This is a genomic window from Novosphingobium sp. BL-S-24, from assembly GCF_055521575.1.
Genome location: NZ_CM145488.1, coordinates 2,295,041 through 2,351,581 on the forward strand (window position 1 = coordinate 2,295,041; position 56,541 = coordinate 2,351,581).

The 56,541-nt window shown below is 62.9% G+C and carries 53 protein-coding genes (2 of these 53 only partly in view); 29 read left to right on the forward strand and 24 right to left on the reverse strand.

All coding sequences use genetic code 11. The features are described 5' to 3' along the window. Nucleotides 1-747: the 5' portion of a DNA polymerase IV gene (gene dinB, locus ACZ1JM_RS16410; RefSeq protein ID WP_465133417.1), read on the reverse strand. Its footprint begins 375 nt before the window's first position; the window shows 747 of its 1,122 coding nt (coding positions 1-747); the start codon lies at nt 745-747; its stop codon lies off the left edge, out of view. A gap of 79 nt (nt 748-826) precedes the next feature. On the opposite strand from dinB, the gene ACZ1JM_RS16415 reads away from it, so the two are divergent. Beyond that, on the forward strand, nt 827-2,104 hold the full coding sequence (locus tag ACZ1JM_RS16415) for a multidrug effflux MFS transporter (RefSeq protein ID WP_465133418.1): 1,278 nt from the start codon (nt 827-829) through the stop codon (nt 2,102-2,104). A gap of 30 nt (nt 2,105-2,134) precedes the next feature. Here ACZ1JM_RS16415 and ACZ1JM_RS16420 read toward each other — a convergent pair whose 3' ends face one another. The 6 genes from ACZ1JM_RS16420 to crtY all read right to left on the reverse strand — a co-directional run bounded on the left by ACZ1JM_RS16420 (nt 2,135) and on the right by crtY (nt 7,132). After that, entirely contained in the window at nt 2,135-2,284 is a 150-nt protein-coding gene (locus tag ACZ1JM_RS16420) for a lmo0937 family membrane protein (protein WP_465133419.1), read from the reverse strand. A gap of 81 nt (nt 2,285-2,365) precedes the next feature. Then, nucleotides 2,366-3,352: a phytoene/squalene synthase family protein gene (locus tag ACZ1JM_RS16425; protein WP_465133420.1), complete on the reverse strand. Its 987-nt coding sequence runs from the start codon at nt 3,350-3,352 to the stop codon at nt 2,366-2,368. A 34-nt stretch (nt 3,353-3,386) separates the two neighbouring features. Beyond that, entirely contained in the window at nt 3,387-3,980 is a 594-nt protein-coding gene (locus tag ACZ1JM_RS16430; RefSeq protein ID WP_465133421.1) for an LOG family protein, read from the reverse strand. A 1-nt stretch (nt 3,981) separates the two neighbouring features. Further along, the gene (locus ACZ1JM_RS16435; RefSeq protein WP_465133422.1) at nt 3,982-4,419 is read right to left on the reverse strand and encodes a T6SS immunity protein Tdi1 domain-containing protein; all 438 of its coding nucleotides are present in this window, start codon (nt 4,417-4,419) and stop codon (nt 3,982-3,984) included. Beyond that, nucleotides 4,416-5,894: a phytoene desaturase gene (locus ACZ1JM_RS16440; protein WP_465133423.1), complete on the reverse strand. Its 1,479-nt coding sequence runs from the start codon at nt 5,892-5,894 to the stop codon at nt 4,416-4,418. The genes ACZ1JM_RS16435 and ACZ1JM_RS16440 overlap by 4 nt, the downstream gene beginning before the upstream one ends. Further along, nucleotides 5,891-7,132: a lycopene beta-cyclase CrtY gene (crtY, locus tag ACZ1JM_RS16445; RefSeq protein WP_465133424.1), complete on the reverse strand. Its 1,242-nt coding sequence runs from the start codon at nt 7,130-7,132 to the stop codon at nt 5,891-5,893. Before crtY ends, ACZ1JM_RS16440 begins: the two co-directional genes overlap by 4 nt. A 71-nt stretch (nt 7,133-7,203) precedes the next feature. Here crtY and ACZ1JM_RS16450 point away from each other — a divergent pair, with 71 nt between their 5' ends. Continuing rightward, a complete protein-coding gene (locus ACZ1JM_RS16450) occupies nt 7,204-7,746 on the forward strand; it encodes an N-acetyltransferase family protein (RefSeq protein WP_465133425.1) in 543 nt (180 codons plus the stop codon). Between the two features lie 124 nt (nt 7,747-7,870). Continuing rightward, nucleotides 7,871-8,719, forward strand: coding sequence for a MipA/OmpV family protein (locus ACZ1JM_RS16455; RefSeq protein WP_465133426.1), 849 nt, complete (start codon nt 7,871-7,873; stop codon nt 8,717-8,719). Between the two features lie 24 nt (nt 8,720-8,743). Here ACZ1JM_RS16455 and ACZ1JM_RS16460 read toward each other — a convergent pair whose 3' ends face one another. Further along, a complete protein-coding gene (locus ACZ1JM_RS16460) occupies nt 8,744-9,331 on the reverse strand; it encodes a uracil-DNA glycosylase family protein (protein ID WP_465133427.1) in 588 nt (195 codons plus the stop codon). 78 nt (nt 9,332-9,409) lie between these two features. Here ACZ1JM_RS16460 and ACZ1JM_RS16465 point away from each other — a divergent pair, with 78 nt between their 5' ends. Then, entirely contained in the window at nt 9,410-9,757 is a 348-nt protein-coding gene (locus tag ACZ1JM_RS16465; protein ID WP_465133428.1) for a DUF3060 domain-containing protein, read from the forward strand. Here the strand turns inward: ACZ1JM_RS16465 and ACZ1JM_RS16470 are convergent. Then, the gene (locus ACZ1JM_RS16470; RefSeq protein ID WP_465133429.1) at nt 9,754-10,380 is read right to left on the reverse strand and encodes an SOS response-associated peptidase family protein; all 627 of its coding nucleotides are present in this window, start codon (nt 10,378-10,380) and stop codon (nt 9,754-9,756) included. The two genes, ACZ1JM_RS16465 and ACZ1JM_RS16470, sit on opposite strands and share 4 nt — an antisense overlap. A 228-nt stretch (nt 10,381-10,608) precedes the next feature. On the opposite strand from ACZ1JM_RS16470, the gene thiC reads away from it, so the two are divergent. The 3 genes from thiC (at nt 10,609) to ACZ1JM_RS16485 (ending at nt 13,682) form a co-directional block, all read left to right on the forward strand. After that, nucleotides 10,609-12,483 carry a phosphomethylpyrimidine synthase ThiC gene (gene thiC, locus ACZ1JM_RS16475; RefSeq protein WP_465133430.1) on the forward strand — a complete coding sequence of 625 codons (1,875 nt, stop codon included), beginning with the start codon at nt 10,609-10,611 and terminating at the stop codon, nt 12,481-12,483. 144 nt (nt 12,484-12,627) lie between these two features. Further along, the gene (locus ACZ1JM_RS16480; RefSeq protein ID WP_465133431.1) at nt 12,628-12,924 is read left to right on the forward strand and encodes a hypothetical protein; all 297 of its coding nucleotides are present in this window, start codon (nt 12,628-12,630) and stop codon (nt 12,922-12,924) included. Beyond that, complete coding sequence (locus ACZ1JM_RS16485) at nt 12,921-13,682, forward strand: DUF72 domain-containing protein (RefSeq protein ID WP_465133432.1); 762 nt, start codon at nt 12,921-12,923, stop codon at nt 13,680-13,682. Before ACZ1JM_RS16480 ends, ACZ1JM_RS16485 begins: the two co-directional genes overlap by 4 nt. Nucleotides 13,683-13,685: 3 nt before the next feature. On the opposite strand, the gene ACZ1JM_RS16490 is transcribed toward ACZ1JM_RS16485, so the two are convergent. Beyond that, complete coding sequence (locus ACZ1JM_RS16490; RefSeq protein WP_465133433.1) at nt 13,686-14,615, reverse strand: glycosyltransferase family 2 protein; 930 nt, start codon at nt 14,613-14,615, stop codon at nt 13,686-13,688. A 269-nt stretch (nt 14,616-14,884) separates the two neighbouring features. On the opposite strand from ACZ1JM_RS16490, the gene ACZ1JM_RS16495 reads away from it, so the two are divergent. From ACZ1JM_RS16495 to ACZ1JM_RS16510, 4 genes are all read left to right on the forward strand, one after another. Further along, nucleotides 14,885-15,808 carry a calcium-binding protein gene (locus tag ACZ1JM_RS16495; protein WP_465133434.1) on the forward strand — a complete coding sequence of 308 codons (924 nt, stop codon included), beginning with the start codon at nt 14,885-14,887 and terminating at the stop codon, nt 15,806-15,808. 52 nt (nt 15,809-15,860) lie between these two features. Continuing rightward, on the forward strand, nt 15,861-16,472 hold the full coding sequence (locus tag ACZ1JM_RS16500; RefSeq protein ID WP_465133435.1) for a hypothetical protein: 612 nt from the start codon (nt 15,861-15,863) through the stop codon (nt 16,470-16,472). Nucleotides 16,473-16,591: 119 nt separating this feature from the next. After that, complete coding sequence (locus tag ACZ1JM_RS16505; protein ID WP_465133436.1) at nt 16,592-16,978, forward strand: YybH family protein; 387 nt, start codon at nt 16,592-16,594, stop codon at nt 16,976-16,978. 163 nt (nt 16,979-17,141) lie between these two features. Next, nucleotides 17,142-17,438 carry a hypothetical protein gene (locus ACZ1JM_RS16510; protein ID WP_465133437.1) on the forward strand — a complete coding sequence of 99 codons (297 nt, stop codon included), beginning with the start codon at nt 17,142-17,144 and terminating at the stop codon, nt 17,436-17,438. Nucleotides 17,439-17,450: 12 nt separating this feature from the next. On the opposite strand, the gene ACZ1JM_RS16515 is transcribed toward ACZ1JM_RS16510, so the two are convergent. From ACZ1JM_RS16515 to ACZ1JM_RS16540, 6 genes are read right to left on the reverse strand one after another with little or no spacing between them, the layout of a single operon-like run. After that, nucleotides 17,451-18,125, reverse strand: a complete 675-nt coding sequence (locus tag ACZ1JM_RS16515) for a pentapeptide repeat-containing protein (RefSeq protein ID WP_465133438.1) — start codon at nt 18,123-18,125, stop codon at nt 17,451-17,453. Then, nucleotides 18,125-19,387: an N-succinylarginine dihydrolase gene (locus ACZ1JM_RS16520; protein WP_465133439.1), complete on the reverse strand. Its 1,263-nt coding sequence runs from the start codon at nt 19,385-19,387 to the stop codon at nt 18,125-18,127. The genes ACZ1JM_RS16515 and ACZ1JM_RS16520 overlap by 1 nt, the downstream gene beginning before the upstream one ends. 58 nt (nt 19,388-19,445) lie before the next feature. Beyond that, nucleotides 19,446-20,453, reverse strand: coding sequence for an arginine N-succinyltransferase (locus ACZ1JM_RS16525; RefSeq protein WP_465133440.1), 1,008 nt, complete (start codon nt 20,451-20,453; stop codon nt 19,446-19,448). Continuing rightward, nucleotides 20,450-21,667 (reverse strand): hydrolase, encoded by a 1,218-nt coding sequence (locus ACZ1JM_RS16530; protein ID WP_465133441.1) that lies wholly within the window; start codon nt 21,665-21,667, stop codon nt 20,450-20,452. The genes ACZ1JM_RS16525 and ACZ1JM_RS16530 overlap by 4 nt, the downstream gene beginning before the upstream one ends. Continuing rightward, complete coding sequence (astD, locus tag ACZ1JM_RS16535) at nt 21,664-23,088, reverse strand: succinylglutamate-semialdehyde dehydrogenase (RefSeq protein WP_465133442.1); 1,425 nt, start codon at nt 23,086-23,088, stop codon at nt 21,664-21,666. Before astD ends, ACZ1JM_RS16530 begins: the two co-directional genes overlap by 4 nt. After that, nucleotides 23,085-24,104: a 2-oxoadipate dioxygenase/decarboxylase family protein gene (locus tag ACZ1JM_RS16540; RefSeq protein ID WP_465135114.1), complete on the reverse strand. Its 1,020-nt coding sequence runs from the start codon at nt 24,102-24,104 to the stop codon at nt 23,085-23,087. The genes astD and ACZ1JM_RS16540 overlap by 4 nt, the downstream gene beginning before the upstream one ends. A gap of 447 nt (nt 24,105-24,551) precedes the next feature. Here ACZ1JM_RS16540 and ACZ1JM_RS16545 point away from each other — a divergent pair, with 447 nt between their 5' ends. Further along, complete coding sequence (locus ACZ1JM_RS16545; protein ID WP_465133443.1) at nt 24,552-26,798, forward strand: glycosyltransferase family 4 protein; 2,247 nt, start codon at nt 24,552-24,554, stop codon at nt 26,796-26,798. Then, the gene (locus ACZ1JM_RS16550; RefSeq protein ID WP_465133444.1) at nt 26,770-28,080 is read left to right on the forward strand and encodes a glycoside hydrolase family 130 protein; all 1,311 of its coding nucleotides are present in this window, start codon (nt 26,770-26,772) and stop codon (nt 28,078-28,080) included. Before ACZ1JM_RS16545 ends, ACZ1JM_RS16550 begins: the two co-directional genes overlap by 29 nt. Before the next feature lie 49 nt (nt 28,081-28,129). Here the strand turns inward: ACZ1JM_RS16550 and ACZ1JM_RS16555 are convergent, their stop codons facing one another. After that, nucleotides 28,130-29,551, reverse strand: a complete 1,422-nt coding sequence (locus ACZ1JM_RS16555) for a porin (RefSeq protein ID WP_465133445.1) — start codon at nt 29,549-29,551, stop codon at nt 28,130-28,132. A gap of 372 nt (nt 29,552-29,923) precedes the next feature. Between ACZ1JM_RS16555 and ACZ1JM_RS16560 the strand changes: the two genes are divergently transcribed. The 6 genes from ACZ1JM_RS16560 to phoB are packed head-to-tail and all read left to right on the forward strand — an operon-like array spanning nt 29,924 to nt 35,435. Next, nucleotides 29,924-30,973 (forward strand): substrate-binding domain-containing protein, encoded by a 1,050-nt coding sequence (locus ACZ1JM_RS16560; RefSeq protein WP_465133446.1) that lies wholly within the window; start codon nt 29,924-29,926, stop codon nt 30,971-30,973. 33 nt (nt 30,974-31,006) lie between these two features. Then, the gene (gene pstC, locus ACZ1JM_RS16565; protein WP_465133447.1) at nt 31,007-32,380 is read left to right on the forward strand and encodes a phosphate ABC transporter permease subunit PstC; all 1,374 of its coding nucleotides are present in this window, start codon (nt 31,007-31,009) and stop codon (nt 32,378-32,380) included. Beyond that, entirely contained in the window at nt 32,373-33,260 is an 888-nt protein-coding gene (gene pstA, locus ACZ1JM_RS16570; protein ID WP_465133448.1) for a phosphate ABC transporter permease PstA, read from the forward strand. Before pstC ends, pstA begins: the two co-directional genes overlap by 8 nt. 4 nt (nt 33,261-33,264) lie before the next feature. Next, nucleotides 33,265-34,026 carry a phosphate ABC transporter ATP-binding protein PstB gene (gene pstB / locus ACZ1JM_RS16575; protein WP_465133449.1) on the forward strand — a complete coding sequence of 254 codons (762 nt, stop codon included), beginning with the start codon at nt 33,265-33,267 and terminating at the stop codon, nt 34,024-34,026. 24 nt (nt 34,027-34,050) lie between these two features. Continuing rightward, nucleotides 34,051-34,752 carry a phosphate signaling complex protein PhoU gene (phoU, locus tag ACZ1JM_RS16580; RefSeq protein WP_465133450.1) on the forward strand — a complete coding sequence of 234 codons (702 nt, stop codon included), beginning with the start codon at nt 34,051-34,053 and terminating at the stop codon, nt 34,750-34,752. Next, nucleotides 34,749-35,435, forward strand: a complete 687-nt coding sequence (gene phoB, locus ACZ1JM_RS16585; RefSeq protein ID WP_465133451.1) for a phosphate regulon transcriptional regulator PhoB — start codon at nt 34,749-34,751, stop codon at nt 35,433-35,435. The genes phoU and phoB overlap by 4 nt, the downstream gene beginning before the upstream one ends. 59 nt (nt 35,436-35,494) lie before the next feature. On the opposite strand, the gene ACZ1JM_RS16590 is transcribed toward phoB, so the two are convergent. Then, on the reverse strand, nt 35,495-36,559 hold the full coding sequence (locus ACZ1JM_RS16590) for a glycosyltransferase family 4 protein (RefSeq protein WP_465133452.1): 1,065 nt from the start codon (nt 36,557-36,559) through the stop codon (nt 35,495-35,497). Next, entirely contained in the window at nt 36,556-37,455 is a 900-nt protein-coding gene (locus tag ACZ1JM_RS16595) for a UDP-2,3-diacylglucosamine diphosphatase (RefSeq protein ID WP_465133453.1), read from the reverse strand. Before ACZ1JM_RS16595 ends, ACZ1JM_RS16590 begins: the two co-directional genes overlap by 4 nt. Before the next feature lie 215 nt (nt 37,456-37,670). Here ACZ1JM_RS16595 and ACZ1JM_RS16600 point away from each other — a divergent pair, with 215 nt between their 5' ends. Next, nucleotides 37,671-38,357 carry a response regulator transcription factor gene (locus ACZ1JM_RS16600; protein WP_465135115.1) on the forward strand — a complete coding sequence of 229 codons (687 nt, stop codon included), beginning with the start codon at nt 37,671-37,673 and terminating at the stop codon, nt 38,355-38,357. A gap of 129 nt (nt 38,358-38,486) precedes the next feature. Here ACZ1JM_RS16600 and ACZ1JM_RS16605 read toward each other — a convergent pair whose 3' ends face one another. The 3 genes from ACZ1JM_RS16605 to ACZ1JM_RS16615 all read right to left on the reverse strand — a co-directional run bounded on the left by ACZ1JM_RS16605 (nt 38,487) and on the right by ACZ1JM_RS16615 (nt 43,788). Further along, entirely contained in the window at nt 38,487-39,062 is a 576-nt protein-coding gene (locus ACZ1JM_RS16605) for a TMEM165/GDT1 family protein (protein ID WP_465133454.1), read from the reverse strand. A 324-nt stretch (nt 39,063-39,386) separates the two neighbouring features. Further along, complete coding sequence (locus ACZ1JM_RS16610; protein ID WP_465133455.1) at nt 39,387-42,095, reverse strand: TonB-dependent receptor domain-containing protein; 2,709 nt, start codon at nt 42,093-42,095, stop codon at nt 39,387-39,389. A gap of 94 nt (nt 42,096-42,189) precedes the next feature. Then, the gene (locus tag ACZ1JM_RS16615) at nt 42,190-43,788 is read right to left on the reverse strand and encodes a hypothetical protein (RefSeq protein WP_465133456.1); all 1,599 of its coding nucleotides are present in this window, start codon (nt 43,786-43,788) and stop codon (nt 42,190-42,192) included. Nucleotides 43,789-44,067: 279 nt separating this feature from the next. On the opposite strand from ACZ1JM_RS16615, the gene ACZ1JM_RS16620 reads away from it, so the two are divergent. The 8 genes from ACZ1JM_RS16620 (at nt 44,068) to virB11 (ending at nt 52,048) form a co-directional block, all read left to right on the forward strand. Continuing rightward, a complete protein-coding gene (locus tag ACZ1JM_RS16620; protein WP_465133457.1) occupies nt 44,068-44,442 on the forward strand; it encodes a hypothetical protein in 375 nt (124 codons plus the stop codon). Between the two features lie 227 nt (nt 44,443-44,669). Then, nucleotides 44,670-45,014 carry a TrbC/VirB2 family type IV secretion system protein gene (locus ACZ1JM_RS16625; protein ID WP_465133458.1) on the forward strand — a complete coding sequence of 115 codons (345 nt, stop codon included), beginning with the start codon at nt 44,670-44,672 and terminating at the stop codon, nt 45,012-45,014. Between the two features lie 3 nt (nt 45,015-45,017). Continuing rightward, on the forward strand, nt 45,018-45,299 hold the full coding sequence (locus ACZ1JM_RS16630; protein ID WP_465133459.1) for a VirB3 family type IV secretion system protein: 282 nt from the start codon (nt 45,018-45,020) through the stop codon (nt 45,297-45,299). A gap of 26 nt (nt 45,300-45,325) precedes the next feature. Then, complete coding sequence (locus tag ACZ1JM_RS16635; protein WP_465133460.1) at nt 45,326-47,764, forward strand: VirB4 family type IV secretion/conjugal transfer ATPase; 2,439 nt, start codon at nt 45,326-45,328, stop codon at nt 47,762-47,764. Between the two features lie 4 nt (nt 47,765-47,768). Then, entirely contained in the window at nt 47,769-49,019 is a 1,251-nt protein-coding gene (locus ACZ1JM_RS16640; protein WP_465133461.1) for a TrbL/VirB6 family protein, read from the forward strand. Then, on the forward strand, nt 49,016-49,921 hold the full coding sequence (locus tag ACZ1JM_RS16645) for a TrbG/VirB9 family P-type conjugative transfer protein (protein ID WP_465133462.1): 906 nt from the start codon (nt 49,016-49,018) through the stop codon (nt 49,919-49,921). Before ACZ1JM_RS16640 ends, ACZ1JM_RS16645 begins: the two co-directional genes overlap by 4 nt. Before the next feature lie 3 nt (nt 49,922-49,924). Further along, the gene (locus ACZ1JM_RS16650; protein WP_465133463.1) at nt 49,925-51,016 is read left to right on the forward strand and encodes a TrbI/VirB10 family protein; all 1,092 of its coding nucleotides are present in this window, start codon (nt 49,925-49,927) and stop codon (nt 51,014-51,016) included. A gap of 6 nt (nt 51,017-51,022) precedes the next feature. Continuing rightward, nucleotides 51,023-52,048, forward strand: a complete 1,026-nt coding sequence (gene virB11, locus ACZ1JM_RS16655) for a P-type DNA transfer ATPase VirB11 (RefSeq protein WP_465133464.1) — start codon at nt 51,023-51,025, stop codon at nt 52,046-52,048. 18 nt (nt 52,049-52,066) lie between these two features. Here virB11 and ACZ1JM_RS16660 read toward each other — a convergent pair whose 3' ends face one another. Together ACZ1JM_RS16660 and ACZ1JM_RS16665 are read right to left on the reverse strand one after the other, a co-directional pair. Further along, nucleotides 52,067-53,560 carry a Ppx/GppA phosphatase family protein gene (locus tag ACZ1JM_RS16660; RefSeq protein ID WP_465133465.1) on the reverse strand — a complete coding sequence of 498 codons (1,494 nt, stop codon included), beginning with the start codon at nt 53,558-53,560 and terminating at the stop codon, nt 52,067-52,069. 102 nt (nt 53,561-53,662) lie between these two features. After that, nucleotides 53,663-55,834, reverse strand: a complete 2,172-nt coding sequence (locus ACZ1JM_RS16665; RefSeq protein ID WP_465135116.1) for an RNA degradosome polyphosphate kinase — start codon at nt 55,832-55,834, stop codon at nt 53,663-53,665. A 151-nt stretch (nt 55,835-55,985) separates the two neighbouring features. On the opposite strand from ACZ1JM_RS16665, the gene ACZ1JM_RS16670 reads away from it, so the two are divergent. Beyond that, nucleotides 55,986-56,541 carry the beginning of a transglutaminase family protein gene (locus tag ACZ1JM_RS16670; protein WP_465133466.1) on the forward strand. The gene runs 2,792 nt beyond the window's last position, so only the first 556 of its 3,348 coding nucleotides appear in the window; it begins with the start codon at nt 55,986-55,988; the stop codon falls past the right edge of the window.

The window sequence follows — 56,541 nt, forward strand, 5'->3', positions numbered from 1 at the left end:
CACCTGTCGCAGATCGACACCCCGGGCGGCGCGGTAGAGATATTCAGCGAAACTGCCGAAATTGGCGCGCAGGAAGGACAGGTCCTTGGCGGCAAGATCGGCACCCGTTTCTATCCCAAGGCGTGACATCTTTTCCGCCCCGCGCGGACCGATGCCGTAAAAGCGACGAACCGGCAGCCCCGCCACGAAAGCGGCACCCTGGCCCGGTCGGATGACGCAAAGGCCATCGGGCTTGTTTTGGTCACTCGCCAGCTTGGCCAGGAACTTGTTGTAGGAAACCCCCGCGCTGGCGGTCAACTGCGTGTCCCGCTTGATGCGACTGCGTATCTCCTGCGCGATGCGGGTTGCGGAGCCTATGCCCTTCAGATCGGCGGTGACGTCGAGATACGCCTCATCGAGCGAGAGCGGTTCGACATGCGGCGTGTAGTCCAGGAAGATGCCGCGAATGATCTGACTGACTTCGCGGTAGACCTCGAACCTCGGTTTGCGGAACACCAGTTCGGGGCACAGGCGAACGGCGCGGCCCGATGGCATCGCGGAGCGCACTCCGAACCGCCGCGCTTCATAACTAGCGGCTGCGACAACTCCCCGGCCTGACGACCCGCCAACCGCGACCGGAAGCCCGCGAATGGAAGGATCGTCCCGCTGCTCCACGCTGGCGTAGAAGGCGTCCATATCGACGTGGATAATCTTGCGCAGGCCATCGGCCTCGTCATCAGCGTCGAAATGGTCGTCCTGCGGTGACATCACTTCCTATATAGCGTCGATCAGGGCGAAAGCGCCATCGGCGGAGTCTTTCGGCTGGTCAATCAAGGCCATCTGCGCCATGCGCCATCCCATGCATTTCCCCGATGCCGAGCCACGACACTTCCCGATGAAGGAAGTGGAATTCGTTGCCCTGATGGCTTCTCTCCAAGCCCTGCAGGGCCTCGCGATCGACGTCATGCTGCCTGCCTTGGGCATTATTTCCCGGGATCTCCAGCTAGCCGACCCCAACCAGCGGCAGTTGATCATCGGCATATTCCTGCTGTGCTCGGGGCTGGGCTCGCTCTTTCCCGGCGCGCTGGCTGACCGGTTCGGGCGACGGCGAGTCGTGCTCACCGCGATCGTCGGCTACGTGCTATTTTCAGTGCTCTGCGCCGTGGCCGGCAGCTTTACGCTGCTGCTGGTCGCGCGCGGCATGCTCGGTCTGGTGACGTCGGCCATGATGGTGATGCCAATGACCATCCTGCGCGATCGTTTCGAAGGCGATCGCATGGCGCGCACGCAATCGCTGATCGCCATGACGTTCATGGTCGTGCCGATGATCGCGCCGATGCTTGGCCAGACCGTCCTGCTGTTTGCCGGATGGCGATGGATATTCGGGATCATGGCGGTCCTGGCCGCCGCGGTTTTCGCCTGGACGTGGATACGCTTGCCGGAAACGCTCGACCCCAGATACCGCCAGCCGGTGCAGTTGGGCGTTATCGTCGGCAACATGGGAATGGCCCTGCGTGAGAGATCGGCACTCGGGTACTTTCTGGGTGCGGCTTTCGTGCAGGCGGCGCTATTCGGCTACATCAATTCGGCCCAGCAACTGGTGGGTGAACATTTTGGGGCAGGGACGCTCTTTCCAATCATCTTCGGCGGTATGGCGCTGGTGATGGCATGCACCAATTTCGCCAACGCCCGCATAGTTGAGCGGTTCGGGGCAAGGCGCGTATCGCATGCCGCCTTGCTGGGGTTTATCGGCGTTGCCGCGGTCCACCTTGTCCTTGCCTTCCGGGGCGAAGGCTTGTGGGTGTTCGTGCCGCTGATGACGATGAGCTTGTGCATGATGAGCTTCATCGGATCGAACTTCCAGTCGATCTCGCTCCAACCTTTCGCACGGATTGCCGGTGCTGCCGCTTCGGTAATGGCATTCGTGCGGATGGTACTGGGTTCAGCGCTGGGTTCGCTGATCGGTTTTGCTTACGATGGAACGGCCCGGCCGATCATGGGCGCCATGGTGGTCTGCGGGTCGATAGCCTTGGTGCTGGTTCTCTATTCCGAGCGGGGCAGGTTGTTCAAACGCATCAACCCGCCCGGTTTCTACAAGACCCAGCCCCCACCCGTCACGCCATAATTGGCCTGACGAGCAGGGCGGTGTTGGGACCTAAACCCCGCGACGGCCGCGGAACAGCTGGATCAGGCCAACGATGATGGCGATGACCAGCAGCAGGTGGATCAGTACGCTGGATACCTTGAACACGACCAGCCCCAGCAGCCAGAGCACGAAAAGGATGGCGGCAATGGTGAACAGCATGGGAATCCTCCTGAAGGTCTGAGACCAACCAAACGCCCGTTGCCAGTGGAGGCTCCCGTCTTTGTTTCCAATTTGTAAAATTCAGAGTTGGCGCGTTCGCGGAGGGGGAGCCGCCTTTGCCAAGGCCTGCAATTCTCGCCTGGATATTGCCGGTTTCACCGCTGCGGGGGGAGTGCTGCGAGCCTGAACTAGTGCGCGGGCCACCAAAGCGAGCTTGCGGCGGCCATTGACGGAGACGCGGTGATCCCATGCATGTGGGCCGAGGCGCTCCACGTCCCGCGCGATGCCGCCGTAGATGTTGGCTGCCGACAGAACAGCCCAGCGCTGACGAAAGGTGAGCCGTGCAGCGCCGATGCGAGCCGAAGCCTCGTAGTCCCGCGCCATCGCACAGGCGCGAGCGACCTGCGGGACGAGGGCGTGGCGGTAGTGCGGTTTGGTCACTTCGCCTGGCGGGATGTCCGCCTCCACCAACCATTCGACCGGGAGGTAGCAGCGTCCGTTGGCGTCATCTTCCCACACGTCGCGCACGATGTTTGCGAGTTGGAAGGCAAGACCCAGATCACAGGCGCGGTCAAGCGTGTCCTCGTCATCGGCGGGAACGCCCATGACGGCGGCCATCATCACGCCGACCGCTCCGGCGACGTGATAGCAGTAGCGCAGCAGGTCGGTTTCGGTGCGCGGGCGCCATTCTGCTGCGTCCAGCGCGAAACCGGCGATCACGTCGTCAACCATCGTGCGCGTGATCGGGGTTTCGCGCATCAACTGGCCCAGCGCGTCGAAAGCGGGAGAGCCGGTTTCCTCCCGCGCCATGGCGAGTTCGGTGAGCGTGCGGATGGTCGCAAGACGCGATTCCGGGTCCAGCCGCGTGCCCAGCAGGACGGGCGCGGCGGCGTGGCCGTGGTCCTGCTCGTCGGCGATATCGTCACAGGCGCGGCACCAGGCGTAGAGCAGCCACACCCGTTCACGCGTCTTACGGTCGAACAGTCGGCTGGCGGCGGCGAAGCTTTTAGAGCCCTTGCGAATGGACTCAGCCGCTGCCTTTACCAGTTCGGCACGGCTCATCGCCATTGTGAATGCGCCGTCGGAAAACGGGTGGCACGGATCACAGGGTGGTCGGGTCCATGTTGACAATCGGCACGATGGGCTGATGCGCCCGCATCCGCACCAGCAACAGGTCCAACTCCGCTTCGGCGAGAATGATATCCTGGTGCGCGGGCCTGACGAACCCGACCTCGGCCATGTGCCGATTGAAAGCGAGCAAGCCATCGTAGAATCCGAAGGCATTCAGGATGCCGACCGGCTTGTTGTGATAGCCCAGTTGCGACCAACTGACAGCTTCCCAAAGCTCGTCCATCGTGCCCACGCCGCCGGGAAGAACAAGGAAGCCATCGGACAGCCGGGTGAACGCCGCCTTGCGTTCGTGCATGTCCGCCACGATCGTCAGTTCGCAATCATAGTTGGCGACTTCGCCGCCGCGTCCATTGCCGCCCACCAGTGCCTCCGGGATAACGCCGAGCACTTCGCCGCCTGCCTGCAATGCGCCACTAGCGACTGCGCCCATCAGCCCGAGCCGCCCGCCGCCATAGACGACGCCGATGCCCTGGCTGGCGAGCGATGCGCCGACTTCGCGGGCAAGATCCATGTAACGGGGATCGGCAGGGGTGGCTGAACCGCAATAGACGGCAAGGCGCTTCATTTCAGGTATCGACTTTCACGGAAACGGGCGCACCTTCCGGCAGGTCTCGCGTCTGCCGGGCGATGTCGCCGGATAGGTAGATCAGATCGACCAGATCGATGCGGATCAGGTTTTCGGGAGCGTAATCGCCGGCGATCATGGCCTGCGGCGTCAGGCTATAGACTTCGCCGATGGTGACAGCACCCAGGCGGGCAATGGCGGCATCGACCAGCGTATCGGCGCGCCAGATAACCTGCGTTTCTTCGCGATCCATATGCGCCTGCGCGGCGGCTTCGTCACCCAGTGGTGTTACCGAGCCCAGATCCGGATCGAGGTAGTGGAACGACCCCTGCCGATCGGTCAGCAGCATGTGGCCCATCAGGCTGTGGGCAACCACTTCGGCGAATTCCACGCCGGTCCACCCCCAGGCGCTGCGCAGGGCGTGGAGTTCGCGGCTCACCGAAGATCTTCCAGCATCAGCTTGGCGGTGGCCTTGGCGCTGCCGACAACGCCCGGAATCCCCGCGCCCGGATGAGTGCCCGCGCCGACAAGGTACAGGTTCTTCAGCTTGTCATCGCGGTTGTGGCCCCGGAAGTAGGCGCTCTGCGTGAGAAGCGGTTCAAGGCTGAAGGCGTTGCCTTTCCACGCACCGAGATCCGCCTCGAAATCGGGCGGGGCGTAGTGGAAGCTGGTGACGATGCGATCCTCGATGTCGGGAATCAGGCGGCGGCCGACTTCGGCGATGATGCGCTTTTCAAGGATCGGGCCGACTTCCGCCCAGTCGATCGGCAGCTTGCCCATGTGCGCCACCGGCACCAGTGCATAGAACGTGCTCTTGCCGGCCGGAGCCATGGCCGGATCGGTGACGGTCGGATGGTGGAGGTAGATCGAAAAGTCGCGCGGCAGAACGCCGTGTTCGAAGATGTCGTCCAGCAGGCCTTTGTAGCGGGGACCGAACAGGATCGTGTGATGCGGGATGCCCGGCCAAGTGCCTTCCAGCCCGAAATGGACCACGAACAGGCTGGGCGAATAGCGCTTGCGGGCCAGCTTTTTCGCCATCACCTTGCCGCGCTGCGTGTCTCCCAGCAGTTTCGCGTAAGTGTGCATGAGATCGCCGTTGGATGCGACCGCATCGAACCGCTCACGCCAGCCGCTTTCGCATTCGACCTCGCTCACCTGATCGCCGATGGTATGGACGCGGGATACCTTGTCGCCCACGCGCAAGGTGCCGCCAAGGCGCTGGAACAAGGCCGCCATGCCTTGCGCCAGCTTGTTGGTGCCGCCCTTGGTCCACCACACGCCGCCGTCCTTTTCCAGCTTGTGGATCAGGGCATAGATGGCGCTGGTCGACATGGGGTTGCCGCCCACGAGCAGGGTGTGGAACGATAGCGCCTGACGAAGATGCTCGTCCTTCACGAAATGGCAGACCATCGAATAGACCGAGCGCCACGCCTGATACCGCGCCAGCGAAGGCGCAGCCTTGACCATGCTGGCGAAGTCCAGGAATGCCTCGTGCCCGAGCTTTACATAGCCTTCCTGCCAAACCCCGGCGGCATAGCGCACGAAATCCTCGTATCCGGCCAGATCGTCCGGCGCGATGCGGGTGATTTCGCGGCGGAGTGCGGCCTCATCGTTGCCGTAATCGAAGATCACGCCATCGACCCAGTTGAGGCGATAAAACGGCATGACCGGCATCAGCGTCACATCGTCGGCCATGTCGCTGCCGGAAAGCGCCCACAGTTCGCGAAGGCAATCCGGGTCAGTGACCACAGTCGGGCCGGCATCGAAGGTAAAGCCGTCGCGTTCCCATACGTAAGCGCGCCCGCCCACTTTGTCCCGCGCCTCGATCAGGGTGGTGGCGATGCCTGCGCTTTGCAGGCGGATGGCAAGGGAAAGGCCGCCGAATCCGGCACCGACTACACAAACCCGCTTCATGCGATTGCTCCCCGATCGGCTGGATTAAGATCCGCCAGCGGCCGACCACTGCCCGCCAAGCTGGCAATAGCGGCGCCGATGCGAACGGGCGGCTTGCCTGCCAGAATGCGCGCCATGTCCAGCGCCGTGGATCGACCCGCGTAAAACCGTTCGATCAGCGGTTCGGGCAGGGTGTAGAAGCGTGCCAGCATCCGCCAGCGGTCGGGACCCTCGGCTGCGCCGAAAAGCATACGGCTCAACATTCGGTAAAAGCGTCCTTCGCGCCAGTGCTGTTCGGCCCAGTCATGACTGACCGTCCCTAGGCGCTCGCCCGAGGTATTGTCGAGGCCGGAGAAATCGTGCGTGGTAAGATGCAACGCAAAGCGCACCGCATCCGGCAGGGAATAGGATGTCATCGGATGACACAGCGCCGCTCGCGTACCGGCTCGGGCGACCGGACCGCCCGCGTTCCAGAAGGCATCGAAATCGCCCATCGCGATGACAGGAAGAACGCCCTTTTCTTCGTAGGCGATCGTTTCCACCTGCCAGCCAGCGCCGCCAGCATAGGCGGCGATACGGTCCCGCAGGGAGGGGAGATCGAGATCGGGCGTGTCGCTGTAATACGTGTCCTCGACGAATATGTCGGTTTCGGAGAAAGGGAGGCAATAGACGAAGCGGTAACCGTCCACCTGCTCAACGGTTGCGTCCATCACGATCGGTTGCGCAAGGCCGTGCGGCGCGGACAGGCGAAGCATCTGCCCGACGAACTTTTGCCAGCCGCCGTGCATGTGAGGCAGGCCATTACCGCCGCGCGCGTCGATGACCGCCTTGGCGGTGAAGCGACGGCCATCGGCAAGCGTCACATGACCGATCCCGGCGTCCGCCACGTCGATACCGGTCACGATGCGATCGGCCGGCAGTGCGGCGCGGACGGCAGTGTCCAGGTTGGCGCTGGTGGCGCTGCGATAGGGGGTCGAAAGTTGCCGCCGGGCTCCGGGAAAGCGAATGGAGTAACCGTCCCATCGCGCCGCGATCAGTGGCTCGACGAGCGCTGCGCCCCTGCCGGTCACATCGCTGGCGAAAAAGGACCAGACGTGATGGCCGCCCAGCTTATCGCCCCGTTCGAACAGCACGACGGACAAGTCCGGGCGATGCGCGGCCATTGCCAACGCGATCAACCCGCCGGCAAGTCCGCCGCCCAGAATCGCCAGATCGCAGTTCTGCGGGGTTACGAGATTTTCATCGGGTGATTGCGGCATTGCCCTTACGTTTAGGGATTGCGATCGATTGCCGCAACTTGGCAGCGTCGTTCCTTTGTAGCATGCTGGACATGATGACAGGGGTACTCACCATTTGTGACGCGTCGGCTGACGACGTTGCCGCGATTGCGGGCATATTCTCGCACTATGTGCTGGAAAGCACCGCTACGCTCGAAACCGCGCCTCTGACCGAAGATGAGACGCGGCAGCGGATGGCGGCCATCGTTGCGGGGGGATACCCCTTCCTGGTAACCAAAGACGATACCGGCCGGGTTCTAGGATTCGGCTATGCTGATTGCTACGGTCCTCGCGAAGGCTATCGCTATACCGTTGAAACGACGGTCTATGTCCATCCTGACAGCCTGGGCCATGGTATCGGCAGCGGCTTGCTGGGCGAACTCCTCCGTGAATGCGAGGAGCGCGGTTTCCGCCAGGCCTTCGCCGTGATCGCCGCGTCGGAGCCGACGTCCGTTGTGCTCCACGCGCGGGCTGGGTTCCTGCCGGTCGGCACGCTTACCGGAGCGGCCTGGCAGCATGGACAGTGGGTGGACGTGTTCCTGATGCAGCGCAAACTGGGCGCTGGCAGCGAGATGGACCCCGGCGTCCAGGGCTGATTTCTGTGACAATATCGCAACGCTTCCGTTGCTCGATGAAACAATCGAGCAACCGGGGAGGCTGCAGCGCGTTTGGCGCTCAATATCTCTAAGGGGCACTCTATAAATGCGTATCCGTTTTCCCGTGAGGCTGCTTGCGACCTCCGCCGCCATCTTCGTCGGTGCAATCGCCGCGCCAGCACTCGCACAGGATGCGGGCGCTGCTCCGGTAGAGAACGTGCTGGATGGCGATCACCTGACGATCGGCGTGGGCGCAGTCTATGTACCGTCCTATCGCGGGTCGGACGACTATGTCGTGTCGCCGGTGCCGTTGGTGCGCGGCAAGTTCAAGGGCATCGACATTAATCCGCGCGTTGCAGGTATCGCGCTCGATTTCATTCCTGACGACAAGGTATCGGGCTTCGGCTTCTCGCTGGGGCCTGTCGCCACGGTATCGTCCAACCGCGCGCGGCAAATCAAGGACCCTGTCGTCCGCGCCGCCGGTAAACTGGATACCGCGATCGAAGTCGGCGCGACTGCTGGCGTGACAGCCTACGGACTGCTCAACCCCTACGATTCGCTGACCCTTTCGGCAGATGTGAAGTGGGACGTAGCGGGCGCGTACAGCGGGATGACCATTTCGCCGGCCGTCAGCTATGCCACGCCGCTCAGCACCGGTATCGTCGCCGTCGCCGCAGTCAGCGCGCGCCGCGTCGATGATGACTTCGCCAGCTACTACTATTCGGTCACGCCGCTGCAGAGCGCCGCCAGCGGCCTTCCCGTTTACAACGCCAAGGGCGGCTGGGACAGCGTGAACGCCTCGTTGCTGATGGCGTACGACCTGTCGGGCGACGTGCGCGATGGAGGTTTCTCGGTGTTTGGGGTGGTGAACTATTCGCGGATGCTGAACGACGGCAAGGACACGCCGTTCACATCGATACGCGGTGATGCGGACCAGTGGATCTTGGGCGGCGGCGTCGCCTACACGTTCTGATCGGACGACGCTGGGTGTTGGCCATCAGTGGTCCAGCACCTCGCGAACCTTTCTGTGCAAAGCGGGTAGGACTTCGCTCTCGAACCACGGGTTCTTCGCCATCCACAATCGGCTGCGCCATGCTGGATGCGGCAGGGGGAACAGGCCAGCGGGCGCATCATGCCAGTGCCTGACCGCCTCGGTAAGGTTCGGTGCGAAGCCTTTGGGCAGGTAACGCTTGTGCGCATATTGCCCGACCAGCAATGTCAATTGAGCCGCTGGCATTTGCGCCAGCAGGGCATCATGCCAGCGTGGCGCACACTCGGGACGGGGCGGCTTGTCGCCACCGCTCGCTTTGCCGGGGTAGCAGAAACCGGACGGCATCTGGGCCACTTTGCCAACGTCATAGAACTCGGCCTTATCGACGCCCAGCCATCCTCGCAGCCGGTCGCCGCTATCGTCGTCCCAGCCGATCCCGCTGGCGTGGACCTTGCTGCCCGGTGCCTGTCCGATGATCAGCAGCCTTGCGGTTGCGCTCGCTGCCACGAACGGCCTGGGCTCAAACCCGAGTGCGTCCGCGCAAAGCCGACACTGGCGAATGTCTCCCAGCAGGATGTCCAGGGAAGTCTCCATGCGATGGCGAGATGGCCTCGGCTTCGCCATCGTGCAAGGTATGGCTCAGGCCGATGAGCTTCAAAGAGGAGTGTATTCATGAAAGTTGATCGCATCGGATTGAGCCTGGCGGCTGTAATGGCATTGACGATTCCGTTGGCAGTTCACGCGCAGACCACGCTGGAAGGTTCGGGCGAACATTCGCAGATCGAATGCGACGGCGGCGATGCCCGCGTCACCGGCAGCAGCAATGAAGTCACCGTGATCGGCCCCTGCAGGGCTCTTCACGTGGAAGGCTCCGGGAATGTCGTGCATGCGGAAATGGCTCCGAAATCGTCCATCACAGTGGTCGGCACCAGCAATGTCGTGACGTGGCGCGCGCCGGGTGAATCACGGCCAAGGATCAGCAGCACCGGTGTCGGTAATCGGGTGACCCGCGCCCGCTAAGGCCCCTCGCGCGTCAGCATCAGCGAAGAGGAATAAGGCGCGGCGAGATCCTTCGCCTGATCCCATCCCGCGTTGAGCCACAGCGCCCAAGCACTCGGGTCGGGCGGAAGGATCACCGGCATGGTATCCCGGCCTTCAGCACGCAAGGCGGCGTTCGCTTCGCAGGCGAGCAGGGCGAACGAGGGGATTTCGCTATCCTTCCACACCGCCGCCATCGCGAAGAGGGGCTGATCCGCACAGGCGAACCAGCATTGCCGCCGCTTCCCATCGGTTGGGGAAGGCCGCCCCCATTCCATGAACGACGTCGCCGGAACAAGGCAGCGAAATTCGCTGTTGCGCAAGTTGCCGACCCAGAATGGACTGCCGAGGTTCCGCACGCTCAGGATGCCGTGGCGTGGAGCATCATGAACGGACGGCGGCGGCGGTACGCCCCACAGGCGGGGGATCATCCGGCGCGGTGCCTTGCCTTGGGGACGCGGCCCGGCGATGGCTTCGCGCCCCGCCGTAATCACCGGCGCGAACTTCCCCGGCCCGACATGCCCGCCCGACCAGGGATCGTTCCGCGCCTCCGCGCCGAAGCAGCGGGCAATCTCCGACGCGGTGGCATCCAGGCGATAGAGCATCGGCATTGCCGTTGCCCCTAGACCCGCCGCTCGACCGCGTCTATGATCGCGCCACCCCGGGGAGCTAGCAGTGGCCGAAAACGGACACTGGGCTGAGAGGTGTGGGTATGCTCCACACGACCCGTCGAACCTGAACTCGTTAATACGGGCGGAGGGAGTGGACGCGGTCAACCAAGGTTTCAGGCCCGCAATCCGTCTCTTCTACCGCCCCAAGGAGAGACGTGCACCATGGCCGACATCAACTCCAAACTGGAAATCGGCGTCACGACCGGGCCGATTCGCGGATCGAAGAAAATCCACGTTCCGGCGCAATCTAACCCCGAAGTCCGGGTCGCCATGCGCGAGATCTATCTCGAACCGTCGAGCGGCGAGCCGCCGGTGCGCGTCTATGACACGTCCGGTCCCTACACCGATCCCGATGCGCCGATCGACATCGCCGCTGGCCTCGCCCCGCTGCGCCGTCCGTGGCAGCTGGCGCGTGGCGATGTCGAAGAATACGCGCCGCGCGAAGTAAAGCCCGAAGACAACGGCCAGCTTGGCCCGGATCGCTCGGGCGGCGTGCCACCGTTCCCCACCGCATTGCGTCGCCCTTTGCGCGCCAAGGCGGGGATGAACCTCTCGCAGATGCACTACGCTCGACGCGGCATCATCACGCCCGAAATGGAATACGTGGCGGAGCGCGAGAATCTGGGCCGTGCGCGGCTGAAGGAATATCACCGCTCGGGCGAAAGCTTCGGCGCATCCATTCCCGACTATGTGACACCGGAATTCGTGCGCGACGAAGTGGCGCGGGGCCGGGCGATCATCCCCAGCAACGTCAACCACCCCGAAGCAGAGCCGATGGCGATCGGCCGCAACTTCCTCGTCAAAATCAACGCCAACATCGGTAACTCTGCCGTCGCGTCCGACGTGGCGAGCGAAGTCGACAAGATGGTCTGGTCGATCCGCTGGGGCGCCGACACCGTGATGGACTTGTCCACCGGCCGCAACATCCACGACACCCGCGAATGGATCATTCGCAACAGCCCCGTGCCGATCGGCACCGTGCCGATCTATCAGGCTTTGGAAAAGGTTGGCGGCGTTGCCGAGGATCTGACCTGGGAAATCTTTGCCGACACGCTGATCGAACAGGCCGAGCAGGGCGTGGATTACTTCACGATCCACGCGGGCGTGCGCCTGCCTTACGTGCCGCTGGCGGCCAAGCGCATGACGGGCATCGTCAGCCGGGGCGGTTCGATCATGGCCAAGTGGTGCCTGGCGCATCACAAGGAAAGCTTCCTGTACGAACGCTTCGACGAAATCACTGAGATCATGAAAGCGTACGATGTCGCCTACTCGCTGGGCGATGGCCTGCGTCCCGGTTCCATCTACGACGCCAATGATGAGGCGCAGTTCGCCGAACTCTACACGCTGGGTGAACTGACCAAGCGCGCTTGGGAACAGGACGTGCAGGTCATGATCGAAGGCCCCGGCCACGTGCCGATGCACAAGATCAAGGAGAACATGGAAAAGCAGCTCGAGGCCTGCGGCGAAGCGCCGTTCTATACCCTCGGGCCGCTGACCACCGACATCGCACCAGGCTACGACCACATCACCAGCGGCATCGGCGCAGCGCAGATCGGCTGGTACGGCACGGCGATGCTTTGCTACGTCACGCCCAAGGAGCACCTTGGCCTGCCGGATCGCGATGACGTGAAAGTCGGCGTGGTCACCTACAAGCTGGCCGCGCATGCTGCCGATCTTGCGAAAGGCCACCCGGCCGCGCAAGTGCGTGATGATGCCCTGTCGAAAGCACGGTTCGAATTTCGCTGGCGTGACCAGTTCAACCTCAGCCTCGATCCCGATACGGCGGAGCAGTACCACGACCAGACGCTTCCGGCTGAAGGCGCCAAGTCGGCGCACTTCTGTTCCATGTGCGGACCGAAGTTCTGTTCGATGAAAATCAGCCAGGAAGTGCGCGATTTCGCGGCCAAGCAGAACCAGCCGAGCACGCAGTTCCTCGCCGCAGAGGAAGCGGAACAGGGCATGGCCGAGATGGCGAAAGTGTTCAAGGACACCGGCAGCGAACTCTACATGGGCGCGGGAGACCGTGAACACGACTGAGGCTTGACCACCCGGTAGATCGTCAGCCCGATTTGGGCGGGACCCATCCGACGGCTTCGCGTGTTACGACGAGGTCAACGATGGATCCCTGCCTTTGCCGGGATGACGACGGGGCGGTGATGCCTCGCCATCAGGAGGCTCCCGATGAAGCGCAACGCCCCTGCCGACATGATGAAACTGGCGCATGACAGCTACTGGCTCTGGGCCGAATCCCTGATCGTCATGGGGATGCGCACAACCGACATGATGACCGGGCGCGGCAGCGACAAGGAAAACGCGCTGATGGTGTCGGAAAAAGTGAAGGCCGCCAGCGAAGTGGGTGCGATGCTCGCTGCCGCTGGTTTCGCCGGCTCCACGCAAGGCGCTCAGCGGGCTGTCACGCATTATCGCCGCAAGGTTTCGGCAAATCGCAAGCGCCTCGCCCGGAAGAAAACGACGTGACGGGCGTCGTCCACGTCGGCATTGGCGGCTGGACGTATGAGCCGTGGCGCGGGCTGTTCTATCCCAAAGGCCTGCCGCAAGCGCGCGAGCTTGCCTATGTCGGAGAACATCTGACCGGGACCGAGATCAACGCCACGTTCTATCGCCGGCAAACCCCCGCCAGCTTCGCCAAATGGCGGGATGCAGTGCCCGATGGTTTCGTGTTTGCACTCAAAGGATCGCGGTATTGCACGAACCGCAAGGATCTGTCCGAAGCCGGTGAGGGCATCGCCAATTTCCTTGCGCAGGGGTTGGTCGAGCTTGGCGACAAACTTGGACCGATCAACTGGCAACTGGCGGCCACAAAGAAATTTGATGCCGATGAAATCGCGGCGTTCCTTGCACTGCTGCCTGCAAAGCATGAGGGGCTGATGATCCGCCATGCCATCGAACCCCGGCACGAAAGCTTCGATGACCCGGCCTTCTTCGAACTCGCACAGAAGGCGGGGGTGGCCGTCGTTGTCGCGGATTCGCCGAAATACCCGGCCTTTGCCGCAGCAGCCGAGGCAAAAGACCCGCCGTTTCTTTACCTTCGCCTGCAAAACGCCCGCGCCGATCTGGATCAGGGCTATCTCGACGCCGAACTGGACGATTGGGCTTTGCGCATCGGCAAATGGTCCAGGCAGGGTCAGGATGTGTTCGCGTTCTTCATCAACGGCGCCAAGGAACGCGCGCCAGCAGCCGCACAGGCCATGATCGAAAGGCTCGGCAAGAACTGACGATCAGGCAGCCGTCGCTCCCGGCGCGCCGATAGGCTGTGAAACATCCGCCGCTGTGTATTCCTCCAGCGGTCGTTTGCCCAGCGCGGCCAGCACGACGCCGCTGTGAAAAACCCCCCGCGCCAGGTGCCGGACGCAACGCTGCATCGACCATATCGACGCTATGGCACCGCCAAGGCACCATGCGGCCTTGATCGAGGCAAACGCGGCAACTCTTGCACCCTGCGATCTGTCGACAAACAGCATCTGGTGGATCTGGCCTGAACGAAACCGGCGGCGGAGGAGCCATCCCAAGGTCGCGCGTGCGGACGGAATGGTTTCGCGCACCACGGCGTCACGGGCATAACCGAAGCCCAAGCCGCGTTCGTTGGCCTGATGGAAGAACAGGGTGTCCTCTCCACCCGTTTTTCCCAGGGGAATGGCGAAGCGTAGTCCTTGGACTGCCGCCCGGCGGATTGCGACGTTGCAGGTATAGCCGTTGTGCGACCGGTCATTGCCAGTCAATCGATTGGCATGGAACTCGCCCGACCTGCTCCAGCCGGGGGCATCGGGCGGCATGATCGGTTCGCTGACACCGAAGACGATATCCTGTCTGCCCCCTTTGCGCACGCTTGCAAGCAGACGCACCAGCCAGTCCGGCTCTGCCAGTTCGTCATCGTCGATGAACACCAGCCAGTCCCCCGTCGCCGCATCCAGACATGCGTTGCGGGCGATCGAAATATTGGCGGCAGGGGCGTGAACATACGCGATGTCGATCGCCAATGTTCCAGCAAGATGCTCCACCGCATCGCGCATGAGCGGCGCGGGATTATTGTCCGCGATGATGATGCGCAAGGCCGCGTCAGCAGGCATCCGTTGCGAGGCCACCGATCTCACGCAGTCCGCCAGCCATTCCGAGCGCCGGAAAGTGCATATCGCGACGTCCACGTTCATTCCTTGCGCCGCCCGTCCTGTCGTTCCACCTCGGACGCTCAATGTCCGTTCCGATCAGTGCCACATACCGGCACTGATCGTCTGAAATAGAACGCCCATTTCGGAGGCACTTGGAGCGCTTCATTGCGGCGATCGAGCAGCGCGTGCTCACTATCGCACACCAAATCTAAACGAGCCGGAAACCCTCCTGCGAAAGCCTTCCGAAATGGCGCCGGGACTAAGGGAATATCCGGGGGGCCAAATGGTGGCCCAAACGGAGTTCGGGCTGCATGACGCATCCATCTTTTTCACGCCGGTTCGTGCTGGGTGCAGTGGCCGCAGCACCTTTCGCTTCCACCTTGGCCTCGGCGGCGACCTCGTCGGTCGGCCGCATCATGGTGCAGGGTCGGCCGCAGGACACGGGTTCGCTCTACAAACTCAAGAACATCATGCCTGCGCTCGACAAGCTGGGTGGCGTGCGCAAGATGCGCTGCCGGGAACCGTTCAGCGGCACCGCTGGCTGGGCCACCTATGTTGGTCTGGCGCGGGAAGGCGTGAAGTTTGTATTCACGCTGTCGGTGCGTGACATTTCGCGTTCCATCGCTGACCTGAAGGCGTTTCTTGCGGCCGCTCCCGGGTCTATCCTGGCGATCGAAGGCCCCAACGAGCCGGACCTTAACCCCGTCACCTACTCGGGTGTCACCGACAAACGCCTTGGCTTCCGCACCGGCGCGGCCCCTGCGTTGATGGCATACCTGAAGGACTTCGCCGCCGCTGCCAGTGTCGATCCGGTGCTGCGTTCCATCCCGCGCATCGCCAGCAACGATTACATGCAGGGCGCTCAGGCCAAGTTCGTCAACTATGGCAACACGCATATTTATCCCACGATCAAGTCCGACGTCGCGGGCCGTCTTGCGACATTCAAGACGGCGCTGTCGCAAGGCGGCTACTCGCAAGGCATGATCACGGAATGGGGTCGCACGACCGGCGGGGGTGCCAGCAATGCTACCGCCGCGCCCGTTACGCAGGCCCAGCAGGCGCAGCTTCTGGCGTCCGACATCGCGGCCGCGTTGGCCCGCCCTTACGTGCACACCTTCACCATCTACGAGCTGTTCAGCTGGGGCGGCACCAGCGAGATGAACAACTTCGGCATCTTCAACGCCGACCTCTCGCCTCGCCCGGCTGTGGCGGCGATCCGCGAAGTCATCACCTGACCCAGGCGGGCGGGAGTGGGAACTGAGCGGATGCAGGCGCGTTTTTTTCGCCATGAAGCATCTGGCTGCGTTTACCGCTCCCGCCCTGCTGGCTCTTTCGCTGGCAGCCTGTTCCGGCTCCGAGCCGACCAGCACCGCATCGTCCTCCACTGCATCCGATGCAGTGACCGAGGCTGCTCCAAGCGAAGTCGCGCCGGAGCCGGTCACATCCCCTGCGCCGACTGAGGCTGGCTCCAAGACCATCGGGTTGGAAGGGTTGGGCGATCTGCGTTTGGGACAGGCGGTGCCTTCCGGCAGTAGCTGGGCATCGCGTGGCGCCCAGGCCAGTGACACCTGCCAGACCGTTACGTCCCCCGACTATCCCGGCGTCTATGCCATCGTCGAAGGTAAAAAAGTTCAGCGCATCACTGTCGGCCAGCGTTCCGACGTGAAGCTGGTCGAAGGCGTAGGCGTCGGTTCCACCGAAGCCGACGTCAAGAAGTGGTTCGCCGGTTTTCGCGAAGAACCGCACAAATACGTCGAAGCTCCGGCCAAGTATCTTACCGCCCCGAACGCAGAGAGCGGCGGCCCCGCCGTGCGGTTCGAGATCGGCAAGGACGGCAAGGTCAGCATGATCCATGTCGGGATGATGCCGGTGCTTGGCTATGTCGAGGGATGTGGCTGATCGCTCCAAAGCGGAGGCAATCCCCATCGCTCTCTTTCGCTTTGGCGACGGTTTGGGCATGACGCGGACATGATCGCGTCAACTCACCCACTCTCTGTATTGAATCCGGCGGCGCCGGCATGAGCGCCGCGGAGCTTGCCATCCGCACCCGGCGCGCCGCCTTCAATCGGGCTATCGCGGAGGGAGACGCACCCGCGATCGGGGCGTTGCTGGCCCGCGATTGCGTGATGATCACCGGTACCGACAGCGCGATCATAAGCGGGCGAATGGAGCAGGTGAAAGTGTGGCGGCGCGAATTCGCGCATCCCAACCGCATGATTTACGCCCGCACGCCGGACACCGTGATACTGTCCCCCGTTGCGCCGATCGCGATGGAGCACGGACATTGGGAGGGTACGGCGAAAGGGTCGGAAGATGCATCCTCGTCTGGTACCTATGCAGCGAAATGGCGCGAAGTCAGCGGCGACTGGGTGATCGAGGCAGAAGTTTTCGTTACTCTCGCCTGACCCTTCAAACATCGCTTGGGGCTGACGCTGCGATCGGCTATGGCCCGCGGGCAACCCGGCACGGGGCAGTGCCGCGGGGCGTCTCCAGAGGATACCCGAACCTGGCCGGTACTCGTACCACGCGCAATTCCTGCGCGAGGACGGGTTCAGGAGCGTTTAGTCGATGAAGTCCAATTCCACTGCTCCCGAAGCCCTGTTGATCGATGCTGGAAAGCTGATGGTAGAGGCCGGGTCGGTCATCGCCCTGCGCACCGTGCGGATCGGGCAAGGCGATGCCGGTGCGGGCGACGAAATGGTCCGCATGGTCAGTGAAAAGGTATGGGCCGGTTGGGAATGGAGCGTGGCCCTTGCGAGCGGTCAGCTCGGTTTCGATCCCGGCACGGTCTGCAGCCGCACGCTCAGCTACTATCGCCGCGCGGTTCAGGACAATCTGCGGCGCCTCTCCAGCAACGACGGCTGACAATGGCGTATTCTAGCGCACTTTAAGGCCTAGTTCGGCCAACAACTGGCCTGCCTGCTCGCGGGAAATGGTCGCCCCGCGAAACAGGCGGGCGTCAGCCAGTTTCACGCCGCCCAGGTCCGCCCCGCGCAAGTCTGCTCCATCGAACCGGGCACCATCGACGTTGGCATCGCGCAGCGAACAGTCGTTGAATGTGGCTTGGCGAAAATCGGTTTTTCGCAAGTCCGCCTGCGCGAAATCGACCCGCTCCAGCCGCGCCTTGTAAAAGGAATGACCGGTCAGCTTCGCGCCGACCAGCAGCGTTTCGTCGAATTTCAGGCTGACGGCGCGGGTGTCGGAAAGGTCAGCCCCGGTCAGTTTGCACCGGTCGAACACCACATCGTCCAGCGTGGCGAGGCGAAAGGCGGCGTTGTTGAGGTCGCAGGCGGTAAAGCGCGCGTCGGTAAGATCGGCGCTGGCGAAGTCCGCGAACGGGCCGCGGCATGATAGCCATATCGTGCCCTCCAGCCGCGAGCGCGTGAACTCCGCGCGACGCAGGGAACAGCGTTCGAAGGTCCAGCCCGACAAATCTAGTCCCGACAGGTCCGCTTCATCCAGATCGCAGTCGCTGAGGTGGCGCTTGTCGGTGAGCAGGTCCTCGATGTCGGCGCGGGCAAGCGTACGCTCGCAGATTGCGGCGTGGGTCATCAGAAGGCGTCCTGGTCGAGCTCTGGCAAGTCCAGTTCATGGCACAGTGCCGCCCGGGCTTCGATACAGGTGCGCCAGAGTGAGGGGTTCGCCAGATCGTCCACCGCGATCTGTTCGGGCCAGAGACGGGCCACCAGCGTTTCGATGCGATCAAGCTTTTCGGCCGTGGCGATGAAACGCGGATCGATGGCCGCAGGATCGGCCACCACGCGCAGGCGCAGGCAGGCGGGGCCGCCGCCATTGGCCATGCTTTCGCGCAGATCATGGACGAACAGGTGACGGATCGGCCCGTTACCGGCAACATGGCGTTCCAGCCATTGCCAGACCGCCGGGGTCTCCTTCGCCTCGCCCGGCAGCACCAAAGCCATCTCGTTCGAGGGCAGCGTCACCAGTTGCGCGTTGAACAGGTAGGATTTGATCGCGTCCGCCAAGCTGACCGCTGCGGCGGGAACCTCCACGATCTCCACTTCGGGCAGTTTTCCCCGCAATTGAGCATAGAAACCATCGCGGTCGGCAAAGGCCTGTTCGTGGGTGAAAAGCACCCGTTCATTGGCGACGGCGACGACGTCATTGTGAAACGCGCCGGCTGCGATCGCCTCGTCAGATTGGCGGGCGAAAAGGGCGCGATCGGGGTCAAGTCCGTGAACGCGCGCTACCGCCTCGCTCGCCTCCCGGTGCTGGCGCGCAGGGAAGGGGCCGCCCGCCTCGCCATAGACGAACACCTCGATGCCGGGGGCACCGTGATGCGGGCAAAGCCGCATGTGGTTGGCCGCGCCCTCGTCTCCGAAAGGGGCGGGGACAGGGCCATGGACTGCGAAGTGATCCTGTGCGGCGAAGGCCAGTTGCAACTGCGCCAGCGTTTCGCGCCACTCATGGCTGCGGTGCGGCATCGTCATCAGGTTGGCAACCGTCAGATGGCAGCGCCCGTCGCGCGTATCGGGGGCTGGGGAGACGGTGGCGGCGTTGGCGGCCCACATCGATGACGCCGACAGCGCATTGGCGCGCAACGTGGGGCTGGCGGCTTCAACTGTCGTGCCAAGGCGCTCCAGCCATCCGACATCCGGGCGGCGTTGCGGCAGAAACAAGCCTTGCGGCAAGCCCTGCTCCAGATTGGCGCGCATCTTTGCGAGGCCCTGCAACGCAGCCGCGCGGGGGCGGGAGATTTTGCCGAAGTTCCTGGTCGAGGCCAGGTTGCCCAAACTCAGCCCGGCATAGTTGTGGCTAGGGCCGACGATGCCATCGAAATTGATCTCTTGAAGCATGACAAGGAGCCTAGCGTTGGGTCGGTGTTGGGGGAATTGGTTTCACGCAGAGGGGTGATTAGGCAGGCGCATACGTGACCGTATCTCCGATACCGATGCCCAATAAGTCCGCCGCCGCCTCGTCCAATCCGCCATCTTCGCTCACCACGCCGAGGCAGGCACGAAATTCCGCAAGGCGGCCGGTGGCGACGAGGTGCGTGGGTTCGCCCGCTAAGGGCGTCACCGCCGAAACCTTGACGGTATGCGCGTCCTTGATCGTGCGGATCTGGTCGGTCCGGGCGATCATGGTGGGGCCGCCGTCAAAAATGTCGATGTAGTTCTGGAACGCGAACCCTTCGCTTTCCAGCATCCGCATCGCGGGGCGTCCGGAATAGTGCGGCTGCCCCATCACCTGGCGCGCCGCTTCAGAGAGCAACGCGGTATAGATCGGATGCTTGGGCATGAGGTCGGCGATGAACTGGTTGCCGTGGCGGGCGTTGAATTCGTCGGCGTCGCGAAAGTTCATGTCGAAGAAACGACCCGCCAGTCCGTCCCAGAAGGGGGAGTTGCCCGCATCGTCGATCGCGCCGCGCAGTTCGGCCAGCGTCGTGTCGCCGAATCGCTCCCGGTGATTGGCGATGAACAGGTAGCGGCTGCGCGCCAGCAGTTTGCCGACGCCCGCCGATCGCTCAGTCGCGTCAAGGTACAGGCCGCCCACTTCGCTGGCGCCATCAAGATCGGTTGAAAGCGTCAGCATCTCGGCGCGGAAGGTGCGGTCCAGCTCCTTGGAATGCTGGGTGATCCGACCGATGCGATACGAATAAAACGGCAGCTCCATCCCCACTTGCGAAAACGCCTGGCAGGTGCCGCGCACTTTGCCGTCGCTGGTGTCTTCCAGAATGAAGACGAACAGATCGTTGGCGACTTGCCCGTCATCGCGACCGAAGCTGGCGGCGGCGCGTTCCAGCTTGCCTTGCAGGGTAGGTCTGTCCGGTGGCAGGTTGGTAAAGCCGCCGCCCGTGCCCTTGGCCATGCGGTAGAGGGCTTCCAGGTCGCTTTGGCGTGCGGTGCGCAGCAGGAACGTCATGACGCGGCGATCCCCGCCGCCAGTCCATGGCGGTCCAACCGATGCATGACGAGGGCGGTCAGCCGGGCGCGGGCATCGAGGGAACTGGCGATCAGGAACTCCTGCGGTGAGTGTATGGCCCCCCCTAGCGCGCCCATCGTATCGATCACGGGCACGCCGCAAGCGGCGATGTTGTTGCCGTCGCACACGCCGCCGGTGTCTTGCCAGCGCATCGGCTGGCCGAGGTCGGTGGCCGCCTGGCTGACCAGACCGAACAGTGCCTGCGTTCCTGCGGTGATTGGCTTGGGCGGACGCGAGACATGGCCGTGCAATTCGATGCCGACATCGTGCCGGGCGCTGATTTGCGCGATGGCATCGTCCAGCATGGCGCGCGCGATTTCGGCCAGCTCAGGTGAGCGGGGGCGGAGATTGAAATGGAGGATCGCAAGGTCGGGCACGGTATTGTTCGGCGCCCCGCCTTCGATACGGGCAGGGTTGATGGACAGGCCTTCGCGCACAGCGCCATGTAGCAGCAAGGCAAGCTCGCTGGCGGCGACGATGGCGTTGCGCCCGTCCTGCGGATTGCGCCCGGCGTGGGCAGAGCGGCCCCGCACCACGGCGGAATAATTGCCCGATCCGGGCCGCGCCCGCGCCATCGCGCCATCGGGAAGCGCTGGTTCATACGTCAGCGCCGCCAGTTTGCCGCGTGCCAGATCGGCGATGAGCGCGGCGGACGAAAGCGACCCGGTTTCCTCGTCACTGTTGATCAACACATCATAGCCAAGCGTGGGCGACTGCTGCTCGTAGGCGGCAAGGCCCGCGAGCATCAGGGCCAGACCGCCTTTCATGTCGGCGGTGCCGGGGCCGTTCAGCGTGTCATCGTCCAGCCACTCGCAGGTCTGGAAGGAGTGGTCGCGCGGGTAGACGGTATCCATGTGCCCGGTAAGGATCACGCGCCGTTCCGCGCCGGGACGCACAGACAGCACGACATGACGGCCGTGCCCAACAGGGTGCAAATCTCCCCGCGCATCGACTTTCTCGACAGGAGCGGGATCGACCAGCCGTACTTCGCCGGGGAGTTGGGCCAGGGAATCCGCGAGATAGCCGGCGATTGCGGCCAGTCCGTCAAGATTGGCGGTGCCGCTGTTGATCGAAGCCCATTCCAGCGTCCGCGACAGGATCGGCGCGCGTTCGATCGGGGCGACAAGGGCTTGCTCGGCGGCCGACAGGTTCATGGACGCAGCTTTCCATCCAGAGCGGCGGCGTTTCCGCTCGCCTGCGCGGCCTCGAAACTGGCGACCGGATAGGCGCAGTAATCCGCCGCGTAATAGGCGCTGGGGCGGTGATTGCCGCTATCACCCAACCCGCCGAAAGGCATGGAACCGGCGGCCCCAGTCGTCGGGCGGTTGCAGTTGATGACCCCGGCACGGCCTTCATTGATGAACCGCTGCCACAACGCATTGTCCGCGCTGATGAGGCCGGCGGAAAGGCCGAAGCGCGTGTCGTTCGCCGCCGCCATCGCTGTATCGAAATCGGCCACGCGGGTGACTTGCAGGACGGGCGCAAAGATCTCCTCGTCCGGTACGCGGATGCCTGTCACGTCCAGCATGGCGGGGGCGACGAAGGCTTCCGGGCGGCCATCCACAGGCGATAATGGCCGGATGACCCGCGCCCCGTGCGTCACAAGATCGGCGAACCGCGCCTGGGCGGAGCGTGCCGCCGCGTCGGAGATCAGGGGGCCGATCCAAGGCTCCGGTTGATCGTGCCAAGCGCCAATGACGATGCGATCCGCCAGCGCGGCTACGGCATCGACCAGCGCGGTGCCGAAAGCACTGTCTGGCACGATCAGCCGCCGCGCGCATGAGCATCGCTGGCCGGTCGTGATGAAAGCCGATTGCACGACCACCGATGCCGCCTCGTCGATGTCCTGCGCATCCCAGGCGACGAGGGGATTGTTGCCGCCCAGTTCCAGCGCCAGAATCACATCGGGTCGATCCGCGAAGACGCGGCGGAAATGCGCCCCGGCGGCGGCCGAGCCGGTAAACAGCAGGCCGTTGATCTTCCCGGAGACGAGCGCCTCACCGGTTTCGCGTGCGCCTTGAATGCATTGGAAAACATGCCGGTGATCGCTGAGCGCCTCGGCCCAGCATTCAGCCATGGCGGCGCCTGTCGCGGGGGTCATCTCGGAGGGCTTGAACACCACCGTGTTGCCCGCGAGCAGGGCGGGGACGATGTGCCCGTTGGGCAGATGGCCGGGGAAGTTGAACGGCCCCAGCACCGCTATGACACCATGCGGACGATGGCGCAGAACGGCCTGACCGAAAGGCATGTCGTTTCGCTTTTCCCCCGCCCGTTCGGCTTGGGCGGTGATCGACAGCCCAACTTTGCCGATCATTGACGCGACTTCGCCGCGTGCCTCCCACAAGGGCTTGCCGGTTTCGCGCGCGATCAGTTCGGCGATGGCATCCTTGCGGGTTTCCAGCGCGGCGCGATACCGCTCGGCCACTGCCACGCGTTCCTCGACGGGGCGAGCCGCCCAGCGCGGAAAGGCACGATGCGCGCGCTCCATCGCTTCGGACACGGCGTCCGGCCCGGTTGCTTCACCTTCCCATACGACGTCGCCGCTGGCGGGATCGATCGACTGCAAGATCGTCATGCTCCCCTCGTCACCGCGAAGATGCCGGTCGCGTTTCCGCTGTCGAACGTCAGGTCGATCCGGCCCGTGTCCGGGTCGACGTCGCGGGTAATGAACTCATAGAACGAACCCGGCACGTTAAGCATGGTTTCACTGCCGTCGGGAAGCCGGAAGGGGCGGGGCACGGCGTCAGCCAGGATCGCGGTTTGCCGAACGCGTCGATTGCTGGAAATTTCGACGCTGGGCTTCAGGGGATAGCCTGCGGCTTTCAATTCTTCCGCGTGACTGGTCACGTCGGCAACGCGTGTGGTCGCATGGTTGAAGGCATTGCCTTCAGTCGCAATCCACGCCGCTTCCTTGCTGTGCTGCAGCAGAGTGTCGTAGTCCGAAAGCGCTGGAACAGCGTGCTGACGTCCGAAGGCCCGGAGCGCGCCGTTGAGAATGACGTGTGCGTCCTCGAGCGTGCAATTGCCATGCCGTCCAATCGCATTGAGCGCCAGCCACTCGGCCTCGCCAAGGGGATCGATTGACGTGCCGAACACACGTGCCGCTGCCTGTTGCGCCGTGGGATCCAGTTGAGAGACGTGCAGCTCGGAAACAAAGAACTGGGGCACGGCCTCTGGCAGGTCTGCCTGCACCAGCGCCCGCCCGGTCATCTTGAGCGCCGGAAGCGGATAGAGCCCGCGCACTTCATATCCCAATGGCGCCAGAAATCGCAGAAATGCGCCGTACCCTGACGGAAGGGACCCCGTCTGTCCGTCGATGGTGCGCAATGCGCCATGATCGAACACGGTCGGCACTCCGCGCTCGCGGATTTCATTGACGTATCGCGCTGCTGTCGGGACGCGGTCGAGCAGGTCCAGGAACAGCGCGGCGTTCAGCGCCATCGCTACTTGCGCCCGGCTGGGCCGTTCGCTCCGGTCACGCAACAGGGGCGCGACTTCCAGGGTATCCAGCACCGATCTAGCTCGGTCTTTGCCGACAAGCGGTGCGAGAAGGTCATCCAGCGTCGGAGCGCTGGTCGATGCCTCGGCCATGTCATCCTCGATGTTCAATTATTGCGCATCAGGGAAACATAAGAAGATATCTTCCGCAAGCCCCTCGCGTCTTCTGACACTTGAACAGATAACTAAGAGACAGGGCCTACGCTTTCGCAGCAGAACCCAATTGGTGATCGCGGCGTTACGGAACGAGAGCGGAAAGGTTGCTGGTAGATGACTCAGAAACAACCAGAATACGGTCACAAGTGCGCGCAAAACGCCGTGATACAACATGATATCGGGCGCATGATCCAGTTTGCCAGTTTATTGCGCTGCAGCGTGAAACTTAAATGACAGCCGGGAATTGAGGGGCTGACACATTCATCTCTCGTTCAAGGGGTTCGCATGGCTGACTTGCCACTCTCCAAAGAATTCAAAAGCGGGTGCGAACTGGCAGAGGTGCATTCAATTTTTGAAGCTGCTCCTGCAGTTTCGACTCGTTCTATGCGCGTTGCGCTGGTCGGAAACTTTGCCCCGCGCAAGTGCGGCATCGCGACATTTACCACGGACATTCACGAACAGCTCCGCCGCTTCCATCCGGAAATAGACGTGCAGGTCCATGCGCTGGACGATCCTCTGCAGCCGCTGGACTATCCGGGCGTAGAGGGCGTGATCGATAGCCAGGATTTGGAAGCGTATATCCACGCCGCCCGCCGCATCAACGAGTCCGGCGTGGATGCGGTGTGGCTGCAGCACGAATACGGCATCTTCGGCGGACCTGATGGAGAAATGGTACTCCAGTTCGTGGACCGGCTTGCCGCGCCGCTGGTGCTGACGTTGCATACCGTGTTGAGCGAACCTTCGGACCGCCAGCGGGCGATCCTGCGTCATTTGGTTACGCGTGCGTCGCGGATCATGGTGATGTCGCGTCACTCGCGCGATCTTCTCAAGAGCGAATATGGCGCCCCAGCTCAGATTATCGACGTGATTGACCACGGTGCTCCGGATCGTCCTTTCGGTCGCCAGGAAGAATTCAAGGCTCTGCTCGGGCTGTCGGGCCGTCGGGTGCTGACCACCTTTGGATTACTTGGTCCCGGCAAGGGTCTGGAGCACGCCATCCGCGCGCTTCCGGCCATTGTCGAGCGTCACCCCGACGTGCTCTATCGCATTGTCGGCGCCTCGCATCCCAACCTCGTGGCGCAGGAAGGCGAGGCCTATCGTGATCAACTGGTAGCCTTGGCCGAAGAACTGGGCGTGTCACGCCATGTCGCGTGGGAAAACCGCTTTCTGGATACGCCGGAACTGCTGGATCAGCTGGAAGCCTGCGACATCTACCTGACCCCTTATCCGGGGCTGCAGCAATCGACGTCCGGCACGCTCAGCTATGCTGTGGCGCTGGGCAAGGCCGTGGTGTCCACGCCTTATGTCCATGCGCGCGAACTGCTGGCGCAGGACGTGGGCAGCTTGATCGAGCCAAACTCGAGCGAGGCAATCGCCCGCGCGGTCAACGCCTTGCTCGACGATCCTGACCAGATGGCTGCGATGCAGCGCCGCGCTTATGCTCGTGGTCGTGAAACGATCTGGCCGCGCTTTGCTGATGCGACCGCGCGTCTGGCGGGTAGCGCGCTGGCCGCCAAGCACGACACTCCCCCGCTCACGGCTATCCCCGGACTTTCCGCCGTGCTTGCCATGAGCGACGGCACCGGCATGCTGCAGCATTCGATCGGCGTCGTGCCGGATCGTCGTCACGGCTACTGCCTGGATGACAATGCCCGTGCGCTGATGCTGCTCAATGTGGCGCAGGGTATTTCCGCGGCGGAGCGGATGAAGTGGAGCCTGGTCTACGCCTCGTTCGTGCAATTCGCCTGGAACCCAGATCTCCGCCGTTTCCGCAATTTCATGCGCTTCGACCGTTCATGGTGCGAGGACGAAGGATCGGAAGATTCGAACGGCCGTGCGGTATGGTGCCTCGGCCAGACCTATGAGCGTGCGCCTGACAAGGGCCTTTCCGACTGGGGCCTGAACCTTTACGACGAAGTGCTCAAGTCCATAGAGCCGCTCGGGTCTCCGCGCGCAATTGCCTTTACGATGCTGGGCGCCTGCGCGGTTCTGCGCCGTAACCCTGCTCACGCGGGTTCGCGCAAGGTTGTCGAAGACGGCGGCGATTTCCTGATGCGTCTGCTAGGGGAAGGTCGGCGTCCTGACTGGGCATGGTTCGAAGCCGTCCTTGGATATGACAACCCGCGGCTCTCGCAGGCGTTGATAGAAGCCGGCATGGCGCTGGGTCAGGAACAGTGGACCAATGCAGGCCTGGAAACGCTCCAATGGATTTGCGAACAGCAGATTTCCGCAAAGGGCCAGTTCCGTCCGATCGGATCGGAAAGCTTCTTTCGCGAACACAGCTATCTACCGTTCGACCAGCAGCCGCTCGAATCGCAGGCTGCCATCGAAGCTGCCGAAGTCGCCTGGGACGCCACCAGCGATCCACACTGGCGCGATCATGCGATGGCCGCATGGCGCTGGTTCTTCGGCGATAACGACCGTGGTGCCGTGCTGGCCGATGTCGGCACCGGGCGTTGTCGGGATGGCGTGACACCCCGTGGAGCGAACGCAAATTGCGGTGCGGAGTCCATCCTGGCCTTCCAGTTATCGCATTATGCGCTTATGAAGCTGGTCCACGAGCCGTCTACGACTGCCCCACTCTCCCGGGAAGGAGATTTGCTTGAATCGGCCCGAGACCGACTGGTCTGAACCGCTTCGTATATTCGAGACTCGCCTGCACGCCGATCCGGCGCGCGTGGTGTTGCGCCCATTCCATCTCGGCTGGCAGGCGAAGAACGCGCCTGGCAGCCGAGCCATGCGTCTGGTCGACGATGTAGCCGCGCTCGACGAATCGCGCGCGGCGATCGAATACGAACGCGTCCTCAAAGACTTCAAGGAACGCCACTGGCAGACGGAGCGTATCTTCGCGGATCGCTTTGGGGAAGTGGTGGAAAATCTGGACCTGAATCCCGCCGACTATTCGGAGACGAAGCAGCGGCTTATCGGCGCCTACTTCTGCCACGAATACACGTTCGCGGCGGCAGCCCTGATGAATCCGTCGATCGTTCCGTCGCCCGATCAGTCGGGCCTGCAGGACGGGTGCGTGCGCTTCATCATGAGCCTTCGCGCCGTGGGTGAGGGGCACATCAGCTCCATCGCCTTTCGTGAGGGTATCGCAGAGCTGGACGGCGATTTCTGCCTTTGGCCGCAGGCCGCGTTTGCGACGTCGGTGGAACTGGACAAGGAAGAGCAGGTCGACGCCGATGGTTCGGTCGCCGTCCATCGCAATCCCGATTCCAGCCTGTCCAACACGGTCATCTTCCCGATTACCGAGCAGCAGCGCGGTGGTCTGGAGGACTTGCGACTCGTTCGGTTCGACCATGGCGGCGACGATTTCGAATGGATCGGCACTTACACCGCCTATTCGGGTAGTTCGATCCGATCGGAACTGCTGCGTACGCGTGATTTCCGTAATTTCAGTCTGGAACCGATCCGCGGGGCGGCTGGCCGCAACAAGGGTATGGCTCTGTTCCCCGAAAAGATCGACGGTCGCTATGCGATGGTCGGGCGGCAGGATGGCAAGAACCTGTTCCTGCTTAAATCCGACGCGATCGACCAGTGGGATGATGAAGGCGTCCTGTTGATGGAGCCCAAGTATCCTTGGGAATTCATCCAGATCGGCAACTGCGGCAGTCCGATCCTGTGTGACGAAGGGTGGCTGATGTTCACCCACGGCGTCGGCGCGATGCGCAAGTACGCGCTTGGCTGCGCGCTGCTGGACCGTGACGATCCAAGCAAAGTGCTGGCCCGCACGTCCGAGCCGGTGCTGACGGCAGAAAACGCGGATCGTTCAGGCTATGTGCCTAACGTTGTCTACACCTGCGGCGCCCTCAAGGTGGGTGAGCAGATGCTGATTCCCTATGGTATCTCCGACAGTACGGTGGGCTTCGCCACCTGCAGTATCGAGCGGCTGCTGGGGCTGATGGAATAGGATCAGGCGGGCGGCGGGCCAATCGCCTGCCGCCCCTGATGCTTGCCGATCAGAAGTCGAATTCGACGCGGGTGCCCACCACGTTCGCGTCATAGGCGCGGTCACCGGATGGCAGCGCGGTCGCGCCAATATAGCGCAGCAATGCATAATTCACGTTGAAGCGAAGATACTGGATCGGCGTCCACACCAGCCCGACGATGTAACCGTCCTGCGTGCCGCCGCGAATGTCACGGTCGTTCAGGTCAAGCCAGTCGTACCGCAGGTTGACCTGGATAGATCCGATGCCATCTTCGCCAAGCGGATTGGTAGGCTCGTTGTTGACGAAGATGCCGCCCTTGTACCCGCGTGAATCGCCTTCGGTCAGGAAGTATCCCACTTCGCCGTAAGCGCCGTGGAACGCGACGGACGACAGCCCGACGCGGTCGGCCTTCAGACGATAGTATTCGGCCACGCCGTGCAGCCGCCCGGCGATCGCGGCAACTTCGCCGCCGTACATCGTCTCTTCCGCGACGTTCATCGCCGGGGTGCCGATCAGGCGCGTGTTGGTCGTGTGCGCGAAGGGGCGCTGGCGATAGCGAGTGGTGGCGGCCGATAGTCGGCCCAACCTGCGCCAGTGCGCGGAACCGCCCAGATGCAGCTGTATGTCGCCGATCTTGGGCGCGTAGACCAGACGACCGTCAATGCTGTAGCTGTTGTTCTCGTCTCCGCCGTTCACGCCGTCGCTGCTGTTGGCGATGGCGGTGATGTCATCGGTAAAGACACCCAGTTGGGCGATCAGAGCGCCCTTGGAATATTGCGCACCCAAGCCAAGACGGCGTTCGAACGCGAAGGCATCGGTGAAGGCGGCTCGCTCCATCACGCTGCCCGAAGTGTCGCCAGTCAACTCGTCCAGCGACCAGAAAGCGTTCTGGTTGCCCAGTTGCACCTGCCATGGCCCCTTCTTGAAGGTGATGAAGGTATCGACCAGATCCACCGCGTTGTCGGACAGTTCCAGTTCGAGCTTGTACGACAGGTTGCTATTGAACGCGCCTTCGCCGCCCAGCCGGATGCGCCGCATTTCGCTGCCAAAGCCAAGCCCCTGATCGGCCAGCCCCTTTGGCGCGGAGACATAGGCAGCATCGGCCTGGATGCGCCCCTTCACTTTGAAGTTCTGGTTGCCCTGAACAATCTGCGGGCTGCCCTTCCACTTGATCTGCGCCTTGTCGGAAGACGCGTCTTTCGGGGCGGTTGGAGCGGTCGGCGCAGTTTGCGCGGCGAGGGCGGGAGCGGGCGGCGTGCCGGGAATCGCGGACGCTGCCGGTGACGCAACGCCAAGGCGGCTTTCCAGCGACTCGAGCCGGGAACGCAGTTCGCGAATCTCGGCCCGCATGGCGTCGGCCTGCGCCGCGTCCACCGCCTGGGCGTTGGCGGGCATTGCCTGAACCGACAGCGCCAGAACGGAAGCGCCGATAACCAGATTTCGCGTGGGCATCGGTGTCTCCGCATTAGTGCCGTGAGGCGGCAGCTATGACGTCAAAATGACGATTAAATGACACTTCAAGGACAATTGTGACGGCTGTGGGTCATATCACGCAGCAGTTTGACGTGGGGAAGCCGTTATAAGGCAATGTTATGGAAACAGATGGTGCGCGTATGACGGATCGCGTCGACCGAGAAAATAAACTCGGCAATCAAGGAAACGCGCGATACTCCCGGTCTGCTCGTCCTCGTTGCCGATCGTCGACTTTTACAGGAAACGACAAGCGCCAAATCGGCACGACGACGACTATGTCACCTTTTCGTCATGGAAGTGTCATCGTACACCAATAGGGGCGTTCCACATATCAGCCCAAGGGGGTATGCAATGCGTTCGACCAAGACCTTTATCTTCGCCGCAGTTTCCGTGGCAGCGCTCAGCGCCTGTGGCGGATCGGGTGCCGGCGGCGGCGCCGGAGCGCGCGATTTCGTTCGCGGCGTCGGCTCCTCGACGGTCTATCCCTTCGCCACTGCCGTTTCCGAAGCCTATGCCAAGGCCAGCGGCAGCAAGTCTCCGGTCATCGAAGCCACTGGTACGGGCGCAGGCATGAAGCTGTTCTGCGCCGGCGTCGGCGCGCAGCACCCCGATATCGAAAACGCGTCGCGCCGGATAAAGAAGTCCGAATACGATGAATGCCAGAAGAACGGTGTCAAGGAAGTCGTTGAGATCCAGGTCGGCATCGATGGCATCGCCTTTGCCGAATCGCAGAAGGGCCCCGGCTTCAAGCTGACCCCGCTCGACGTGTACAAGGCGCTGGCCGCCAACCCGTTCGGCAAGCCCAACACCGCCAAGACCTGGAAGGACGTCAACCCGTCGCTCCCCGCTGAGCCGATCCTGGTCTACGGCCCGCCGTCCACATCCGGCACGCGCGACGCGCTCAAGGAACTGATCCTAGAAGCCGGCTGCAAGACAGACGCCACGACCAAGGCGCTGAAGGACAGCGACAAGAACAAGTACGAGGCGATCTGCCACGATATTCGTGAAGACGGCCCCTATGTGGACGCAGGCGAGAACGATAACCTGATCGTCCAGAAGATTTCGCAGAACCCCAAGGCCATCGGCGTGTTCGGCTATTCCTTCCTGGAAGAGAACCCGCAGAGCCTGAAGGGCATTTCCATGTCGGGCATTCAGCCCACATACGCGACGATTTCGGACTACACCTACCCCGGTGCGCGCCCGCTTTACATCTACGTAAAGAAGCAGCACCTCGCCCCGATCAAGAGCCTGCAGGGCTATGTCGCGGAATGGGTGAAGTCCTGGGGCACGGACGGTCTGCTGCAGAAGAAGGGCATGGTCATCGCGCCTGAAGACGTGCGCACCAAGAGCGCCGACATCGCCGCAAAAATGACCCCGCTCGATCCGTCCGAGCTGAAGTAAAGCCACGATCAGGAAAGGGCCGGGCGGCCAGTCATGATACTTACCGGAGTTCTGCTGGCCGTTCTGGGCCTTGGCCTGGTCGGCTGGTTCGCCGCGCGGGGCCGGGCCCGGCTGCTCTACAAGGGGCGGGGGTCGATGCATTCGATGCCCTCCTATCACGGCTGGCACATGGCGCTGTGGATCCTGGTTCCTGCGCTGATCGCCTGGGGTGCCTGGTCGATCATCATGCCGGGGCTGGTGGAGGGCGCGATCTTTGCCGATCCCGCTGCCGCTACCCTGCCGACCGATCCCATGACGCTGGGCGCGATCGTTGCCGAAGCGCATAATCTGGCAAACGATCCGTCCGCGACGGCCTTCAATCCCGAAGCGCAAGTGCTGGTCGAACCGATCCGTGCCGCGAACACGCGCTTTGGCCTGATCGGGGCGGTGATCGTGCTGATCGTCGCTTTCGCGGGCGGGGCCTATGGCTTCACTCGCATCCGTCCTGACTTCCGCGCTCGCACCCAAGTGGAACGCGCGGTCTTGACGCTGTTGCTGGTGGCATCGCTGATGGCGATCCTTACCACCTTCGGCATCGTCGGATCGCTGGTGTTCGAGGCGGGCCTGTTCTTCAAGGACGTGTCGCCGATCGCCTTCCTCACCGGCACCCACTGGTCGCCGGCGAGCACGATGGGCGACAACATCAACAACAATTTCGGCGCGGTGCCGTTGTTCTGGGGCACGATCTACATCGGCGCGATCATTGCCATGATCGTGGCGATCCCGCTCGGCCTGATGAGCGCGATCTACCTGACGCAATACGCCGCACCGGCCGCGCGCAAGTGGCTGAAGCCGATGCTGGAAATTCTCGCGGGCATCCCCACGGTCGTCTACGGTTACTTCGCCGCGCTGACGATCGCGCCGATGATCCGCGATTTCGCCGCGTCGATCGGCATGCAGAACCCCTCGACCGAGAGCGCGCTGGCCGCCGGTCTGGTCATGGGCGTGATGATCATCCCGTTCGTGTCGTCGATGGCGGACGATGCGCTGGCCGCCGTGCCCCGTTCGATGAGCGATGGATCGCTGGCGCTCGGCTCCACGCGATCGGAAACGATCAAGCGGGTGCTGCTGCCTGCCGCGCTGCCGGGCATCGTCGCGGGCGTGATGCTGGCGATCAGCCGAGCCATTGGTGAGACGATGATCGTCGTCATGGCCGCGGGCGCCGCCGCCAACTTGTCCGCCAATCCCTTCGCCTCAATGACCACGGTCACCTACCAGATCGTCCAGATGCTGACGGGCGACCAGGAGTTCAACAGCCCCAAGACGCTGTCGGCGTTTGCGCTGGGGCTGGTGCTGTTCGTCGTCACTCTCATCCTCAACATCGTCGCCCTGCGCGTCGTGAAGCGGTTCCGCGAAGCCTATGAGTAAGTCCGACTGGAATTCGCCCGAGGCGATGAAACGCCTTGCGAAGCGACACGCCGCCGAACGCCGGTTCAAGGCGATCGGCCTTGGCGCGATCGTGCTCAGCCTTGCTTTCCTGGCGCTGCTGCTGGTGATCATGCTCAAGAACGGGCTGGGTGGTCTGGACTGGCAGTTTCTGTCAGGCTCGGACTCCACGGATGCCAGTGTGGCGGGCGTGTGGGGCGCGGCCAAGGGATCGTTGCTGACGATGCTGGTCACCTTGCTGCTCAGCTTCCCGATGGGCGTGCTGGCAGCGATCTACCTAGAGGAATTCGCCCCGCGAAGCCGCTGGATCGAGTGGGTGGAAGTGTCGATCAACAACCTTGCCGCCGTCCCTTCGATCATCTTCGGCCTGCTGGGCCTTGCGGTGTTCATCAACACGCTGGGCATGCCGCGCTCCTCGCCGCTGGTAGGCGGGCTGACGCTGGCGCTAATGACGATGCCGGTCATCGTCATCTCGGGGCGCAACGCGATCAAAGCGGTGCCGCCTTCCATCCGCGAAGCCGCCTACGGCATCGGGGCGAGCAAGGTGCAGACGACGTTCCACCACGTGCTGCCTCTCGCGCTGCCCGGCATCCTGACCGGCACGATCATCGGCATGGCCCGCGCGCTGGGTGAAACCGCGCCGTTGCTGATGATCGGCATGCGCGCCTTCGTCGCCACCCCGGCAGACAGCCTGACCGCGCCGTCCAGCGTGCTGCCGATGCAGATTTTCTTGTGGTCCGACGAAATCGACAAGGGCTTCGTCCAGAACACTTCCGCCGCCATCATCGTGCTGCTGGTCTTCCTGCTCGCCATGAATGGTATTGCGATCTACCTTCGCAACAAATTCGAAGTCCGCTGGTAGGGACATGACAGAAACAAAGCTCACAGCCCGCAACGTCGACGTCTTCTACGGACAGAAGAAGGCGATCAACGACGTTTCCATCGACATCGACAACGGTCTGGTCACGGCGTTCATCGGCCCTTCGGGCTGCGGAAAGTCGACCTTCCTGCGCACGCTTAACCGGATGAACGACACCATCGCCGGGGCGCGAGTGACGGGCGAAATCCTGCTGGATGGAGAGGACATCTACACCACCAGCATGGACCCGGTCGCCCTGCGCGCCCGTGTCGGCATGGTGTTCCAGAAGCCGAACCCGTTCCCGAAGTCGATCTTCGAAAATATCGCCTATGGCCCGCGCATCCACGGTCTTGCCAGTTCTAAGCCGGACATGGACATCATCGTGGAAAACGCGCTGACCAAGGCCGGTCTTTGGGAAGAGGTCAAGGATCGGCTCACCGATGCCGGCACCGCGCTTTCGGGCGGCCAGCAGCAGCGCCTGTGCATTGCCCGTGCGATTGCCGTCAGCCCCGAAGTCATCCTGATGGACGAGCCGTGCTCCGCCCTCGACCCCATCGCCACTGCGCGGATCGAGGAACTGATCGACGAGCTGAAGGAAAGCTTCGCCATCGTCATCGTCACCCACTCGATGCAGCAGGCCGCGCGCGTTTCGCAGCGCACGGCGTTCTTTCACCTGGGCAGCCTCGTCGAATATGGCGAGACGGACCAGATCTTCACCAATCCGCGCGAAGTGCGCACCAAGGACTACATCACCGGCCGTTACGGCTGAGTGGTGCGTTGACAGGGAACAGCCATGGTCGACCATACCGTCAAGGCCTTTGACTCCGAGATCGGCCAGCTTCGTGGCCTCGTCGCCGAGATGGGCGGGCTTGCCGAAGTTGCGATCCGCGATGCCATCACCGCGCTCGTCCAGCATGACGAGGAACTGGCCGCGCAAGTCGTCGCCGCCGATGCCCGCCTCGATGCGCTGGAGGCCGAAGTGGACCGCCTCGCCGTGCGGACCATCGCCCTTCGCGCGCCCATGGCCGACGATCTGCGGGACGTCATCGCCGCGCTGAAGATTTCGGGCGTTATCGAACGCATCGGCGACTATGCCAAGAACATCGCCAAGCGCGTCAACGCGCTGGAAGGGCGGACCAAGATCGATCCGGTCACGCTGGTGCCGACGATGGCCGAAATCGCCGAAAGCATGGTCCGCGATGTGCTGAACGCCTACGGTTCGCGCGATGCGGCGCTGGCGGTGGAAGTGATCCGCCGCGACCAGAAGCTGGACCAGTTCTACAACACGCTGTTCCGTTCGCTGCTGACGCACATGATGGAAAACCCGGCCACGATCACCAGCGCCGCGCAGTTGCTGTTCATCGCCCGCAACCTTGAGCGCATCGGCGACCATGCCACCAACGTCGCGGAGATGGTCTACTACGCGGCGACCGGCGAATACTGCACCGAGCGCGATTCGCTGACCGACGATACGTCACGCGGGATGATGTCGTGAACCCGTCGGTCCTGGTCGTAGAGGACGACGTCGCGCTGTGCGAACTGCTCACCTGGAACCTCAGTGCCGAAGGGTATGACGTGCGCTCTACCGCCGATGGCGAGGAAGCGCTGGTGATGGTGCGCGAACAGGCGCCCGACGCCATCGTGCTTGACTGGATGATCGAGCAGGTGCCCGGCATCGAAGTGTGCCGCCAGCTGCGCAAGGACAAGGAAACCGCGCAGATCCCGATCATCATGGTCACCGCGCGCGGCGAGGAAGAGGACATGATCCGCGGCCTCAAGACCGGCGCGGACGATTATGTGACCAAGCCGTTCTCACCCCGCGAACTGATGGCTCGGATCGAGGCGCTGCTGCGCCGTGCCCGGCCCTCGCTGACCGGCAGCGTCCTGTCTTGGGGCGACATCGAACTGGACGCCACCAGCCACCGCGTGCGCCGCGCCGGAGAGCCGCTGCACCTTGGCCCCACTGAATTCCGCCTGCTGCGCTATTTCATGGAGCGGCCCAACCGCGTCGTGTCGCGCCAGCAGATCCTCGATGGCGTATGGGGCATGGACTCCGACATCGACGAGCGGACCGTGGACGTCCACATCCGCCGCCTGCGCAAGGCGATCAACCGCGACGGCGACACCGATCCCATCCGCACCGTCCGCGCCGCCGGCTATGCGATGGACGTGGCATAAGCGATAGCGACCAAAAGCCGGCGTCACCCTGAAACCAGTTCAGGGTGACGACAGCGGGTTTATGCCGCGCTGCGCAGGTCGTCGGCGTCCAGCGCGCTGGTGATGGCCGCCAGGAACTGATCGGTCGCCCGCTCCCAGGAATAGAGACTGCCCAAAGCCGCCGCGTCGGTCCGTTCGACGGTCAGCGCGCCGTTGATCGCGCGGGCCAGGCTGGCGTCCACCGCTCCGGCAGGCCAGCCGACGCGGTGATCGACGCCGCGTCCGTCGCTGCCGAGGATGTCGATCGGGCCGGTCACCGGAAACGCGGCGACCGGAGTGCCGCACGCCAGCGCCTCGATGATGACGAGGCCGAAGGTATCGGTCAGGCTGGGAAACACGAAGCAATCGGCGGCGCGATAGGCGCTGGCCAGCTCCGCGCCGGACAGCGCGCCAAGGAACAGCACGTCCGGATAGCGGCGGCGCAGCGCCTCGATCGCCGGGCCATCGCCGACCACTACCTTGCTGCCCGGCAAGTCGAGGCTGAGGAATGCCTCAAGGTTCTTTTCGGGCGCCACCCGGCCCACGTTCAACAGGACAGGGCCGGGAAGGGCGGCCATCGCCGGATGGCGCGGCCCATCGGGGCGGAACTGTGCATGATCGATGCCCCGGCTCCACGCGCGGGTAGGGCCGATGCCGCGACCATCCAGTTCGCTCGCCAAGCTGCGGGTCGATACCATCACGGCCCGGCTCTGGGCGTGGAAACGTTGCAGGATCGGCCAGAAGTATTCCGCCGACAGGCCGGTCCGCACCGCCGCATACTCGGGGAAACGGGTGTGGAACGCGGACGTGAAGGGCACCGCGCGCGACAGGCACCAGCCGCGCGCGGCCCAGCCGATCGGGCCTTCGGTGGCGATATGGACGATGTCGGGCCGGGCCTGATCCAGCATCCGCCGCACCCCGAAGCGAGGGGCCATCGCCAGCCGGATCGAAGCGTACCCGGGCATCGGCACGGTGAGGAATCGATCAGGGGTGAGCGTTTCCACATGATGGCCGCGCCGGGTGAGATGATCGACCGTGGACGTCAGCGACCGGACCACTCCGTTGACTTGCGGCAACCAGGCGTCGGTTGCCAGAGCCAGTTTCATGCCGGTGCTCCGGCAGCAACGGCGGGTTCTGCCTGAGCGGTGTGACCGCCGGTTTCAGCTACCCAATCGATGATGGCGAGATGGCCGGTCAGGTCTTCGGCGAGGGCCGTGCAGCTTTCCACCCAGTCCCCATCGTTGTAATACGTAATGCCGCCGAACTCGCGGATTTCGGCGCAGTGGATGTGCCCGCACACCACACCGTCGAAGCCCCGGCTGATCGCCTCGTTGGCGACGGCTTCTTCATAGCTGCCGATGTACTGGACCGCGTTCTTCACCTTTTTCTTCATGTAGGCGGACAGCGACCAGTAAGGCAGATGGAAGCGGCGGCGTACCGCGTTGAACACGATGTTGGCGCGCAGCAGCATGCCGTATGCCTGGTCCCCCAGGAAGGCGAGCCACTTGTGATAGAGGACGACACCGTCGAACGCATCGCCGTGCGTCACCAAAAGGCGCCGTCCATCCAGCGTGGTGTGCACCGCCTCCAATGCCAGCTCGACCCCGCCGAAGCTGAGGCCCGCGTAATCGCGCAGCATCTCGTCATGATTGCCCGCGATGAAGATCACCCGGGTTCCGCGATGCGCCATTTTCAGGATGCGGCGGACCACTTCGTTGTGGGCATCGGGCCAGTACCAGCCCTTGCGCAGCCGCCAGCCGTCGACGATGTCGCCCACCAGATAGAGCGTCTCACACTCCACCGAGCGCAGGAAATCGACCAGCATCCCGGCGTTGCAGCCGCGCGTGCCAAGGTGGATGTCGGAAATCCAGATGGTGCGGTACTTGCGCTTGGGCCGGAAGCCCTTGGGGTCGGGAATGTCCAGCCAGGCCGGGATCTGGCCCCGGTCCCGGACGGCAAGAGCGGTTCCACGGGCGAGTAGGGTGTCCACTTGATCGCGCATAGTCGGCAATATCCCCGGCTGACTGCTTGATGCCGTGTATGCCGCGATGGCGTTGCGTCGCCATGACGGTTGGAGGTCAGTTTCGTGACAGATGATTGCCCGCCTTCGCGTTTCACCGCGCCGTCATCGATATGTCACTCGCCCGTCACACTCGGATGCAACAGCGGCCCTCATTCAGGGGCGTTATGCTGGATCATAGGGCAGACAACGGGGCAATGCGGCGGATCGACATTTTGCTGGCGAGCGAGCTTTCGAGCGGTACGTCCGGCGCTTACGCGCCGTTTCGGCATGACCAGTTCGACGTGGTCCTGCACCGCTGGACGGACTTTGCCGAACTGCCGCTGATCGAAGGCGCGCTGTGGATCTTCATCGACTGGGTGCTGCCCGAAATGTCCGGGCTGGAACTGTGCCGTCGGCTGCGCGCCGATGCGCTGACCGCGCATGCCCATGTGACGATGGTGCTTGAGGAAGACAATCAGGAGGATCGCAAGCGCGCGCTGCGCATGGGGGCGGACGATTACATGGTCGGCCCGCTGGGGCGCAATGCGCTGCTCGACCGGGTGCTGGGCGCCAATCTGGGCGAGCAGGACAGCGCGGGCATTCGCGTCGTCACGCAGGGCGAACTGATGGTGGACGTGGCCGCCTTCCAGGCGCGCTTCCGGGGCAAGCCGATCTCGCTGATGCCGAACGAACTGCGTCTGCTGCGTTATTTCATCGAACATCCCGGCCGCGTGTTCAGCCGCACCCAGCTGATCGCGGCGCTCGGCAAGCAGGAACCGGCGGTGGACGAACGGACGGTGGACGTGTGGATCGGTCGTCTGCGCCGTGCGCTGAAGGGCGTCGGCGCAGGCAACCCGCTGCGTACCGTCCGCTCGCTGGGATATGTGTTCGACACGCTCTGAAGGGCGGCGTTCGTTTTCCTACATTGAAAGAGCCTGCTACGATCGCGCGGGCTCTTTCAACCGTCGAACAGCACACCGGGGCCAGCCTTCATGAAGGCTGGCCGCCGCATGCACTTCATCAACTAAACCTCAGCCCAGCCAGCCCGCCGTTTGGGCCAGCAGCCACACGCCGATCGCCAGGAACAAAAGCGCCGCCACCGTCCGCACGACATTGAGCGGGACCTTTTTGATCAGCGCATTGCCCAGGAATACCGCCGGAACATTGGCGATCATCATGCCGATGGTGGTTCCGGCCATCACCGGGAGCACGCTCTGGAAGCGGGCGCCAAGCGCAATCGTCGCGATCTGCGTCTTGTCGCCCATCTCGACCAGGAAGAACGCGATTGCGGTAGCGAGGAACGGCCCGAAGCGACTGGGCCGGGCTTCTTCATCCTCGTCAAACTTGTCAGGGATCAGGGTCCAGGCGGCCATCAGGATGAAGCTGATGGCAACGAGATAGCGAAACCACAGACCGTCTAGGAAAGATGCCGCCTGCTCGCCCACCAGCGCCGCGAGGAAATGGTTAGCCAGAGTGGCAACAAAAATGCCGGCCACAATCGGCCAAGGCCGCTTGAACCGCGTGGCAAGAACGATCGCCAGCAACTGCGTCTTGTCGCCGATCTCGGCAAGGGCGACGACGGCGGTGGATGTGAGCAGGGCTTCCAAGGTCTGTACTCCGGGCCGGGCGCAAGGCTTAAACACAACGACGCACGCGGAACCCGCCCGGCCGAGCGGAACCACGATGCGTCATTGGTCTCGCCCGAACGGTTTCCCGTTCTCCTGCGCGCCATGGCCTCTCGACCAAGTATGTTGACGGCAGGTCCCGCGATGCGACCCTTTCGGGCGGGGCGCGGGCGGCTACTCCCCAGATGACCCGGCATCCCTAGGCGGAGCAGTACAATTTGAAAAGGCAAAAAAGAGGCCCGGCAACATCGCTGCGCCGGGCCTGTTCAAGGTGGGTCGGGAGTGCAGGGTCTCCCTTGGGACACCCTAGAAGTTCAATTGGGCCGAGAACGAAACGACGGTGCCGACGTCGTAGGTGTTGAATTCAACCACGTTGTCGCCGCTGCGCTGGTATTCGCGGTGGCGAGTGCCCAGCAGGTTGCGAGCCTCGAACTTCAGCTCGACTTCCTGGCCAAGGAACTCGGCGCCTTCACGTGCGACGAAGTCCAGCTGGAAACCGGGCCGCTCGATCACGTCGGGCTGGGCGACGGAACCGTTGAGACCACGGCTGACGACGCGCTCGCTGGCATAGCTGACCAGAATGGTCTGCTGCGACAGCCGCTCGGTATTTTCGAGGCCGAGCTGCAGGTTGACGAGGTGGTCGGACTGGCCGGTAAGCGGGGCGCCGTTGCGGAAGTAATCCGTGGCGACACCGGACGACGCGGCATAGACGGCTACTGTATCGCCCGACGCCACTTTCAGCTTCGATTTGCTGTACGTGTAGTTGGCAATGACCAGAGCGCGCGTGTTGTTCAACCAACCACCCATGCTGGACAGGTCGAAATACTTGGTCGCCTCGAATTCCGCGCCATAGAGCCGGGCTTCCGGTGCGTTGGCATAGCTGGTGACCAGGTTGTCCGACAGTACGGTGATGAAGGACTCGATCGGCTTGTCCAGCTTCTTGTAGAAGCCAGCGATGGAAACCCGTTGCTCGGGCGCGAAGTAGTATTCGATACGCGCTTCGGCGTTGTACAGCTGGCTGTCGGTCAGCAGCGGGTTGCCCAGGTACTGGCGGTTGCTGTCCGGGTCAAAGAACGGTTGATAGATCAGCTCGCGAAACTGCGGGCGCGCGATCGTCTTAGATGCGCTCAAGCGGGCCTGGAGATCGTTCTGGATCTGCCAGGTCAGCGTTGCGGAAGGCAACCAATACTGTTTGTTCAGCGGCGGCGTGGGCGTGTAGTTGGGCGGGGTGTTGAACACCTGAACCGCCGTCACTTCCTGCTTCGCCTTTTCGAAGCGGACACCGGCATCAAGGCTGATGTCGTCCGAGAACTGGACGTTCGCCTTGGCGTAGCCAGCCCAGTTGCGCAGTTTGCCACGGAACGCGGGGGTCGCTTCGTCCGGCTCGATCAGGTCCACTCCGCCAACGGTGGCGCCGTTTGCCGTGGTGCCGACAATCAGGCCGGGCGAGAGCAGCAGGTCGGGGCGGAGAACTGCCGCTTCGTTTGGGAACGTGCTCGACGCGCGGAACAGGAACTGGCGGCGTGAGCTGAGGCGGTTGGTATCGCTGAACGCACCGCCCACGGTCGCCACGATCGAAGGCGTCAGCGCATAGCTGACGTCAAGTCCGGCGGACCACAGGTCTTCCTTCAGGTCCGAGAACGTGACGCTGGCTTCGCCCGAGTTGCCGTTCAGGCGGTTGACGAAAAGATTGCCGTACGGGTCCGACGCGGCATTGCTGCGTACGTACTCGAAGGACGTTTCATAAGGCGCTTCACGCTGGGAATTGGCAAAGCCGCCGCGAACGTCGATCGACAGGCCCGGCGCCGGCTTGAACTCACCGGTGATCTGAGTGTCGATCAACTGGCGTTCGTACCAACCGGTGTCCTGCTGCATGAAGTCGGCGTTGGTCTGGTTGCGCTGGCCGATGCCCAAACGACCCTGTTTGATGGTGTCGCGGATGTAGAGATTGGTCCAACGGATCTTGTTGCGTCCGAACTCGAGGCCCAGACCGATCAGGCCGTTGGCGACGATGCGGTTCTCGGTCGTGACGCGATTGAAGTCGGTCTGCAGCTGGGACAGGTCCGATGCAAAGGATGTCTGCTGGGTTGCCTGGCGGTTGAGCCACTTGTTGCTGAAACCACCTGCGGCAATGATGCCCAGGTCCGCCCCGCCCAGATCAAAGGCGGTGCCGGCCGTGATCGAGGTGGAGAAGTTGACCGGAAGGTTGCGTACCTTCTGCAGTGTAGCCCGGCTGAAGCGGACCAGTTCCGATCCGATCGCACGCGAATCGACGGCGCCGGAATTCAATGACGCGCCGCTGTCGAAGAAGCTCTGGAGGGCGGGAGGAATGTCGCGGCTACCGTTGTCGAAGCCGGTCCAGTCAGTCTTTGAGCCGTAGTAGGAATAGCCGAATTCACCGGTCGTTTCGGAATCGACCTGGAAACCACCGCCGATCGTCAGGAAGGATTCGGTGGGTACGGCCTTGGTCGTCAGGTTGATCACGCCGCCCCCGAACTCGCCGGGGAAGTTGGCCGAGTAGCTCTTCTGGACGAGGGAGGATGCGATGACGCCGCTGGGGAAGATGTCCAGCGGAACGACACGCCGAAGCGGCTCAGGGCTGGGGAGGGGCGAGCCGTTGAGCAGCGCCAGCGAGTAGCGATCGCCTAGGCCGCGAACGTAGACATAGCCGGAGCCGACGACGCTAAGGCCGGTCACGCGGCCCAACGCGCCAGCGATGTTGCCTTCGCCGGTGCGGGCGATTTCCTCGGTCGTCAGGATGGAGACGACCTGATCCGATGAGCGCACGACGTTGCGGTTGCGCGAGCCGGTGACCACGATCTCCGCGCCGCCGCCGGGTACCGAGATATCGACCTCGTCCGCGACAGCTTCTTCGGGCACGCTCTGCGCCGAAGGGCTTTCCGCCCCGGTGTTTGCGGAAGACGGAGCAGGATCGACCTGCGCGAGCGCCAGAGTTGGCGAAACGAGTGCCGACGTGATCAACAGACCGCCGGCGAGCCGCGACGTCATAGACATCGGAATTCCCCTAGTTCCAAATGCGAGGACGGGGGCAGCCATGGCGACCGCCCCCGCGTATGAGTCAGACCTTGTCAGGCAAGGCTGGCCCGCTTCAGGTTGTCGGCAGCGTGGTGCAGTTGCCCGAGTTGCCGCTGCCGAAGTTGGCGGTGGCGGTGTTGCAGGTCCAACCGGCGAACCAGGTGTCGCTGGAGTTGCGTACGGCACCGACATAGGTGGTGGTGTCGAAGAAGGCGGAAACCGTCTTCGGGTCGATGGCTACCACGCCGCTTTCATTCGCACCGTTGACGAAGGTGTTCGTCAGGGTGGTCGTGAAGTCGTCGCGGTTGTTGCGGCTGCCAGCGGCGAAGGCAGTCTGTACCTGAGCGGCGGTGTAGCTGCCGGTGCCGATGTACTTGGTGGCCGCGCACTGCATCACGACCGACGAGGCGGTCAGGGTAGCCGGGGTCGCGCCCGAACCATTCATGCGGATGCACTCGTTGTCACCCGAAGAAACGACACCGTTGACGAGGGTCGTGTCCGAGTTGCCGCGGAAGAACATCGACGCCTGGTTGTTGCTGTCGTTGTTGGTGGCGCCGGCCGGCTTGATGAACGTGAAGTTGGCCACGTTCAGCTTAGTGCGTGGGGTATCGGTTTCATTGTTGTTGCTGTCAATTTCGAGGAACGAGTCCCCGAAGCCGGCGCGCTGGGCGATGATCGCGTACTGCACGTTCATCTGAGCGCCGGTATCGACGTCAAGGCTGTCATCGTCAGCGCCGACGGCGATGTAGTGCTTCATGTTGATGTTGCCGCCGAACCATTCCGAACCATCGTCCGAGCTGTTGACGCTCTGGAAGTGGTCGAGCGTGGTGCCGGTGCCGACGCCTTCGCCGGTAAGCGACTGCAGTTCGACGTTCGATCCCAGCACGAAGCCCGAATAGCGGATTTGGAAGTAGCGCATCGAACCAGCGTTATACGCGGTGTCCGAACCACCGAAGCGAGCCGGGTTGGGAGCGCCCTCGGTCTGGCGTTCGCAGGTTCCGCTGGCAACAGAACCGGTTGTGCAGTCGGTGACCGGGGCGCGACCCATCAGCACGACGCCGCCCCACTGGCCCTGCGAATTGTCGGTGTTGAGACCGAGGATGTTGTCGCGGCTGGTGAAGATGATCGGTGCAGTCGCGGTGCCAACGGCGTTGATCTTGTTGCCGCGGTTGACCGCGAGCCAGGACTGGCCGGTGCCGCCGAAGACGATCACGCCCGGCTCGATGGTGAGCGTGACGTTGGTGTCTGCCGTCAGCGAGGCCGTAGGGCAGCCAACCGTCGAGGTGGCATAAGGCGCTGCGGTGGTCGGAGCAGCGAAGCCGCCGTCGCAGCCGATGTCGACCCGGCCAGGCAGCTGATAGAGGACGCCAGCCAACTTGGGCAGCGTGGTAGACGTACGTACAACGCTAGGCAGGCTGCATACGCGCCACGTTCCGGTGGGGCCGGTGATCGTACCCGCGTCGGTCAGACCCTGGGGATCAGCGATCGTCGGGCAGCCGGTAGCCGGCGTAACCGTGCCAACTCCTGGGGTGGTCGGGGGCGTCGTCGGCGTCGGTGTGGGAGTGATGATCACGTCACCGCCGGTACCAGGCGATGCGATGTCGCTGGGACCACACCCAGCGAGAGCGATTGCGCTGCAGCCCACGAGCAGCAGACCAGAAATTTTCTTCACGATGGATCCCCCGTGTTCAGGTCGGAACGAGGCGGCGACTCCGGTCTCGTTGCTGGGGGGCGTCTAATCCTGCGGAATGACGGTTTGTTGGCGATACGATGACAGTAATCTACAGTAATACGACAGTGAAATGACGAACCGCTGCACAGCCCTCGCGAATCGCTCAAAAGCGGGCGACTCACATCTAAATTGCAGTTTTATGACAGTGCCGTCATTTTCTTGATGAACCAAATTTTCAGGCAGACGATGTGATGGTCAAAAACACTCGGGAGAGCCGTCATGTCCATCTCAACCCTCGCCGTAGCGCTCTTGCTTGGCCAGTCCGCTTTTTCGCTCGCGCCCGACAAGACCGCCCTCGACACGACCGATGTCGCCTACACGGAACTGTCGGCAGGCAAGGCTCAGGAAGCGGTTCGCAAATTGGAAGCTGGCGGTGCCATGCGGTCAGAAGATCCGGCGGCGCTAATCAACCTGGGCTCGGCTTATGCGCGGGCAGGCATGAAGGACAAGGCCGTTGCTGCTTATCAGTGGGCGATCGCGAGCCCTGACCGTTATGACCTGCAACTGGCGGACGGCAGCTGGGTCGATTCGCGGGTAGCGGCGCGGATGGCGATGAAGTCCATGACGGCGGCACGGACAATGGCGTCACGCTGACATAATCGTGCGCATCGCGAGGTCGGGGTCTTACTGACTCTGGCCTTGGCGATGCCATTTCATGCGGTAAGCACCGATCTTTCCGTTTGGAAGAAATTTACCAGATTCTTCTCTCGTAACGAATTAGGAAACTTTCGGCTGTTATAACCAGCCCACCATGACGGTTCGCAGCGCCATCGTCACACACCTGTCATCGAGGTGGCGCACTTGGCCGTCAGATGGAGGGCATGGTGATTCGATACGTAAAGTTTGACGGCCGCGTTCGCCGCGGTTTTGCCGGGGTTTTGAGTGCTCTTGCGGGCGTACTCGCCCCTCTTTCGGCTCACGCGCAAGCGGTGGCCACGGATCCCGCTGGTTCCGGCCCGATCGTGGCTGCATTGGGCTGGCTTCAAGGGACGCTGCTTGGCAATGTCGCCACCGCTGTTGCGGTCATGGCTGTTGCCGCGGTGGGCTTCATGATGCTTACGGGCCGGATGAACTGGCGCTTTGGCGCGACCGTCATCATCGGCGTCTTCATCCTGTTCGGCGCTGGGGCGATCGTCACCGGCATCCAATCGGCAGCGGTGGGCTGAACCATGAGCCTGGCTCGCTATCCGGTTCATCGCGCGCTGACCCGCCCGCAGATGTTCGCAGGCGTGACCTACAGCTTCTTCATCATCAATGCTGCGGTGACGACGGAGATCTTCCTCATCACCAAGAGCTTCTGGGCCTTACCCGCCGCACTGGCGATCCACGGCACCGGATACCTAGCCTGCCTGCGCGAACCTCGGGTTTTTGATCTGTGGATCGCTAAAGTCAGCAAATGCCCGCGCGTCGCCAACTGGCAACGCTGGGGCTGCAACAGCTACGCGCCTTAAGCGATCGGCGCGGGGGAAACAGAACCATGGCCAAGAGCTTGAAATCGCCGTTGAAAGGCCCGATGGCGAAGTTCGCCGGCAAGGAAGTGCTGGCCGGCGATCGCCTGCCCTACGCGGGCATGGTCGACGAGAACGTCGTGCGGCTCCGCGACGGATCGGTGATGCTTTCGCTCATGGTTCCCGGCTTCGCGTTTGAAACTGCGGACAGTGACGAGTTGAATGCGCACGTCGCCACTCGCGAAGTTTTGCTGCGCTCGTCGTTGGATGCACGGTTTGTACTTTATCACCATGTGATCCGCCGCCGGGTCGAAGTGGAGATGGAAGGGCGGTTCGACGATCCGCTGGCCGCGCATATCGATGCACGTTGGCGTTCGCGCACCTCGTCCGGCGCGCTGTTCGTCAACGATCAGTTCATCACGCTCGTCCGCCGGCCCGCTCGTGGCAAGGCGGGCTGGGCCGATAAGCTTTCCCGTATGATGAAATCCAAGGCGGAGACCGCCGAGGCTGACCCCGCCGACATTCGTGCATTGCGTGCGGCTGCGTCAGCCATGGTGGCTTCACTCGGGGCTTACGGCGCACGGGTATTGGGTGATTATGAAGGCGCTGCGGGTCTCTGCTCCGAAGTATTGGAACTGCTGAGCGCGCTCTACAATGGCGAGATGCGGCCAGTCCGCCGTCCGGCGGACGATACGGATATTGGCCATATGCTGCCGTACCGCCGGGCGAGCTTCGGCATGGATGCGCTGGAGTTGCGCGGTGCGACGGGTGGTGCATTCGGATCGATCGTATCGCTGAAGGACTATCCCGACTCTACCGCTCCGGGTCTGACTGACGCGCTGCTAAGACTGCCGTGCGAGTTGGTCCTGACGGAAACCTACGCCCCTGCCGATCGACAGATCGCGCGGGAACGCATCGATCTGTCGATCCGCCGCCTGCGCAGCGCGGACGAGGAAGCCGTGGCGGAACGCCGCGAAATGTCCGCCGCTCGCGATGCGCTGGGTACCGGCGCCGTTGGTTTTGGCGATCACCATCTTTCGGTGCTCGTTCGAGCAGGTACCTTGGATCAGCTTGATGAAGTGACGGCATCCTGCGCCGCTGCACTGGCGGATGCAGGTGCGGTCGCCGTACGCGAAGACGTCAACCTCGAGCCTGCTTTCTGGGGCCAGCTTCCTGGCAATGAAAGCTTCATCGTTCGCCGGGCCCTGATCTCCAGCGCCAACATGGCGTGCTTTGGCAGCCTGCATGGTTTCGCCATGGGTCAGGCCAGCGGCAACCACTGGGGTGATGCAGTTACGCTGCTCGCGACCACGAGCTCGACGCCATTCTTCTTCAACTTCCATCAGGGGGACTTGGGTAACTTCACCGTCATCGGTCCGTCGGGTTCCGGCAAGACGGTGGTCATGAACTTCCTTGCGGCGCAAGCGCAGAAGTTCGCTCCCCGCACTATCCTTTTCGACAAAGATCGCGGCGCTGAAGTTTTCCTGCGGGGCATTGGCGGCAATTACAGTCGTATCGCTGCAGGCCATCCCACCGGCTTCAATCCGATGGCGCTGCCAGATACGGCAGGAAATCGCGCGTTTCTGCGGGATTGGCTGGCCGTGTTGCTGGCTGCGAAAGGCCCTGAAGAGCTTTCGACTATCGCGAACGCGGTTGATGCGGCGTATCACAACGATCCTTCGCTGCGTCGTCTCTCACACTTCCGCGAACTGCTGGCAGGCGCGCGTCGGCCTGAGCCAGGCGATCTTGCCTCGCGTCTTGATGCGTGGTTGCAGGGTGGCGAGCATGGGTGGCTGTTCGACAATCAGCAGGACCGGCTTGACCTGAGCGAGCGCGTGCTGGGCTTCGATATGACGGCGCTGCTGGAAAGCCCACGGCTGCGCACGCCGGTCATGATGTATCTGTTCCATCGTATCGAAGAGCGCCTTGATGGCGAGCCGACGATGATCCTCATCGATGAAGGCTGGAAAGCGCTGGACGATGAAGTGTTCGCCGCGCGCATTCGCGACTGGCTCAAGACCCTTCGCAAGCGTAATGCGCTGGTTGGATTTGCCACGCAGTCGGCTCGCGACGCGTTGGACAGCAAGATCGCTACCGCGCTGGTCGAACAGACTGCGACCATGATTTTCATGCCCAATTCGCGTGCTCGCGCCGAAGACTATTGCGACGGATTTGGCCTGTCACATCACGAACTGGACGTGATCCGCACATTACCCGCGCATTCGCGCTGCTTCCTTATTCGCCAGTCCGATACCTCGGTTGTCGTCCGTTTGGACTTGGCGGGAATGCCGGAAGTGCTGACGCTGCTGTCGGGTCGTGAAAGCACGGTCCGCAAGCTGGATCAGCTTCGTGAGCGCTACGGCGATGCGCCGCAAGGCTGGTATCCGGCACTTACAGGCATGGATTGGCCGCGCGATCAGTGGGACGATACTGCCGATGACGAGTTTTGGGTAGAGGCGGCGGAGTAAGCTGATGAGCGCCGCCTGCCAACAGCTCACGGAAAGGGCCTCTGCCGGCGTCGCCCCGGCCTTGCGGGCCGTGGATTGCGTCGCAAACGAAATGGCCGCGTCCGCGTTTGGTCGGCTGTTCGGGGCTGGCGGAGCGATGGGGCCGGTACTCACCATCCTGCTGACGCTATATATCGCCTTCTTTGCATTCTCGCTGCTGACCGGCCGTTCCAGCCTCGGCATCTCGGCGCTGACGCCGCGCATGTTGCGCATGGGTGTGGTGCTTACATTTGCCACCAGCTGGATTGCTTATCAGGGGGTCGTCTGGAACCTTGCCGTCGGCGGTCCGGACTGGATCGCCGGCGTTCTGATGGGCGCGAAAGGATCAGCCACACAGCTGTTCGGTGACCGGATCGACATCGTGTTCTCGGCTATCAACGACATCTCCGAAGCGACCAAGCAAGCTGGTGGCGGAGGAGCATCCGAAGGCGGGGCCGAAGCCGCAGGCGCTGCGCTCGCAGCCAAGGGCGCGGGCGGTATGTTCACCCCTGAGAGCGTGATGTGGATGGGTGCGCTGTTGCTTCTGCTTGGCACTGTCGGCGTACTGCTGACCGCCCGGATCGCGCTCGCAGTGCTGCTTGCGCTCGGTCCGATATTCGTCGTGATGGCGCTTTTCGGCGGTACGCGCGGGTTGACTGCTGGATGGCTGCGCGGTGTTGCTTTGACGGCGATCACACCCCTGTTCGTCGTGCTGGGTGGTGGGATCACGCTAGAGTTGCTGGTTCCGATCATCGCTGGCCTTGTTCAGGGCGCCAATGCAGGGGCGATCGATGGGCGAGGGGCGATGGCCTTCTTCCTGGTCGCGTCGGTTCATGTCGCTCTCATGGTCATGGTCGTCAAAGTCGCGGGCACGATGGTAGCTGGCTGGCAGGTATTCGGTCTTGCAGGTGGGAATGGACAAGATCGCGAACGCCCATCTTCCGCGCAACAGGGCGCTTCGGTAGCCTCCCCCGCTGCGTCTGCGGCAGCAGCAAACTATCAAGGTCGGGCGTCCGTGATATCCGCCGCTGGCGCTATCGCAATGACCGATGCGACATCGTCAGAGTCCGGAATGGCTCGCACCAGCGAACGGCGGACTGTTGTTACCCAGATCAGCGGTGGCGGGATCGAACCCCTGCGGCGTGGAGAAAGCGTTCCCCGCGCCCGAGGTATCGGTAGCCGTTTCCGCGCCTCGAACGACTCCGGCAGATTGCCGGCCAAGGAGAAGATACGATGATACGCGCGACGTTGCGTAATCGCATGATCGCCACAGCGGCCGTCATGATGGCCTTGTCCCATGCCGCGCACGCTGACGAGCGCCTTCTGAACCATGCGTTCAGCGATAACGAGGTCGTCCGCATCGATGGCAAGGCCGGTGTTCAGGCGACCATCGCCTTTGGCAACGGTGAAGCGATTGAGAACGTGGCAGTCGGGGATTCGCAGGCCTGGCAGATTACCCCCAACAAGCGTGCGGACCTGCTTTTCGTCAAGCCGTTGGAAAGCACCGCACGCACGAACATGACGGTGGTGACCAACCGCCACACGTATTTCTTCGATCTCGTTGCCTCGGCGAAAGCGCGGCCCCTGTATATGCTTCGCTTCACCTACAAGGATGAACCGAAAGGCGATCAGCTGGCAAACCCCACCCTTGCCAGCCTCGATCCCGCCGAACAGGCGCTGGCTGCAGGTGACCCTTCGGCATTGCCAGGCGACCCTGCCGCATTGAATTTCAGCTGGAAGAAGGCCGGCGTGGACAAGCTGCTGCCGACACGCGTCTACGACGATGGGCTCTCCACTTACTTGCTCTGGCCTGACCGCACGCCCGTCCCAGCTATCCTGATAACAAACGAGAAGGGCGACGAGGGACCGGTGAACTACGCCGTGCGTGGCACGACGATCGTGCTGGAGGGCGTTCCCGATACGATTGTCCTTCGCTCCGGCAAGGCAAAGGCGGAACTCGTCAATTCCTATCCATTGGCGTCGCGCCCGGCTCCAGCACCGCTGCAGGCACAGACAGCAATTGCGGCGGCCCGTCAGGGGCAGCATACCCCTCAAGCTGTCCGCCCGACCGTCGCGTCAAACAACCCGGTGACCGTGCCTGCTGGCACGATCGTTTTGCCGAATTCCCAAGGGAACTGAGCCATGGCGCCAAACTCTACGCTGCGTGAACGCTTTGCGCCCGAAGCCGCGACTGACCCGCGCGACAACGCAGGCGCGCAGGTTATCGACCTTGCCACCCGCAATGTCCTTCCGCAGGTTTCTCAACGAAAGAAGGGGGACGGTCTCGGTCTTGCTGCCGGCGTATTAATCGTTGCGGCTCTGGGCGGCCTGACCTTGTGGTCGATGGACTCGGCCCGGACTGGCCCTATCAATGAGAAACCGCAGAGCGCTCCGCAGCCTGCGATGTCTCCTCCAGCGTCGGCAATGCCGGAGCCCATGACACCGGCACCTGCGCCTATGCCTGAGCAACTCCCCGCTCCGGCGCCATCACCAGTTCTGGCGGCACCGCCTGCAGCTAATCCAGAAGCGGCGAACCAGGCCAACCGCTACGCCAGCCCAACGGTCGTGTTTGATGCCGGAAGCGGTGTGGCCGTACCGTTGACTGGTCCCGCCGGTGAGGCTGCTAAGGGTGGTAACCCGAATGATGATTTCGCTGCCCGTATTGGCGGCACCGGATCGACCGCGTCGGCTGCCCGCTCGTTCGACCCGGCCACCACCGTGACGCAGGGAACCTTGATCCCGGCCGTACTGGAGACTGCCATAGACACTGATGTTCCCGGCTATGTTCGGGCAATCGTGTCGGCGGATGTGCGCAGCTTTGATGGCAAGCGCGTTCTGGTCCCGCGGTCTTCACGTTTGATCGGTCAGTACAAAAGCGGGCTGACTTCGGGGCAGAAGCGCGCTTACGTGATCTGGTCGCGCCTCATCCGGCCTGACGGCGTATCAGTCAACCTTGGTTCTCCGGCCATCGCCTTTGGCGGCGAAACCGGGCTTCCCGGCAAAGTGAACAGCCACTTTTTCGAACGCTTTGGTTCGGCGATGTTGCTTTCCGTGGTCGGCGGGCTGACCACTCTGGGATCTGGGGGCGCCAATGTGGTGGTGGGCGGCGGCAGTTCCGCCGCATCGGCTGCCGTGCAGAACGGTTCCCAAATCGGACCGACCATTCGGGTGAGGCAGGGGCAGCCGATACGGGTGTTCACGGCCAAGGACCTTGATTTCAGTCAGGTTCAGTGACGAAGAATGGCCGACGTCCTCCCACTTCAACCGACAGCCCTGCCTGACGTTGGCCCGACGTTGACTTCGGGGCGCAGCGTCTATCTCGACGCTTATCTAGCGCCCTTGCGTCCTTGGCTGGACCGGGAAACGGTGACCGAAATTCTGGTCAATCGACCTGGAGAGATCTGGGTCGAAGACGCGGCGCTCACGGGGATGCAGCGGGTAGAATTACCGCAGATGGACAACCGTTTGCTGCAGCGTCTCGCAGAGCAGGTCGCACGCATAAGCCATCAGGGTATCAACCGCGAACACCCGCTGCTCTCGGCTACCCTACCAGCACATGGTGGACAGAGCGGAGCCCGTATCCAGCTTGTAGGGCCACCGGCCACCCGCTCCGACTGGGCACTGGCGATCCGTCGACACCGTTTGCTCGACTTGCCATTGGACGCCTATGACCGCGGCCCGATCGTTGCCGCCCCCGACCTCCCGATGCCCGACCCTATGGCCGAGCCGATCGCTTTTCTTCGAGAAGCGATCCATCGTCGCAAAACCATCCTGATTTCAGGCGGAACCTCTACGGGCAAGACCACCTTTTTGAACGCGATGCTCTCGGTGATCCCGGATCATGAGCGGGTTGTCTTGGTGGAAGATACCGCAGAACTGCGCCTTCCTGGTGCCAACGGGGTGGGTCTGATCGCGGTGAAAGGGGAACTGGGCGAGGCCAAAGTCTCAGCCAATGACCTTTTGCAGGCTGCGCTCCGGTTGCGTCCTGATCGTATCGTGTTGGGCGAACTTCGCGGGACAGAAACGGTCAGCTTCCTCCGTGCCATCAATACCGGACACCCGGGGTCGTTCTCCACCGTCCACGCGAACTCGCCGCGAGGGGCGTTGGAGCAGATCGCGCTTATGTCGATGCAGACAGGTATCGGGCTGACAAGGGCCGAGACCTTGGAATATGCCGCGTCGGTAATCGACATCGTGGTGCAGCTGGATCGGAGCGGCGGAAAACGCGGGATCTCTGCGATCGCGGAAAGTCGGACCCTAGTCTGATCCTTCAGGCTCTAGCGTTCAGTTCTCGATCAGGATCCCATCGGATGTTTCCACACGCCAGGCCATGCCCAGCCAGTCGGCGAGGCTTTTGAGATCCTTGCCGTTGCTTGGGCCGTAAAGCGGTTTTGCTTGGTCTTGCAGGACGAGGGCAAGGACGTTGCCCCTGACCTCCAGTTTCGACGCCTCCATACCTCGTACCGATCCACCTGTCAGGCGCCGGCACAAGCGGACCGCCAGTCCCCAGCCGATCGCGCGATCCAGATCGCATTTTTCTGTCAATCGAGCAAAGCTGGGCGGCGTTTCGGTCAATCCGGAGTTGGCGAAGACGGTCATCGCCATCATGCCACGTCCGCACATGTCCAACCCGATCCAACGTTTGCGTAAGGCCCATGTCAGTGCCTCTTCGGTGCGCATGTTGGGCTCTGTACGCATGGCGGCCAGCGCCAACAGGCTGCCTGCTTTGCGTAGATCACCGTCCGACTGCGAATCGTTGCAGACCGGCGCAGTCCAATTGGCGACGCGGACGGCATCGTCAGCACTGACGCGTGCGCTTTGCGCGAAAGCAGTCACGCTGGCCAGCATGGGGCTTTCGCGTTGCACCTCTGGTGGCAATTGCATGTGCAGCAGGCCTTCGCGCAGGCCCCAGGACGAGAAGATCAGGCGGGAGGGGTGCAGGTTGCCGACGAGTTGCGCCATCAGCGCGGCGGCATCGGGCAGGGTGGCAAGCCGCGAACTGGATATGCGCGGGTCGGGGTTGTCCAGCTTGCCTTTGGAGAAGATGCGGGCCAGTCGCATGGCTTCGGAGGCGGACAGTTCGAAGCCGTGGGGATCGTCAACAGGCCATTCCAGAACCCGCATCGCCTGAAGGGCGAGGGCGCGCCAGGAGCCGCCGACGATGTAGAGCGGTAGGCCGCGACCTTTGTCCCAGCCGCGTGATTTCAGGCCGGAGCGGACGGTGTCGGTGAACTTTTGTTGACCAAGTACACGCAGCTCGGGCAGTCGCAGGGTGCCAAACGGTAACGTAATACCTCCGGGGCGGAGCCCGTCAGGCGCGGCGGCGTCTATTTCCACCAGTTCGAGACTGCCGCCGCCAAGATCCGCCGCAATGCCGCGTGCATTCGGGAAGGCAGCGATGACGCCGGTAGCGCTGGCACGGGCTTCCTCTTCGCCGGAGAGGAGCCGTGGCGACAGGCCGAAACCGCGCACCGCTTCGAGGAACGCCGGTCCGTTGGAGGCATCGCGCGCGGCGGCGGTTGCCACGCACTCGACGTTCGTGACATCCAGCAGCCGGAGAAGCGCCGCATACCGCTCCAACGCGGACAACGCGGAGCGCATCGCCTTGTCGCTGATCGCGCCCGTCCGCCCCAGATCCTTGCCGAGCCGGGCGTTGACCTTTTCATTGAGCACCACAACGGGCGCACGCGGCGGCCCGTTGTAGACGACAAGGCGCACCGTGTTAGAGCCAATGTCGATGATGGCGCGCTTTTCGCTGGACTGGCTGATGCCGATCATTCTGGTCAATATCTACCGCAAGCGCCGATGGTTCCGGCGGGCCAGTCAGCCCGCCACGGGTCGTGTCGTCAAACCGGATGGCCCGAGTTGGCACCGCCCATGTCAGATAGTACCCCGCCTTAGCGAGAGCTTCGGCACTTTTCGTCCACTGTCGAGTGACGCGCCGCGTCCGGAAAGCGACGGATTGGTCATGAAGTAGCGGTGCAGGTTGAACGGATTGTCCACTTCGCCCACGCGCGCATAACTGCCATCCGGCGCGCAGACCCAGCTTTGTTCGGTATCGATCAGGTTCGCCAGCATCACCTGGTCCAGCACCTGATCGTGCACCGTCTTGTTACGGATCGGCAGCAGCACTTCGACCCGGCGATCGAGGTTGCGGCTCATCCCGTCCGCCGAAGTGATGTACAGCTTCGCGCGCCGGTTGGGCAGGTGAGCACCGTTGGCAAACGCCCAGATCCGCGCGTGTTCCAGGAAGCGGCCGATGATCGACTTGACCGTGATATTTTCCGAAAGGCCCGGAATCCCGGGACGCAGGCAGCAAATGCCCCGGATCACCAGATCGATGTCCACGCCCGCGCGGCTGGCGGCATAGAGCTTGTCGATCAGCGCCGGGTCGGTCAGCGAATTGAGCTTGGCCCAGATCGCTGCGGGCTTGCCCGCTTCGGCATGGGCGATCTCCGCATCGATGCACTCGTCCAGTGTCGAGCGCAGCGAAATCGGCGATATTGAGAGCATTTCCGTGCTCTTGGGTTCGACATAGCCGGTGATGAAGTTGAACAGTCGACCCACATCGCGCCCCGCCGCCGGGTCCGCCGTGAAGTACGAAACGTCGGTGTAGATGCGCGCGGTGAGGGGGTGGTAGTTGCCGGTGCCGAAATGGCAGTAGGTGCGATAGGCCTCGCCCTCCCGGCGCACGACCATCGAGACTTTCGCGTGGGTCTTCCAGTCCACGAAGCCGTAGATCACCTGAACGCCCGCGCGTTCCAGCTGGCTCGCCCAGAGCAGGTTCTGCTCCTCGTCGAACCGTGCTTTCAGTTCTACGACGGCGGTGACCGACTTGCCCTGCTCGGCTGCGTAGATGAGCGCCGAAATGATCGCCGATTGCTTGCCCGCGCGGTACAGCGTCTGCTTGATGGCGATCACATCGGGATCGCGCGCGGCCTGTTTCAGAAAATCGATCACCACCTCGAAACTCTCGTAGGGGTGCTGAACGACGATGTCCTTTTCCCGGATGGCGGCGAAAATCTCGCCGTCATGCTCCAGGATACGCTCGGGATAGCGGGGGGAGTACGGCTCGAACTTCAGCTCCGGGCGATCCTCGTCACAAATCGCGGAAAGTCCGGCAAAACCGATCATGCCATCGGTCTTCATGATCAGCGCCTTGTCGAGGCCCAGTTGCGTGCGCAGCAGCTCTTCGGCCGCCGGATCGAACTTGCCTTGCAACTGTAGCACGATGACGAGACCGCGCCGCCGCCGCTGGATGGCGGTGCGGTAATAGCGCACCAGATCCTCGGCATCTTCCTCGATCTCGATATCGCTGTCGCGCAGGATGCGAAAAACGCCCTGACCGTTCAGCCTGAACCCTGGAAAAAGTTCATCGGTATTGCGGCAGATCAGGTCTTCGATCGAAATCCAGGAAGCCTCTTCGCCCGGTATGCGCACGAAGCGCGGCAAGGGCGACGGGATCAGCACCATCTCCATCACCGGCGCGTCGTCGGCCATCCGGGTAAGGGAAAACATGACGCCGATGCCCTGATTGGCGACGAAGGGGAACGGGTGGGCCGGGTCGATCGCCTGCGGAGTGATGACGGGCATGACGTGGCCGATGAAGTATTCCCGCAGCCACCGCTCGCGCTCGCGATCGAGCTTTTCATCGCCGACTACGGTGATGCCTGCTTCTGCAAGCTGTTCTTTCAGCGTGCCCCATACCTGCTGCTGAATGTCTTCCAGCGCGATCACTTTTTCATGGGTCACGGCGATGGCTTGCGACGGCGTCAGCCCGTCGATCGACAGTTCCTCGATCTGGCGGCGGACCTGTCCGGCCAGCCCGGCCACGCGGACCATCAGGAATTCATCGATATTGCTGCCGGAAATGGACAGGAAACGCACGCGCTCGAGCAGCGGATAATTGGGGTTGCAGGCTTCGGCCAGGACCCGTTCATTGAAAGCGAGCCAGCTTAGTTCGCGATTGAAATAGCGAGCGGGCAGAGTGCCCAGATCCACAGTGTCGGCCTTGTCGGCAGCTGTGTCGATGTCGTCGCGAGTGTCCAGCATGTCTTTCATTTTCACAGCAAGGCTCTTGCATGCCATGATGACGCATTTGCGACAACCGGCAGTATCGGACGAAATGTTTCCCGCCGCCCGGTCCGACTGACGCCGCTCAACGTCGTTGCAGTGCAGCATTAAAGCGCGCACAGTCGCGGCGATGATCAAGGCAGCCCTGCACCACCTCACCCGCTACCGCTATTCGCGCCGCGTCCGCCTTGGCCCTCAGGTGATCCGCCTGCGCCCGGCACCCCACAGCCGGACCCACGTTCCGAACTATTCGTTGAAGATCAGCCCGCCGGAGCATTTCCTGAACTGGCAGCAGGATCCGCATGGCAACTGGCTGGCGCGGGTGGTGTTTCCCGATCCGGTCGACCACTTTTCGATCGAGGTGGACCTGCTGGCGGAACTGGCGGTGATCAACCCGTTCGACTTCTTCGTGGAGCCGGATGCCGAGGATTATCCGTTCTCCTACGATACCACGCTGAAAGCGGACCTCTCGCCGTACTTCGAAGTCGAGGAGCAGGGGCCGTTGTTCGAGGCATTGGTGGCCGAGCATGCCGGGTATCGCGGCCGCACGGTGGACTTCCTCGTCGATATCAACAGCCGTCTGCAACAGCGTATCGGCTATGTCATCCGCATGGAATCGGGCGTCATGACGCCGGAAGAGACGCTGGGCGTCGGCATCGGATCGTGCCGCGATTCCGCCTGGCTGC

Coding starts and splice junctions, on each gene's coding strand:
- ACZ1JM_RS16425 (WP_465133420.1), bottom strand. CDS start 3,352: ATGGCGATGAGCCGTGCCGAACTGGTAAAGGCAGCGGCTGAGTCCATT.
- thiC (WP_465133430.1), top strand. CDS start 10,609: ATGGCCGACATCAACTCCAAACTGGAAATCGGCGTCACGACCGGGCCG.
- ACZ1JM_RS16510 (WP_465133437.1), top strand. CDS start 17,142: ATGAAGTCCAATTCCACTGCTCCCGAAGCCCTGTTGATCGATGCTGGA.
- ACZ1JM_RS16520 (WP_465133439.1), bottom strand. CDS start 19,387: ATGCTTCAAGAGATCAATTTCGATGGCATCGTCGGCCCTAGCCACAAC.
- pstC (WP_465133447.1), top strand. CDS start 31,007: ATGATACTTACCGGAGTTCTGCTGGCCGTTCTGGGCCTTGGCCTGGTC.
- ACZ1JM_RS16480 (WP_465133431.1), top strand. CDS start 12,628: ATGAAGCGCAACGCCCCTGCCGACATGATGAAACTGGCGCATGACAGC.
- ACZ1JM_RS16540 (WP_465135114.1), bottom strand. CDS start 24,104: ATGGCCGAGGCATCGACCAGCGCTCCGACGCTGGATGACCTTCTCGCA.
- ACZ1JM_RS16460 (WP_465133427.1), bottom strand. CDS start 9,331: ATGGAGACTTCCCTGGACATCCTGCTGGGAGACATTCGCCAGTGTCGG.
- ACZ1JM_RS16415 (WP_465133418.1), top strand. CDS start 827: ATGCGCCATCCCATGCATTTCCCCGATGCCGAGCCACGACACTTCCCG.
- ACZ1JM_RS16420 (WP_465133419.1), bottom strand. CDS start 2,284: ATGCTGTTCACCATTGCCGCCATCCTTTTCGTGCTCTGGCTGCTGGGG.
- ACZ1JM_RS16610 (WP_465133455.1), bottom strand. CDS start 42,095: ATGTCTATGACGTCGCGGCTCGCCGGCGGTCTGTTGATCACGTCGGCA.
- ACZ1JM_RS16430 (WP_465133421.1), bottom strand. CDS start 3,980: ATGAAGCGCCTTGCCGTCTATTGCGGTTCAGCCACCCCTGCCGATCCC.
- ACZ1JM_RS16525 (WP_465133440.1), bottom strand. CDS start 20,453: ATGACGTTCCTGCTGCGCACCGCACGCCAAAGCGACCTGGAAGCCCTC.
- ACZ1JM_RS16505 (WP_465133436.1), top strand. CDS start 16,592: ATGAGCGCCGCGGAGCTTGCCATCCGCACCCGGCGCGCCGCCTTCAAT.
- ACZ1JM_RS16530 (WP_465133441.1), bottom strand. CDS start 21,667: ATGAACCTGTCGGCCGCCGAGCAAGCCCTTGTCGCCCCGATCGAACGC.
- pstA (WP_465133448.1), top strand. CDS start 32,373: ATGAGTAAGTCCGACTGGAATTCGCCCGAGGCGATGAAACGCCTTGCG.
- ACZ1JM_RS16595 (WP_465133453.1), bottom strand. CDS start 37,455: ATGCGCGATCAAGTGGACACCCTACTCGCCCGTGGAACCGCTCTTGCC.
- ACZ1JM_RS16490 (WP_465133433.1), bottom strand. CDS start 14,615: ATGAACGTGGACGTCGCGATATGCACTTTCCGGCGCTCGGAATGGCTG.
- ACZ1JM_RS16665 (WP_465135116.1), bottom strand. CDS start 55,834: ATGCTGGACACTCGCGACGACATCGACACAGCTGCCGACAAGGCCGAC.
- ACZ1JM_RS16660 (WP_465133465.1), bottom strand. CDS start 53,560: ATGATCGGCATCAGCCAGTCCAGCGAAAAGCGCGCCATCATCGACATT.
- ACZ1JM_RS16495 (WP_465133434.1), top strand. CDS start 14,885: ATGACGCATCCATCTTTTTCACGCCGGTTCGTGCTGGGTGCAGTGGCC.
- phoU (WP_465133450.1), top strand. CDS start 34,051: ATGGTCGACCATACCGTCAAGGCCTTTGACTCCGAGATCGGCCAGCTT.
- crtY (WP_465133424.1), bottom strand. CDS start 7,132: ATGCCGCAATCACCCGATGAAAATCTCGTAACCCCGCAGAACTGCGAT.
- ACZ1JM_RS16440 (WP_465133423.1), bottom strand. CDS start 5,894: ATGAAGCGGGTTTGTGTAGTCGGTGCCGGATTCGGCGGCCTTTCCCTT.
- ACZ1JM_RS16515 (WP_465133438.1), bottom strand. CDS start 18,125: ATGACCCACGCCGCAATCTGCGAGCGTACGCTTGCCCGCGCCGACATC.
- ACZ1JM_RS16600 (WP_465135115.1), top strand. CDS start 37,671: ATGCGGCGGATCGACATTTTGCTGGCGAGCGAGCTTTCGAGCGGTACG.
- ACZ1JM_RS16620 (WP_465133457.1), top strand. CDS start 44,068: ATGTCCATCTCAACCCTCGCCGTAGCGCTCTTGCTTGGCCAGTCCGCT.
- ACZ1JM_RS16630 (WP_465133459.1), top strand. CDS start 45,018: ATGAGCCTGGCTCGCTATCCGGTTCATCGCGCGCTGACCCGCCCGCAG.
- ACZ1JM_RS16590 (WP_465133452.1), bottom strand. CDS start 36,559: ATGAAACTGGCTCTGGCAACCGACGCCTGGTTGCCGCAAGTCAACGGA.
- virB11 (WP_465133464.1), top strand. CDS start 51,023: ATGGCCGACGTCCTCCCACTTCAACCGACAGCCCTGCCTGACGTTGGC.
- ACZ1JM_RS16555 (WP_465133445.1), bottom strand. CDS start 29,551: ATGCCCACGCGAAATCTGGTTATCGGCGCTTCCGTTCTGGCGCTGTCG.
- ACZ1JM_RS16450 (WP_465133425.1), top strand. CDS start 7,204: ATGATGACAGGGGTACTCACCATTTGTGACGCGTCGGCTGACGACGTT.
- ACZ1JM_RS16650 (WP_465133463.1), top strand. CDS start 49,925: ATGGCGCCAAACTCTACGCTGCGTGAACGCTTTGCGCCCGAAGCCGCG.
- ACZ1JM_RS16500 (WP_465133435.1), top strand. CDS start 15,861: ATGAAGCATCTGGCTGCGTTTACCGCTCCCGCCCTGCTGGCTCTTTCG.
- ACZ1JM_RS16645 (WP_465133462.1), top strand. CDS start 49,016: ATGATACGCGCGACGTTGCGTAATCGCATGATCGCCACAGCGGCCGTC.
- ACZ1JM_RS16470 (WP_465133429.1), bottom strand. CDS start 10,380: ATGCTCTATCGCCTGGATGCCACCGCGTCGGAGATTGCCCGCTGCTTC.
- ACZ1JM_RS16635 (WP_465133460.1), top strand. CDS start 45,326: ATGGCCAAGAGCTTGAAATCGCCGTTGAAAGGCCCGATGGCGAAGTTC.
- astD (WP_465133442.1), bottom strand. CDS start 23,088: ATGACGATCTTGCAGTCGATCGATCCCGCCAGCGGCGACGTCGTATGG.
- ACZ1JM_RS16560 (WP_465133446.1), top strand. CDS start 29,924: ATGCGTTCGACCAAGACCTTTATCTTCGCCGCAGTTTCCGTGGCAGCG.
- pstB (WP_465133449.1), top strand. CDS start 33,265: ATGACAGAAACAAAGCTCACAGCCCGCAACGTCGACGTCTTCTACGGA.
- ACZ1JM_RS16465 (WP_465133428.1), top strand. CDS start 9,410: ATGAAAGTTGATCGCATCGGATTGAGCCTGGCGGCTGTAATGGCATTG.
- ACZ1JM_RS16545 (WP_465133443.1), top strand. CDS start 24,552: ATGCGCGTTGCGCTGGTCGGAAACTTTGCCCCGCGCAAGTGCGGCATC.
- ACZ1JM_RS16640 (WP_465133461.1), top strand. CDS start 47,769: ATGAGCGCCGCCTGCCAACAGCTCACGGAAAGGGCCTCTGCCGGCGTC.
- ACZ1JM_RS16625 (WP_465133458.1), top strand. CDS start 44,670: ATGGTGATTCGATACGTAAAGTTTGACGGCCGCGTTCGCCGCGGTTTT.